This is a genomic window from Streptomyces sp. NPDC055254, assembly GCF_053606025.1.
The window spans coordinates 166,642-224,312 of record NZ_JBSGQV010000005.1 but is presented as its reverse complement, the minus strand read 5'-3'; the positions used below and the strand labels follow the sequence as shown (position 1 = coordinate 224,312).

At 70.4% G+C, this 57,671-nt stretch carries 50 protein-coding genes and 2 pseudogenes (1 of these 52 running past the window's edge); 33 read left to right on the top strand and 19 right to left on the bottom strand.

What is annotated here, in order from left to right; translation table 11 throughout:
- From ACWFQ8_RS07890 to ACWFQ8_RS07845, 10 genes and pseudogenes are all read left to right on the top strand, one after another.
- On the top strand, window positions 1–1,393 hold the 3' portion of the coding sequence (locus ACWFQ8_RS07890; RefSeq protein WP_453785327.1) for an amino acid adenylation domain-containing protein. 1,217 nt of this gene lie to the left of the window's left edge; the window shows 1,393 of its 2,610 coding nt (coding positions 1,218–2,610); the start codon falls outside the window, past its left edge; its stop codon occupies window positions 1,391–1,393.
- A gap of 17 nt (window positions 1,394–1,410) precedes the next feature.
- Entirely contained in the window at window positions 1,411–2,418 is a 1,008-nt protein-coding gene (gntD, locus tag ACWFQ8_RS07885) for a guanitoxin biosynthesis L-enduracididine beta-hydroxylase GntD (RefSeq protein ID WP_453785326.1), read from the top strand.
- A gap of 355 nt (window positions 2,419–2,773) precedes the next feature.
- On the top strand, window positions 2,774–3,994 hold the full coding sequence (locus ACWFQ8_RS07880) for an ATP-grasp domain-containing protein (protein WP_453785325.1): 1,221 nt from the start codon (window positions 2,774–2,776) through the stop codon (window positions 3,992–3,994).
- Window positions 3,991–5,193 carry an MFS transporter gene (locus ACWFQ8_RS07875; protein WP_453785324.1) on the top strand — a complete coding sequence of 401 codons (1,203 nt, stop codon included), beginning with the start codon at window positions 3,991–3,993 and terminating at the stop codon, window positions 5,191–5,193. Before ACWFQ8_RS07880 ends, ACWFQ8_RS07875 begins: the two co-directional genes overlap by 4 nt.
- Window positions 5,194–5,328: 135 nt before the next feature.
- Window positions 5,329–6,309: a GNAT family N-acetyltransferase gene (locus ACWFQ8_RS07870; RefSeq protein ID WP_453785323.1), complete on the top strand. Its 981-nt coding sequence runs from the start codon at window positions 5,329–5,331 to the stop codon at window positions 6,307–6,309.
- Window positions 6,310–6,442: 133 nt separating this feature from the next.
- Window positions 6,443–7,198, top strand: coding sequence for a thioesterase II family protein (locus tag ACWFQ8_RS07865; protein WP_453785322.1), 756 nt, complete (start codon window positions 6,443–6,445; stop codon window positions 7,196–7,198).
- Window positions 7,199–7,289: 91 nt separating this feature from the next.
- Window positions 7,290–7,766 (top strand): annotated as a pseudogene (locus ACWFQ8_RS07860) (transposase); the annotation flags it as partial.
- A gap of 1,365 nt (window positions 7,767–9,131) precedes the next feature.
- On the top strand, window positions 9,132–11,126 hold the full coding sequence (locus tag ACWFQ8_RS07855; RefSeq protein ID WP_453785321.1) for an RICIN domain-containing protein: 1,995 nt from the start codon (window positions 9,132–9,134) through the stop codon (window positions 11,124–11,126).
- Window positions 11,127–11,502: 376 nt separating this feature from the next.
- The gene (locus ACWFQ8_RS07850) at window positions 11,503–12,372 is read left to right on the top strand and encodes a papain-like cysteine protease family protein (protein WP_453785320.1); all 870 of its coding nucleotides are present in this window, start codon (window positions 11,503–11,505) and stop codon (window positions 12,370–12,372) included.
- Between the two features lie 14 nt (window positions 12,373–12,386).
- The gene (locus ACWFQ8_RS07845; RefSeq protein ID WP_453785319.1) at window positions 12,387–13,322 is read left to right on the top strand and encodes a hypothetical protein; all 936 of its coding nucleotides are present in this window, start codon (window positions 12,387–12,389) and stop codon (window positions 13,320–13,322) included.
- Between the two features lie 808 nt (window positions 13,323–14,130).
- On the opposite strand, the gene ACWFQ8_RS07840 is transcribed toward ACWFQ8_RS07845, so the two are convergent.
- The 13 genes and pseudogenes from ACWFQ8_RS07840 to ACWFQ8_RS07780 all read right to left on the bottom strand — a co-directional run bounded on the left by ACWFQ8_RS07840 (window position 14,131) and on the right by ACWFQ8_RS07780 (window position 27,572).
- Window positions 14,131–14,370, bottom strand: coding sequence for a hypothetical protein (locus ACWFQ8_RS07840; protein ID WP_453785318.1), 240 nt, complete (start codon window positions 14,368–14,370; stop codon window positions 14,131–14,133).
- A gap of 13 nt (window positions 14,371–14,383) precedes the next feature.
- Window positions 14,384–15,238 carry a hypothetical protein gene (locus ACWFQ8_RS07835; RefSeq protein WP_453785418.1) on the bottom strand — a complete coding sequence of 285 codons (855 nt, stop codon included), beginning with the start codon at window positions 15,236–15,238 and terminating at the stop codon, window positions 14,384–14,386.
- Window positions 15,239–15,529: 291 nt separating this feature from the next.
- Window positions 15,530–15,805 (bottom strand): annotated as a pseudogene (locus ACWFQ8_RS07830) (hypothetical protein); the annotation flags it as partial.
- Window positions 15,806–15,932: 127 nt separating this feature from the next.
- Complete coding sequence (locus ACWFQ8_RS07825) at window positions 15,933–16,547, bottom strand: hypothetical protein (RefSeq protein WP_453785317.1); 615 nt, start codon at window positions 16,545–16,547, stop codon at window positions 15,933–15,935.
- Window positions 16,544–17,557, bottom strand: a complete 1,014-nt coding sequence (locus tag ACWFQ8_RS07820; protein ID WP_453785316.1) for a hypothetical protein — start codon at window positions 17,555–17,557, stop codon at window positions 16,544–16,546. The genes ACWFQ8_RS07825 and ACWFQ8_RS07820 overlap by 4 nt, the downstream gene beginning before the upstream one ends.
- Window positions 17,554–18,174: a hypothetical protein gene (locus ACWFQ8_RS07815; RefSeq protein ID WP_453785315.1), complete on the bottom strand. Its 621-nt coding sequence runs from the start codon at window positions 18,172–18,174 to the stop codon at window positions 17,554–17,556. The genes ACWFQ8_RS07820 and ACWFQ8_RS07815 overlap by 4 nt, the downstream gene beginning before the upstream one ends.
- A 31-nt stretch (window positions 18,175–18,205) precedes the next feature.
- Complete coding sequence (locus ACWFQ8_RS07810; protein WP_453785314.1) at window positions 18,206–18,829, bottom strand: hypothetical protein; 624 nt, start codon at window positions 18,827–18,829, stop codon at window positions 18,206–18,208.
- A 12-nt stretch (window positions 18,830–18,841) separates the two neighbouring features.
- On the bottom strand, window positions 18,842–21,073 hold the full coding sequence (locus tag ACWFQ8_RS07805) for a hypothetical protein (RefSeq protein WP_453785313.1): 2,232 nt from the start codon (window positions 21,071–21,073) through the stop codon (window positions 18,842–18,844).
- Between the two features lie 165 nt (window positions 21,074–21,238).
- Window positions 21,239–21,835: a hypothetical protein gene (locus tag ACWFQ8_RS07800; RefSeq protein WP_453785312.1), complete on the bottom strand. Its 597-nt coding sequence runs from the start codon at window positions 21,833–21,835 to the stop codon at window positions 21,239–21,241.
- Between the two features lie 50 nt (window positions 21,836–21,885).
- A complete protein-coding gene (locus ACWFQ8_RS07795) occupies window positions 21,886–24,846 on the bottom strand; it encodes an ATP-binding protein (RefSeq protein ID WP_453785311.1) in 2,961 nt (986 codons plus the stop codon).
- A 7-nt stretch (window positions 24,847–24,853) separates the two neighbouring features.
- Window positions 24,854–25,402 (bottom strand): hypothetical protein, encoded by a 549-nt coding sequence (locus tag ACWFQ8_RS07790; RefSeq protein ID WP_453785310.1) that lies wholly within the window; start codon window positions 25,400–25,402, stop codon window positions 24,854–24,856.
- 88 nt (window positions 25,403–25,490) lie between these two features.
- Window positions 25,491–25,760, bottom strand: coding sequence for a hypothetical protein (locus ACWFQ8_RS07785; protein WP_453785309.1), 270 nt, complete (start codon window positions 25,758–25,760; stop codon window positions 25,491–25,493).
- Between the two features lie 60 nt (window positions 25,761–25,820).
- Complete coding sequence (locus ACWFQ8_RS07780; protein WP_453785308.1) at window positions 25,821–27,572, bottom strand: conjugal transfer protein; 1,752 nt, start codon at window positions 27,570–27,572, stop codon at window positions 25,821–25,823.
- Window positions 27,573–27,840: 268 nt separating this feature from the next.
- Between ACWFQ8_RS07780 and ACWFQ8_RS07775 the strand changes: the two genes are divergently transcribed.
- The 7 genes from ACWFQ8_RS07775 (at window position 27,841) to ACWFQ8_RS07745 (ending at window position 35,383) form a co-directional block, all read left to right on the top strand.
- Complete coding sequence (locus ACWFQ8_RS07775; protein ID WP_453785307.1) at window positions 27,841–28,275, top strand: hypothetical protein; 435 nt, start codon at window positions 27,841–27,843, stop codon at window positions 28,273–28,275.
- Window positions 28,276–28,323: 48 nt separating this feature from the next.
- Window positions 28,324–28,950, top strand: a complete 627-nt coding sequence (locus tag ACWFQ8_RS07770) for a hypothetical protein (protein ID WP_453785306.1) — start codon at window positions 28,324–28,326, stop codon at window positions 28,948–28,950.
- Entirely contained in the window at window positions 28,947–29,969 is a 1,023-nt protein-coding gene (locus ACWFQ8_RS07765; protein ID WP_453785305.1) for a hypothetical protein, read from the top strand. Before ACWFQ8_RS07770 ends, ACWFQ8_RS07765 begins: the two co-directional genes overlap by 4 nt.
- A gap of 73 nt (window positions 29,970–30,042) precedes the next feature.
- On the top strand, window positions 30,043–30,447 hold the full coding sequence (locus ACWFQ8_RS07760) for a DUF4913 domain-containing protein (protein WP_453785304.1): 405 nt from the start codon (window positions 30,043–30,045) through the stop codon (window positions 30,445–30,447).
- A gap of 191 nt (window positions 30,448–30,638) precedes the next feature.
- A complete protein-coding gene (locus ACWFQ8_RS07755; RefSeq protein WP_453785303.1) occupies window positions 30,639–31,331 on the top strand; it encodes a hypothetical protein in 693 nt (230 codons plus the stop codon).
- 6 nt (window positions 31,332–31,337) lie between these two features.
- Entirely contained in the window at window positions 31,338–33,434 is a 2,097-nt protein-coding gene (locus tag ACWFQ8_RS07750; RefSeq protein ID WP_453785302.1) for a peptidoglycan DD-metalloendopeptidase family protein, read from the top strand.
- Between the two features lie 212 nt (window positions 33,435–33,646).
- A complete protein-coding gene (locus ACWFQ8_RS07745) occupies window positions 33,647–35,383 on the top strand; it encodes a type IV secretory system conjugative DNA transfer family protein (protein WP_453785301.1) in 1,737 nt (578 codons plus the stop codon).
- Window positions 35,384–35,759: 376 nt separating this feature from the next.
- On the opposite strand, the gene ACWFQ8_RS07740 is transcribed toward ACWFQ8_RS07745, so the two are convergent.
- Window positions 35,760–36,362: a TetR/AcrR family transcriptional regulator gene (locus ACWFQ8_RS07740; RefSeq protein WP_453785300.1), complete on the bottom strand. Its 603-nt coding sequence runs from the start codon at window positions 36,360–36,362 to the stop codon at window positions 35,760–35,762.
- A gap of 116 nt (window positions 36,363–36,478) precedes the next feature.
- On the opposite strand from ACWFQ8_RS07740, the gene ACWFQ8_RS07735 reads away from it, so the two are divergent.
- The 9 genes from ACWFQ8_RS07735 (at window position 36,479) to ACWFQ8_RS07695 (ending at window position 42,592) form a co-directional block, all read left to right on the top strand.
- Window positions 36,479–36,709, top strand: coding sequence for a hypothetical protein (locus tag ACWFQ8_RS07735; RefSeq protein WP_453785299.1), 231 nt, complete (start codon window positions 36,479–36,481; stop codon window positions 36,707–36,709).
- A gap of 84 nt (window positions 36,710–36,793) precedes the next feature.
- Window positions 36,794–37,507: an AAA family ATPase gene (locus tag ACWFQ8_RS07730; RefSeq protein ID WP_453785298.1), complete on the top strand. Its 714-nt coding sequence runs from the start codon at window positions 36,794–36,796 to the stop codon at window positions 37,505–37,507.
- 168 nt (window positions 37,508–37,675) lie between these two features.
- A complete protein-coding gene (locus ACWFQ8_RS07725; RefSeq protein ID WP_453785297.1) occupies window positions 37,676–38,269 on the top strand; it encodes a flavodoxin family protein in 594 nt (197 codons plus the stop codon).
- Between the two features lie 97 nt (window positions 38,270–38,366).
- Window positions 38,367–38,774, top strand: a complete 408-nt coding sequence (locus ACWFQ8_RS07720; RefSeq protein WP_453785296.1) for a nuclear transport factor 2 family protein — start codon at window positions 38,367–38,369, stop codon at window positions 38,772–38,774.
- An 87-nt stretch (window positions 38,775–38,861) separates the two neighbouring features.
- A complete protein-coding gene (locus ACWFQ8_RS07715; RefSeq protein ID WP_453785295.1) occupies window positions 38,862–39,902 on the top strand; it encodes an AvrD family protein in 1,041 nt (346 codons plus the stop codon).
- A 1-nt stretch (window position 39,903) separates the two neighbouring features.
- Complete coding sequence (locus tag ACWFQ8_RS07710) at window positions 39,904–40,950, top strand: beta-ketoacyl-ACP synthase III (RefSeq protein WP_453785294.1); 1,047 nt, start codon at window positions 39,904–39,906, stop codon at window positions 40,948–40,950.
- Window positions 40,951–41,000: 50 nt separating this feature from the next.
- A complete protein-coding gene (locus ACWFQ8_RS07705; protein WP_453785293.1) occupies window positions 41,001–41,246 on the top strand; it encodes an acyl carrier protein in 246 nt (81 codons plus the stop codon).
- Window positions 41,247–41,284: 38 nt separating this feature from the next.
- Entirely contained in the window at window positions 41,285–41,998 is a 714-nt protein-coding gene (locus ACWFQ8_RS07700; RefSeq protein ID WP_453785292.1) for an HAD family hydrolase, read from the top strand.
- Between the two features lie 12 nt (window positions 41,999–42,010).
- The gene (locus ACWFQ8_RS07695) at window positions 42,011–42,592 is read left to right on the top strand and encodes a TetR/AcrR family transcriptional regulator (protein WP_453785291.1); all 582 of its coding nucleotides are present in this window, start codon (window positions 42,011–42,013) and stop codon (window positions 42,590–42,592) included.
- Window positions 42,593–42,619: 27 nt separating this feature from the next.
- On the opposite strand, the gene ACWFQ8_RS07690 is transcribed toward ACWFQ8_RS07695, so the two are convergent.
- Complete coding sequence (locus ACWFQ8_RS07690) at window positions 42,620–43,075, bottom strand: Lrp/AsnC family transcriptional regulator (protein ID WP_453785290.1); 456 nt, start codon at window positions 43,073–43,075, stop codon at window positions 42,620–42,622.
- 120 nt (window positions 43,076–43,195) lie between these two features.
- On the opposite strand from ACWFQ8_RS07690, the gene ACWFQ8_RS07685 reads away from it, so the two are divergent.
- A complete protein-coding gene (locus ACWFQ8_RS07685) occupies window positions 43,196–44,197 on the top strand; it encodes an asparaginase (protein ID WP_453785412.1) in 1,002 nt (333 codons plus the stop codon).
- Window positions 44,198–44,294: 97 nt separating this feature from the next.
- Here ACWFQ8_RS07685 and meaB read toward each other — a convergent pair whose 3' ends face one another.
- The 4 genes from meaB to ACWFQ8_RS07665 form a co-directional block, all read right to left on the bottom strand.
- Window positions 44,295–45,281 carry a methylmalonyl Co-A mutase-associated GTPase MeaB gene (gene meaB, locus ACWFQ8_RS07680; protein ID WP_453785289.1) on the bottom strand — a complete coding sequence of 329 codons (987 nt, stop codon included), beginning with the start codon at window positions 45,279–45,281 and terminating at the stop codon, window positions 44,295–44,297.
- 18 nt (window positions 45,282–45,299) lie between these two features.
- Complete coding sequence (gene scpA / locus ACWFQ8_RS07675; RefSeq protein WP_453785288.1) at window positions 45,300–47,507, bottom strand: methylmalonyl-CoA mutase; 2,208 nt, start codon at window positions 47,505–47,507, stop codon at window positions 45,300–45,302.
- Complete coding sequence (locus tag ACWFQ8_RS07670; RefSeq protein WP_453785287.1) at window positions 47,504–49,363, bottom strand: methylmalonyl-CoA mutase family protein; 1,860 nt, start codon at window positions 49,361–49,363, stop codon at window positions 47,504–47,506. Before ACWFQ8_RS07670 ends, scpA begins: the two co-directional genes overlap by 4 nt.
- 63 nt (window positions 49,364–49,426) lie before the next feature.
- Window positions 49,427–50,815, bottom strand: a complete 1,389-nt coding sequence (locus ACWFQ8_RS07665) for an ROK family protein (RefSeq protein WP_453785286.1) — start codon at window positions 50,813–50,815, stop codon at window positions 49,427–49,429.
- Window positions 50,816–51,686: 871 nt separating this feature from the next.
- On the opposite strand from ACWFQ8_RS07665, the gene ACWFQ8_RS07660 reads away from it, so the two are divergent.
- From ACWFQ8_RS07660 to ACWFQ8_RS07635, 6 genes are all read left to right on the top strand, one after another.
- The gene (locus tag ACWFQ8_RS07660) at window positions 51,687–52,646 is read left to right on the top strand and encodes a TauD/TfdA dioxygenase family protein (RefSeq protein WP_453785285.1); all 960 of its coding nucleotides are present in this window, start codon (window positions 51,687–51,689) and stop codon (window positions 52,644–52,646) included.
- 50 nt (window positions 52,647–52,696) lie between these two features.
- The gene (gene ssuE, locus ACWFQ8_RS07655; RefSeq protein WP_453785284.1) at window positions 52,697–53,266 is read left to right on the top strand and encodes an NADPH-dependent FMN reductase; all 570 of its coding nucleotides are present in this window, start codon (window positions 52,697–52,699) and stop codon (window positions 53,264–53,266) included.
- Between the two features lie 44 nt (window positions 53,267–53,310).
- Window positions 53,311–54,342, top strand: a complete 1,032-nt coding sequence (locus ACWFQ8_RS07650; protein WP_453785283.1) for an ABC transporter substrate-binding protein — start codon at window positions 53,311–53,313, stop codon at window positions 54,340–54,342.
- Between the two features lie 5 nt (window positions 54,343–54,347).
- Window positions 54,348–55,169 (top strand): ABC transporter ATP-binding protein, encoded by an 822-nt coding sequence (locus ACWFQ8_RS07645; protein WP_453785282.1) that lies wholly within the window; start codon window positions 54,348–54,350, stop codon window positions 55,167–55,169.
- Window positions 55,166–56,155: an ABC transporter permease gene (locus ACWFQ8_RS07640; protein WP_453785281.1), complete on the top strand. Its 990-nt coding sequence runs from the start codon at window positions 55,166–55,168 to the stop codon at window positions 56,153–56,155. The genes ACWFQ8_RS07645 and ACWFQ8_RS07640 overlap by 4 nt, the downstream gene beginning before the upstream one ends.
- 62 nt (window positions 56,156–56,217) lie before the next feature.
- Window positions 56,218–57,549, top strand: coding sequence for an LLM class flavin-dependent oxidoreductase (locus ACWFQ8_RS07635; RefSeq protein ID WP_453785280.1), 1,332 nt, complete (start codon window positions 56,218–56,220; stop codon window positions 57,547–57,549).
- The last annotated feature ends 122 nt before the right edge of the window (window positions 57,550–57,671 follow it).

Genomic DNA, 57,671 nt, shown 5'->3' with positions numbered 1-57,671 from the left:
AAGACGGGACGGCCAGGTCAAAATCCGCGGTTTCCGGGTCGAGCTCGGCGAGGTAGAGCACGCTCTGCGTGCTCATCCGGGCGTCCGCGCGGCTCACGCTCAGGTCGAAAAGGACCGCGACGAGGTCGCGATCACGGCTTACGTCGTGGGAGACGTGGATGTGCGGGAGCTCGCCGAGGACCTCCGGAAACGGCTCCCGGACCACATGGTCCCGGCGAAGTGGGCAACGCTCGACGCGCTGCCGTTCACGCCTGGGGGCAAGGTCGACCGGGCGGCGCTGCCCGCTGCCGGGCGAATCTCCGCCGACCCGAAGGGGGCCCGGTCCTCCTCCCGCACCGAAGCCGAGCTCTCGGAGATCTGGGAGTCGCTGCTGGGCACTGCGCCGGCCACTGGGGCAGACGACTTTTTCGATCTCGGTGGCGATTCGCTGAAGATCTCACGACTCAGTGCGCGCATCGGCGAGGTGTTCGGAGTCCGGGTTCCGCTGCGTCAGCTCATGGAGCACAGCGGTCTGTCGGATCTCACGGAGCTCGTGGAGGACCTGGTACGGCGCGACTCGGCCCGTCTCGCCGCCAAGGAGACCTTCAAGACGCGTTCCACAGCGTTCGACGTGACGGTCACGGTCAGCGATCCAGGATTTCTCGGGACGCCGATCGGTCACCGTCGCACCTGGATGCTGGAACGTTCCCTCAGCGAATTCCAGTCGGATCTGGAGCACCTGGACCGGCTCGTCGCGTCGCAGAAACGCGGCGTCGACCGACCTGCCATCAATGGGTCCTGGGATCGGAGCGGAGCTCGGTACACGCCTTCGGAGCTCGTCATCGAGGACCAGGAGGTCATGCAGGACTGGGAGCGCCCGCTCATGCGGGCGATGGCGGCCCACGTCACCGAGAGCCGAGGGCACGTGCTGGAGGTGGGGTTCGGCATGGGAATCTCGGCCACCTTCATCCAGGAGTTCGAAGCGGCCTCCCACACGGTCATCGAGCCGAACGAAGACGTCATCGTCGAGTTCAAACGGTGGCGCGAAGGCTACCCGGACCGCGACATCCGGCTGGTTCGCGGGTTCTGGGACGAGGTGATCGACCAGCTCGGACAGTTCGACGCGATCTTCTTCGACACCTATCCGACCAACGAGCGCGAGTATCGCGACACGGTCGTGCACAGCACCAACTATGCGGAGAACTTCTTCGAGGCGGCCGCCGCCCATCTTCGGACCGGAGGCGTCTTTTCCTACTACACCAACGAGATCGACACCGTCGGACGCTCCCACCAGCGCAGCCTGCTCAGGCATTTCTCCTCGTTCTCGGTCGAGGTGGTGCGCGATCTCGCGCCGCCGAGTGACTGCACCTACTGGTGGGCCAACTCGATGGTCGCCGTCAAAGCCGTTAAATGAGAGAGGCGGATACACCCATGCCCCCCAAGACGCTCGTGACCTATGTGCTGAGCGAAGAAGACAACGAGGCGTTCGACGCTGTCATCGACGACATCGTGCGAGCGGGGCACGACCCGAGGACCGGTGACCTGTACGACCTCGCGTGGCGGTATCTGGCTGGTGTCCCCGTGGGTCTGCGCGAGGCGCTGAGCGGTTTCCGCACCGCGGAGACCGGTAGCGCGTTCGCGATCCGAGGCTTCCGCATGGACCCGGACGGGATCGAGCCGACCCCGGCGAGCTGGGCCGATGCCGACTCGTTGCGGAGGGAGGAAATCTTCCTCGCGCTCACCGGTATGTGCCTCGGCGAGGTCTTCGGTTGGTCGACCATCCAGAACGGCAGTCTGATCCAGAACGTCCTGCCACTGCCGGGCGTCGAGCAGGAGCAGAGCGGCCACAGCAGTGACGTCCTGCTCGGGTGGCACACCGAGGACGCGTTCCACCCCTATCGGTGCGATTACGTCGGCCTGCTCGGCATCCGTAACCTCGACCGGATTCCCACGACGGTCGCCTCGATTCGGGACATCGAGCTCAGCGAAGAAGCCAAGAAGATCCTCTCCGAGCGCCGTTACGTGATCTATCCCGACACCGAGCACCTGGGCCAGACCCCCGACAACGGGACCCATTTCGGACTGTCGGAGATCCAGAAGCTGCGGGACGATCCGGAGCCCGTGGCCGTCCTCTTCGGTCACCCCGATGAGCCTTACCTGCGGCTTGACCCCTTCTACATGGAGACCTTCGGGACCGACCCCGAGGCCGAGGAGGCGCTCAAGGAGATCTGCGAAAAGCTCATGATCTCCGAGTACGACGTCGTTCTCGGGCCGGGCGACATCGTCTACGTCGACAACTTCACCGCGGTGCACGGCCGACGTCCCTTCCGCGCGAAGTACGACGGACGCGACCGCTGGCTCAAGAAGCTCACGGTGACGAGGAACCTGCGCGCTTCGCGCGGTCTGCGTCGCTCATCCTCCAGCCGAGTGATCGGCTGAGGTAGGGGAGAGGACTGCGCCCAGGCCATGGGCGCGGTCCACCCAGACGGTGCCATGGTCGGCACCCAGGGATTCGCGGGGGCCTACAGCTTCACTACGCCAAGTTGCGCACTTCGGGACGGGGCGGGCTGGTGCATGTCCATGAGACCGCGGACTGGAAGACCATGCGCAGTTCCCCAACCACCCTGTTCTCAGAGACCGCAAGTCGCTCTGCTCCGACGGCTTCCCCCGGAACCTGGCCGAGGGCGACTCATGCGCGATCTTCCGTGACGGATTCGCCCGGACCGGGGACCTTCTGGCCCGAACGGATCCGCTTCAGCGCCCTCGTCCGCTCCGTCCTCTCCGGAGAGAAATCATGCGTCCCTGTCTCCTGCTCGTCGATGGCCGGCCCGGCACCTTCACCGATCACGTCCTGAGCCGAGACGATCTCGACCTCGTGCTCTTGAGGTTCGAAGAGCACCTCTCCTCACTGCCCGCTGACTACCTCCTGCGCACGGCGGACATCCCCACGTTCACCATCGCCGCGGACGCCGACCTCCGGCAGGAGGCTGAACGCTACCTCGTCTGGGTGGCAGGGCTCCCGGCACGACCGGCCCACTTCTGCAATCCACAGGAGCCCCTGCAGGAGGTATCCCAGCGGTTCGCCGGCCTCGTCGGCCTGCCGCACCTCGACGCCGAGCAGGTGGCCTGGGTCCGGGACAAGACCGCAATGAAGCGGCGGTTCCGGGAAATCGGCGTCCCCTGTGCGGAGTTCGCCGAGGTCGCGGACGGCGACGACGTCCTCGCCTTCGCTGCCGCGCACGGATGGCCGCTCATCCTCAAGCCGGTTGACGGCTGGTCGTCCATCGACACCTACAAGCTCGACGACGAGCGCGATCTCGCGAAGCTCCTTCCCCTGCCCGCCTCGCGGCGGTGGATGGTGGAGGAGTTCCTCACCGGACGCGAGTACCAGTTGTGCGCTCTCGTCGCTCGCGGACGGGTCCTCGACACCTACATCTCGTGGACGCCGTGCGCGCTGCTGGAAACCGTCTACGGCGGCATCAACGGCTCCATCAGCCTCGGCGTCGACGACGAACTGGGCATCGACGCGAAGGAACTGGTTCAGCGCATCGTCGACGGCATGCGCATCGACCACGGCTACCTGCACATGGAGTTCTTTCGATCAGACGACGGCGGCGTCCACATGAGCGAGGTGGGAGCCAGGCTCGCCGGCTGCGAGCTGCCCTCCAACCACGGGCTCGCCCGGAACTTCGACATGATGGCTGCGACGCTCGACACGTACCTGGGCCGCGTGCCGTCGCTGGAGTACTCGGCGTTGCGCTGTGCCGGAGACCTGTTGCTCCCCTACAAGCCCGGTCGCGTCGTCAAGGTCACGCCCCTGGAGACGTTGCTCTCCATGCCCGGGGTGGTTCACGGCCGGATGAATGTCGCGAGCGGTGACGTCCTGCCGGATCAGCGGGCCTCCCACGCCTCCGCCGGCTACGTGCAGATCGTCGGCCCGGCCCGGCAGATCGTGGAGGACCGGATGACCGAGGTCTTGGGTGCCTTCGAACTGGTGACGGAGGACGCGCCATGAAGGCCTCCGCCTACGGCCGTCTCGTCGCGAGACCGGAGATCAGTGCCGCGATGTTCTGGTCGTTCGTCGGCCGTCTCCCCCTTTTCCTGGTGTCACTCGGGATCGTCCTGTTCATGACGGCCCATGGGGGGTCCTACGCGCTCGCTGGGCTGGCACTGGCCGTTTACACCATCGGCGGGGCAGTGCTCGGACCGCTGGCCGCCCGGCAGGTAGATCGCCGCGGCCGAGCCGGGATGCTGAAGCTCACCGCAGTCGTCTACCCCTCGGCCCTGCTCGTCTTCGTGACGACCATGACGGCAATGCCCGCAGTAGGGGTGCTGGCAGCAGCGGTGGCCGGTGGTTCGCTCCCTCCCGTCAGCGCCTCCTACCGTGCGCTGCTCTCCTCGCTGCCCTTCGAGGATGAGGAACGCACCTCGGCGTACGCTCTTGAGGCCGTGACGATGGAGGTCCTCTACATCGTCGGACCCCTCATCCTCAGCGGGCCACTCCTGTTCTTGGATCCGGCCGTCGGTCTGGTGGTCGGCGGCCTGCTGGGTTCGGCGGGGGCGGTGGGTCTGGCCCGCAGCGTCCCTGAAGCCGGGCCGGCGGCAGGCGAGAAGTCCGAGGAGCACTGGCTCGGCCCGCTTCGCTCCCTCGGACTTCTTGTGATCATCGCAGTGATCGCCTGCGGAGCGTTCGCGGTCGGCCTGTACAACCTGGCGCTGCCGGCATTTGCTGCGGATGGGGACGGATCCGGCAAGGTCGGGCTGCTTTTCGCCTCTTGGGGGGTCGGCAGCACGATCGGCGGTCTCTGGTACGGCACCCGGAGATTCCGCTCACGGATGCACAACCGGTTCGCACTTCTGGTCGCCCTGTTCGCGGCGGGGCTTCTGCTGCCGCTGGTCGCGACGGATTTGTGGACGATGGCGCTGGCTCCGGCCGTCGGCGGGACGGCCTTGGGGCCGCTGACGGCGGTTCAGTACGAGCTGGTCGGCATCCATGCGCCCAGCGGCACCACTGCGCAGGCATTCACCTGGGTCATGACGGGGACCGTCGCGGGCAGTTCGCTCGGCACACAGCTCGGAGGGCTCCTCATCGAGGACTCCGGGGTCGGCGGGGTGCTCACGCTGGCCGCGGTGGGCGGATCCCTGGCCGCACTCGTGGCCTGGGTCGGCGGGCGCCGCCACCTCATGGCCCGGCCTGGCGAACGACCCGCCTGACGCGCTGCTCACGCGTCCCGGAGATCACTCGAACACGTCTCACATTGCCCGACCAGACAAGGTTGATGTTTGATGACAATCCTCACGAATAACAAATTCAGCGATGAAGCCTCACCATGTCCGTCGGGTCCCGTCGTGGCGCTCGCGACCGAAGACGACCGGGAATTCTTGAGAAGCATCTTCGCGTCAAGTCTCGACCCCTTCTACGACGGGGATCACGAGGCGCACGCGGACAGGGTCCTCGACGCCCATCTCGCCGCGGGAACCGACAGCTACGGCCATTTCTCAGTGGCGCAGCGAACCTTCGTTCTCTGGTCGGACGGCTCGCCGCAAGCGCAGCGACTGGGCGTCCTGCACCTCGCGGTCAAACGGCAGGGAACTGTCAAGATCAGCCCGCTGATCCTGATTCCGAGCCATCGCCGGCGCGACGGTTTCGGGAGCATGCTCCTGCGCACCGCCCTGGCTTTCGCCTGGGAGCAGGGCGCTCGGCAGCTCTACTGCACGGTCGCCGCGGAGAACACGCCGGCCATCACGTTCTTCACGCGCCATGGGTTCAGGATCGCCGGGGAGTCGCCGAACCAGTACAAGCCCGGCACGACCGAGCTGATTCTCTACCGCGGGCTCGTCGCGGCAGACGGCGAGTCGCCGTGTGACCTGCGCATGCGCCTGTTCGAGGACGGCGACGCGGCCGTGGTGCGCGATCTCATCCTGGATTCGATGCCCGGCGCCTTCCAGGGCGTGGACGACGACTGGGTCCGGGCGCTGTTCGATGGCCATGACCGCCGGTTCGGCAGGGACCTCAATCAGAAATACAAGATCATTTATGTGGCGGTGGACTCGTCCGGGGCGATCCAGGGAATCGTCGCCGCCGGCCCCAAGAAGGGCGACCCGGTGAAGCTCATGCCGCTGTGCGCGAAGTCTCCCGAAGCGTTCGGCTTCATGCTCGACGAGATTCCCCGACTCTTCAAAACCCTGGGCCGGAAGCTCTATACGCACCTTCCGGCGTCGCCCGCGACCACCGCCCTCATGCAAGGCGGCGGATGGCGGCTCGAAGGGCTTATGCCCGCGGCCTATCATCCGGACTGGTGCACCGTCCAGTGGAGCCTCTGCTTGTGAAAACCTCACTGGGCGGTGAGAGAGCGTGCATCAGTATCGGCCCCGCGGAGGAGAACGATGCGTTCCTCGCCGTCACCGCTGTGCTCGCGAGAGGCCGGGTGGTTCACTCAGAGATGGAAGAGATGGTGGGGAGATGAGAATTCGTCGCGCTCCGCGGACCTCGTCCGAGGTCTGGTTCCGCTGCCCCCGACCCATGCCCGGTGCCCAGGCGCGGCTCGTCTGTTTCGCGCACGCGGGCGGCTCTGCTGCGGCCTTCCGCTCCTGGGACATGGGACCCGACGTCGAGGTGGTTGGTGTCCAGTATCCGGGGCGGGCCGATCGATTCGGAGACCCATTTCCCGAGGATCTGGAACAGCTCGGCCGCGAAGTCGGCGAAGCGATCGCCACGCTGGACGAGCGCCCGACGGCCCTGTTCGGTCACAGCCTGGGCGCTCTGGTCGCCTATGAGGCGGCTCGTCATCTTGAGGAGATCGGTCAGGCACCCGTTTATCTGTTCGCCTCGGCGTGCCGTTCGCCGCAGGTCGCCGACAGTAGACCACCCATCGCAAGGCTGGACGACGCGACCCTCGCCGCAGAACTGATGAAGATGGGAGGCACCGATGCTCTGGTCCTAGCGGATCTGGAGCTGCGCGATCTGGTTCTACCCTATATCCGTGCAGATTTCGCCCTGCTTGAGGCTTACGCCCCCTTGGCGGAACCACTCGCAGTGACACCGGTTCTGGCGCTCAACGCAGTTGCCGACCCTTACGTAACCTGCGCGGAGATGGCCGGATGGTCGGGGGTCACGCAGGCCGGGTTCCGGGCGGAGAGGTTCGCCGGAGACCACTTCTATCTGGTTCCGAGGCAGGAGGAGGTGCTCGCCACCCTCCGCGCCGCCCTGGGTGTGTAGAAGGGCCGGGGTTGAGCGGCAAGGGGAGGCTCCCCCCATGCAACATGACCGATCCGGCCATCCGTGATGCAACACCTATCCCATCATGTCGTACCGGCATGGGCGTCGGACGTTGATCCGGACCGATTCTGCGGGCGGCACCCGCGAGTTCGTCGCCTGGTTCGCCCAGCGCGGCCGGTGGCTGTCCTACTCGGTCGGCATGGCGATCACCCCCGCCATCCACCAGTACGTGCTGAAAGTTCCCGATCACGCCTGGACGCCCGCCGTCGAGCCCGACGGCAACATCCGCGACGGGGCCTGGATCGCCGAACTCGCCGGTGACGTCCTGACCGGCTGGCCGAAGGGGATGCGGCTGATCGTGCGGAAGGAACGACCGCACCCCGGTGCCCAGTTGCGGATCACCGACGCCGACGGCCTGCGCCTCACCCGCTTCGCCACCAACACCACCGAGATGCCCATCGCGGCACTGGAGCTGCGGCACCGCCAGCGGGCACCGGCCGAGGACCGGATCCGTGCGGCCCGCGCCAACGGCCTGCGCAACCTGCCCCTGCACGACACCGCCCAGAATCAGATCGGATCCGCGGCGTTGGCTGGAGCTTCGGCGCTTTCGTGGCTTGCTGGAGTCCGGGGCGATGAGCCTGTCGGAGATCGCGAGGGAGACCTTTCCGGTGAGGGCGTCTTGGTGGGCGCCGGCCGGCCGGCGACAGTCGGGCCCGGCGCGGGCTGCCACGGCCACGGCACCCAACGGCAGTTCTCCCGAGCACGACTCGCGGGTGAACGTATCCGCGGCGGGCGACCAGCACTACAGCGCGATGGCGTCGCGCGGTTACCTCGGCGATCCGCCGACTCGTCCGCCGAACTCCGGCCCCCGTCATAGCGAAGGCGCTCGGCTACCACGACAAGACGTCCTCAACGCGGACGACGTGGAGTTCCGTGCCGCCCCGATGGCGCTTGGAACGTCCGAACAGACCGACAGCGATCACCGACTGATCGTGAGGCTCATCATGGCCGACATGGGTCGGGACGTCGTTGTGACGCTGTTGACGACCCATCCCGCGGCGTCCTTGAGGTCCATCACCCCAAAGTCTGCTGCCGAAGACCCGGCATCCGCCGGGCGAACTTCTACCGGATCTCGGTGGCCTGTTCAGCAAGCTCTCCCTCCGGAGCGGTCAGCACGACACAGGTGCCATGCTCGAATAGCACCCACGATTTGCCGCGGCGGGCGAGAAGCCGCTGTCAGACGTCTCTCAGCATCTCGGTGTTCACGGCGGCGATCACGCCGCAGAGCACCGACACAGGATGACGATCGACCGGCGCCCTGTGGCGACTACCCGACTCCTGAACATGCGGGCCCACCGGGTGCCAAGGCTGAGCCAGGACTCCAGGGCCGAGACGCACGGCCCGGCTCACGCCGATCCCCCGTGCCGGGGGCATGAGAGCGACGGGATACGAGACGACGATCCGGGCACAGGAGGGCAGTTCGGGCCCGGGCTGCGCGGCCCGCCGACAGTTGGACCCGTCGCGCATCAAGGCCTTCGCATCGCCGAGTCGTCACCCTCTGGCGGAGCGAGGGATTCCTTACCGCTCGTAACAGGGGAAATTCGTCCGGTAGTAATTAGATGAATCACTGACTGAATTTCCGTCAGCAAGCCTCACCTTATTATCTCGATTTCATAACGACATCACGGAAATGGCCTGGACCTTTTCGTGTCTACACGCGTAACCGGCCTGATTTCAAAGCTAATTGATAGATCATCAGATGCAGCCATCAAGGTAACAGTCAGATATCTCGAAGTGCATTCCCGTTTGTCCGAATTCTCCACCGCACCCGTCTGGCAGGCTTCCGTGCACCCACTCCTCCGGCCACGATTTTGAGGTGCGCATGACGGGTTACCGTCGAAAGGAACGTGAACACCGGCGCAGACCGCGCCGGTTGATACTCCTCACCGCCGCCATGGCGTCGGCCGCGGTATTAGCGGTGGGCAGCGCCTACTTCGGGCTCGGCGACAGCGCCCAGGCGGGGACCGCCGCTCAGGCCGACGCAGCCGCGGACGTCCTCACACCGGCCGCCGCGCCAGCCCGAGACGCGGAGCCTGCGCCCATCGCGGACGCGCCCGCCAACGACACGACGCGCGGCATGGTCTACGACGGCCTCAGGGCCGCGCCGAAGGGCGACAAGTGCGTCGGCGTCTACCGCACGGAAGCCGGGCTGTGCAGCCACGGTCCCGACGCCCCGCCGAAGGGCGTCGACATCAAGGCCGACGTCGCCCCTGTCGTCAAGACGAAGGCCGTGGCTTCCGATCCGGCCCGCCCGGAGTCCGGCGAAGTGGCCGCCGCCGAAGTCAGCGGGCGTCCTCAGGACGCGCCCGCCGCCGACGCAGCATCCGCCAAGGCCCCAGCGTCGAAGGCCCCGGCCCCCGCCGGCGGCAAGGCTGCGGCCGCCGGTCCCGCCGGGCAGACCGTCCAGTGCGACGGTGACGGAAGCACCGGCAACCGCGTCCAGGTCGTCTACGTGCACGGCCCTGACCGCGACCGGTACTCCGAGTATCTCGCCTCGTTCCGCAAGTGGGCGGCCGACGCCGACTTCATCTACTCGGCGAGCGCCCAGGAGACCGGCGGCGTCCGACACATCCGCTACGTGACAGCCGCTGACTGCACGCCGACCGTGCTCAATATCGAGCTCCCGGCCTCCGCCCTCGCCGAGTTCAGCGCCACCAACAACGCGCTGGCCGCCAAGGGCCTCGACCGCCGCGACCGCAAGTACATGATCTTCTCGGACACCCAGGTCTACTGCGGCATAGGCACGTTCGCCGGCGACGAGCGCCCCGGGCAGAACAATCAGAGCAACTTCGGTCCCTCCTACGGCCGTACGGACTCCGGCTGCTGGGGCGGCCACACCGCCGCGCACGAACTGGGCCACAACCTCGGCGCGGTCAACAACAGCGCTCCCAACACCAGCCGCGGCGCCCACTGCACGGACGAGTGGGACGTCATGTGCTACTCGGACACCCCGTACTACCCCCAGATGCGTGACATCTGCACCAACAAGGCGTCCGAGAACATCCTGGACTGCAACCACGACGACTACTTCCACACGAGCCCCAAGCCGGGCAGCTACCTGGCCACCCACTGGAACATCGCCGACAACCAGTTCCTGATGAAGGGCAAGGGCGGCAACCCGAACCCCGATCCCAACCCGCAGCCCACCACCAAGCCCACGCCCACCCCGACCAAGAAGCCGGGTGGCGGGCCAGCCGTAACCGTCGGCCAGATCGGGTCCAACTCCGCGGTGACAAGCTGGCCCAAGATCGACGGCGCCGCCTGGTACCAGGTGCTCCTCAACGGCAAACACCTCACCTGGGTCCAGTCCCAGACGCTGAACATCCACAACCTCCAGCCCGGCACGGAGTACAAGGTCGCCGTCTCGGTGCGCGACGCCGCCGGCCGTGACAGCGGCCCCGGCAACGTCACCGCCTTCCGCACCACCGGCGGGGGCAACGCCACCCCCGGCACCCGCTACACCCTCGGCAACGGCAGGACAGGCATGGCCGCCGAACTGTGGGGCGGCCGCGGCGCCGACGGCACCCTCCTCGTGGGAGCCCGCGCCAACGGCTATGCCCAGCAGCAGTGGCTGTTCGAGGACGCCGGCAGCGGGCTGTTCCGCATCAAGTCCGCGGTGTCCGGCAAGTGCCTGCAAACGGGCGGCGCCCCGGCCCAGGGCATGTGGATCGCGCAGCAGCCCTGCGGCAGCGCTGCCACCCAGCAGTGGAAGCTGAACTCAAGTTCAGGCACCTCCACCATCACCGACGCGAGCGGCGGATACGCCCTCACCGTGAGCAACCGCCCGTACTACGGCGAATGGCTGCTCGACCTCCAGCGCGCGGACGGGCGCGCCACGCAGGTCTGGACGGTCCAGAAGGTCGGCTGACCTACGACCGTCTGATCAACCGCCGGCGGACGGCCGTCTTCCCCATGCGGCCGTCCGCCGGCTCCCTCACGGCACCACACCTCCACCGCAGCGCAGCGGTGGCAGCCCCTCGCATCCCCACCGCACCAGGGAGCACCACAACGATGCGTACACGCCGCAGCCCCCGGCACGTACCGGACTCGGGTCCTGTTCTGGTGAGCCCAAGCGTCGTGGCGGCCGTGACGTTCCCACGCCGTTCCGTTCGGCGCCAACTGGCTGACTGTCCGTCATCCATCGGTATGTCGCCGCCGAGCCAGGCGCCCTTCGACATCTGTCGCGCAGACCGGACGACCGGGCTGCCGGACAGGCAATTCCCGTATTTCTCAGATCAAGGAGCATGATGCACAAACGTCGCGCATCCCGCCGCAAGAAAGCGCTGATTGCCGCGATCACCGCCGCACTCTCCGGCGGTCTGCTGTTCGGCTTCAACGCCCTCGCCCAGGCCGATGTGGTCAGCGGCACGGTCATCGGCGGGCAGGGCAACTACAAGACCGTCAACCACCGGGCCAAGCCGTCCCTCTCGGCCCAGGTGAAGGGCTCCTCGAAGGTAGGCGACAGGATCCAGATGTCCTGCCGGACCACCGGCGACACCGTGGAGAACAACCCGAGGTGGATCTACACCGGCTCGTACTACATCGCCGACGCCTTCATCAACGAGAACACCACGGCCCTGCCGGTCTGTGGTTCGACCCCGAACCCGAAACCCACCCCCACCCCTCCCCCCACGACCGCGAAGACGCTCAAGATCGACATGCAGAAGCAGGTCAGGACCCAGTGGTGCTGGGACGCCTCCGGCGTGACCATCGCCAAACACTGGGGCCGATCCGTCAGCCAGGAGCAGTTCTGCCAGCTCGCCGCCCAGGGAACCTGGGTGGACTGCAACAACCAGCCCGCGACGCTGGAGGACATGGCCAATGGCCTGGCCAGGCTGGGACTGAGGAACAGCGGCCGCAGCCTGTACCGCAACGCCTCGATCGGCGAGTCCGCCGCCGAGATCGACGCAGGACGGCCGTTCGCCGTCCGCTTCGGCTGGCGCACCGGGGGCGGTCACATGAACGTCATCTACGGCTACGACAGCGCCACCAACATGATCGCGGTCGGCGACCCGTGGCAGACCACCCAGACCTACACCTGGTGGAACCACTCCACTTACGCGAACAACAACTCGTTCCAGTGGACCCACTCCCGCATCGGCATCCAGGGCTGAGGAGCAGACCGACCATGCAGAGCACGCGACACCCCAAGCACGTGGCAGTCCGGGCCACCGTCCTCGCCACGACCGCACTCGCCGCCGCCTTGTGCGGAATCGTTCCCGTACAAGCCGCGGAGGGCGACGGCATCGCGGGCTACCAGTCCGCCCAGCAGGCCATCCGCAGCGACCAACTCCGCGAGACCGTCTCCCGCTTCCTGGTCTCGGCCCGACAGCCCCGCACTGCCACCGCCGCGGACGGCGGCACCGTCGGCACCCCCGGGAACGCACCCGCCGCGGTCGCCGCGCCGCCCGGGTTCGATCTCAACAAGGACCCGGTGCCGATGTTCGAGATCAGCCCCGAGTTCGTGACCGGCAAGGCGCAGGCAACCCCGCAGACCGCGCTCCGCCTCTCCTACCTGGCCTCCCGGGTGACCGCCTCCGACGGCAAACACGCGGCCGTACTGCTCGCGCCCAAGGGGAACGCCGCTACGCCGGGAGACAGCCCGCAGAACGTCGGTGCCGAAGGCTGGCAGCTGGCCGGCATCCGCGACGGGGACGCCGAGGTCGGCTTCGCCGAGCGCGGCACTGCACAGGCCCGCACCTTCACCGAGCCGCAGATCCACGCCTGGTACCGGCTCACCGCCGACGGCATGGTCGAGCCGCTCAACGAGGAGGCGACCACCGGCCTCGGCGGAAAGCGCGGCGTCACCCTCGCCGCCTACCAGAAGCTGGTCACCGCCCGCTACGGCGACAAGATGCCCGGCTCGGAGTACGACCGCAAGGGCCTGGCCGGCGGGTACGCCGACCTCGTGGAGGAACAGCCGGAACAGGTCGCCGCCGCGTCCGGGGCACCGGCGGCCGCGGCGTCCTGGCAGTCGATCTCCGTCACCGCGGCCGCAACCCTGGCGGCGATCGGCGGTGCGGTGGTGTACGTGCGCCGCCGGCAGACGGCCGGCGTCCGCTGACCCGACCCCATGAGGGCTGGGCCCCCTCCGTGCGCAGCCTGACGACTTCCATCGTCGGATGCGCATGAGCTCGGGAAGGGGGCCCGGCCGTGCGGCCCACCTCGGTATCGACGGAGCGGCTGCCGAGCCGTTTGCCGACCCCGCTCCCGATGGATCGGAGAGCGGTTCTGGAGCACGGCCAGACCTGTGACCGGTCCGCGGGCCGTCCCTGGTGGCCAAGCAGGCGCACTGGAATCTGTACGGCCCGCGTTTTCGATCAGCTCGACCTGTCGCGATCCGGCATTGTCATCGTCCACCGCGCCAGTGCCAAAGGGCTCCAGTTCGACACGGTCGTGGTGCCTGACACGGAGAGCGACGCGGGCAGATCCCACCTCCGCAGAACTGCGTATGGCGTACTGAACGGGAGTGGGCCTGCTACCCGCAGGTACCCGGCGTCGCCATCGCCCAGCTTTCGGATCGACGAGGTGGCGGCGGTACTCGGCACCTGCTGGGAATGGGACGGCGCCCGGCGGCTGCGCCGGGAGGACCCGGTGTGGTCGCCCGATGTGTTTCCCGGTACGCAGGCGGATCCCGTGGCAGCCGTGGCGCTACACGGCAGCCGACTACCGCGCCGCAGTACTCACGCACCCGGGCGGCCCCCCTCACGGGGCAACCGTCGGCGGCATCCTGGGACCCGCGGCTGCCGGATGCACGTGAGGAGCTGGCGCCTCACCCCTACGGATGCCACCGCCACGTCGGCGACGTCATCCCTACCGCTCCCCCTGTCGACCGCCCCCCAGCAGACCCGACCGCGGGCGGCGAGCGGCGCTCAGTCCGCTGATTCGGTGGTTCCGTCCGGGTGGATCAGGAGCCGGATCGAACCGCCGTAGCGGTCGTCACTGATCGCCGCCTGGGCCGGGCAGCCCAGTTGCTGGGCGCGCTGATGGAGGATCCCGATGACGACCTCCTGAATGTCGACGAAGGGCGGAGCGGTCACGGGGACGCCGTCGATCAGGGCCGCACTGTGGGAGAAGACGCGGACTTCGGCGGTCGGGTGCGCGGGATGCATGACGCGGTTCCCTTCAGGAGGTCACGGCGAGTGTGCCGGAGGACGGAGAGGCCACGGCGTACATGCCGCGGGATATGCGGAGGAGGCGGCCGGACTTGGCCATGGCGGACAGGGCGTTGCTGACCGACTTCGCCGGGTCCTGGTACGACCCCGGAGGCAGCGCGAGCAGGACGTCCCGGCCGGTGAAGGGCCCCGGGAGGGAACTCACCGCCTGCTCCACGGCCTGCCGCAGACTCGGCGTGCTCCACGAGACGGGCGGTAGCACGCTCCCGGAAGCAGTGTCGGGCACGGACCGCAGCGGCGTGTCGCGCCGAACGCCGTCACGGGGCCAGGCCGGGACCTGGGCCAGCGGGGCGTCTGCAGCGTACTGCTCGATGTGGGCGCCGAGTTCGCACAGCGCGGTGTGCACGGCGGCCAGCTCCGGCCCGTGCGGGGCGTTGCCGCCCGCAGTTTCGCCGTCCGGGGCGGCACTCAGCGCCGCCGTGAGCACCTCGATGCGGCGAATCGATTCAGCAAGCCGGTTCAGCAGGGGTTCGAGTATGTCCTGCCGCAGCGCGGTGAGCGGGTCGCGGGTCGCGAGCTCGACACTCACCGATCCGGTGAGTCCGCTGCCCGCCGGGCGGTACGCGCCTTCGTCCCCCGATGCCGTATGCCATGCACCGAGGCACCGGCGCGTATCCCGTAGGGCATCGAGAAGTTGGGGCCGGAGCCCTGCGGAGGGCACGCGGACCAGCATCGCCGCGATCTGCTCGGTGATTTCGAGGGTGGGCAGCATGGAGACCACGAGCGGGCCGAGTACGGCCTTCTGTATAGCGCGCGCCGGATCGTCGAGCGAGAAGGTGATACGTTCGCCTGCCGGGGCCGCCATTGATACCTCGTGTGTGTTGACTCGCATGTGACCGACGTGCGGCTGTCCACTTGCCGTGACGCGGTGTGCCTCGTTCTTCCGGGGGTCGACCCCTGGGCCCGCACGCGTACCCGTAACCGTGGCCCCCGCCGCCGAAAGAGCGGGCCGGCTCGCCCAGTACTCCTGAAGTGCATCGAACGCGTCGAGAACGACATCGACTTCCACTGGGCGGCCCCCACCGTCCGACCGGGCGACCAGCCGCCCCTGCACGTCGCCGATTCCGATCTTGCGGCGGATCCAACGCCGGTCCTGCGCAGTGGTGGCCGCCGCGTAGCCGCCGGGGTCGGACCGGGCGACGGAGTTCCGCAGGCACTCCGCCCAGAGGGGGCAGGAGGAGCAGAGCTGCCGGGCCGCGTGGATGAGAGCCTGGCGCCTCCGCGTCTGGAGCGGCGGGCCCGTCACGCTGGCGGGTGGGTTCGTGAGCAGCGGCTGACCGAAGATGTCCGGCCTTCGCTGGCATGGCAGAAGGATGGCGGCGCCGACCGCCTGAACGGATCTCGGCGGCGTTCCGTGCACTGTCGTGACCATAAAAAGATTTCCCCCGAAGCGATCATGACTCACGGGGACTCTAGATCAGGCGAGTTGGCAACGGCAAAGTTGTCTCAGATGAAGTCCTGTGCGTGGGCGGCACCAGAAGTGATGGTTCATCAGTCAATTAGTTGTCTGTGGTGACCGTCGGTACGGCGGGTCGCACGAAACGGCACTTCACCCACCTCATGCGCCGCCGGACTGAGGCGATACCGCCTCCGCGAGCCGCCAGTACCAGGATCAGGCCGAGGAATCCGAGAGGGACGGTGACGGCCGGAAGAACCGTTCCCACACCGGAAGTCACGAGGAGGAGCAGGTCGGCGAACACCACAGTGATGCCGCGGCGACCGGGGTGGTCCTTGACCATCCAGGCCCCGAGCAGGGCCATCACGGCGAGCGCCCAGTACCCGAACACCGCCTGTCCGCTGAACAGTCCGCCCGCCTGGCCACGGGCGATCTCGGCCGCGGCCGCGAAGTAGCCGGCGATCGCGCCGGTGACGAGCGTCGAGGTGAGAGCGAGCAGCAGCTGCCCGCGGCGGCGCATCAGCCACAGCAGCGCGGAGAGGACCAGCAGCCCGCACACCGTGACGAAGGAGGACATGCTGGTCGAGGCGAGCGCGAAGAGGGTGTAGGCACCGGCCAGCCCGTAGGCGATCCGGCGGAGCAGCCGCACGGCCCACGCGTCGTCGCGCTCCTGGCGCAGGAAGCGGTGGACGGAGTCGAGGGAGGGGCGAGGGGTCATGCCGGACCGTCCATTCCTGTGGCGGGGGGGCGGGGTACAAGGGCGCGGTCGGCCACGGGGCCGGCACCGGAGCCTGGTGCCGGGGGCACGGCCCGGGTGGTCTTGAGCGGCTGCTTGAACCCCACCTGCCAGAGCGGGGTGCGCACGCTCTTCGGCGGGGCCTGCAGCTCGGGCGCCGCGACGGCCACTGCGTCCAGCGCAGGCGTGGCGGCGGCAATGACGGTGTCGACCGTCGCCTTGCGGACCTCGGGGGCCTCGGCCGCGAAGCCCTGCGGGTCGATGTAACGCGGGAGGGTCGGGTCGTTGAATTGCGCGGCGGCACGCACCGCGTCGGTACCGGCCTCGGCCCGGGTCTCCTCCGGCCACCAGGTGGGCGCGTCGTAGGCGAAGTGGATGTTGTCCAGGCCGACCTTTTCGTTGGCGCGGAGGGCGACCAGTTCTTCTTGATGGAGGATCGACCGGGTGTCCGCGGTCTGGCCGAAGACGATGACCCGACCTTCGGCGACCCCCGCGTACGTCTTCGAAATCTTGGCCCAGGTTTCCCTGGCGTAGCCCGCATCGAAGCCAGCCTCCTCGCCACCGAGCGCTTCGATGACTTCGTCTTCCCAGAGGAACATGTCGTCGAGTTCACTGGCCCCCGCTGTGCCCTCGAGTGTCTGGGCCGCCCCTGGTTGGGATTTGTTCCGCTGGGCCGCCCATTCCTCGGCGATGAAGCGCTGAGACAGGAACGGGACGCCCCAGTCGTTCAGCGGCGCGTCCGGGTGCTCGATGCCGTACGACCAGAAGGCGCTGATCGGCTTCGTCCCGTCAGGCGGGGTGAGCTTGGCCTTGTCCTCGGCCAGGCTGTCGATGTAGGCCTTCGGCTCCATCTCCGCGGCCTTGGCCGCGGCCTCGATGCGCTCCACCACGGAGTCCGGATCGCTCTTGGCCTCCAGGGTCGCCCGGTACCTGGCGTTCGCCCGGCGTAGGGCTCCCTGTTCGATGTATTTCGGTATCGGTTCCGGGCTCACGGGCGTCCAGTCTCCGGGGGCCGGGGATAGACCCTTAGCTTCATGTTGACCACTCCGGTGCGGGATCCGTCGGCGGTCCCCGTGGCGGGTGTGACGGTCAGGCCGGCGAGGGCGCCGCCATGAGTTGCGAGTTCCCAGTAGGCAATGCGGTAAGGGCGCTTCTGGCTGAGCCGGGTCTCCAGCTTGGGAACGACGAACTCACCGAGCTCCTTCGGGAAGGAGGTGGAGTCCCAGGCGCCTTCCCAGGCGGGTTCGCCGAGTACCGAGCAGACGGCATTGACATAGAGCGGCCATACCCGATCGGCCTCGGCCAGTACCTGCGGGTTGCCTTCCAGGCTGTCCGCCGACGCGCCCCAGACCCAGTGGGAGAGACTCTGCACGGGTGCCCAGCTGCCGCCCTGGGCGTGGAGGGTCATCTTGCCGCCGGTGTCGGTGAGCACGTTGAGGACGTACTCGAACTGGGTGGGTGTCCAGCCGAACTGGGCGCACCACATGTCCAGGCCCTGGCCGGACAGGGGCGGGCCGTTCCAGACGGTCTCCCAGTGCACGTCGGCCAGCCCGCGCAGCTCGGTGACCAGTTCCTGCGGGGTCCGGTTCACCGGCGGTTCGAAGGACATGTGGCTGTCTCTCTTTCTCGTGTTTCGTACGTCACAGCCGCCAGCCGGGGCCATCGTTCGGGTCGGGGTCGGCCGGACCGTGGAAGGTGAGAGTGATCGTGCCACCCCCCGGACCCCGGCCCGTCCGGCAGTGCAGGTCGAGCACGATCACCGGGGCGAGCGGGTGGGAGTAGCTCCACTGGGCGAGCCGGTACGGGGCCCGGCGCTCCAGCCGGTCCGCGGCGTCTCCCCACCGGCCGGGAGCGGGCGGCGCCGGGAAGTCGGGGCTGTCCCAGGCGCCCTCCCAGCCAGGGGGGCCCAAGGCGCGGTTCATCTGGGCGAGGTGGGTCGCGTAACGGTCGAGGGCGACCGCCATGACACCCGCGCCCTGGGACGTCGAGTCCGCCCTGACCCGCCAGGCGGTGTACGACGCGCGGGTCACGGGCCCGCCGGGAACGCCGGAGGAGGCCAAGTGCAGGCGACCGGCCCGGCGCGTACGCACCCACAGGCCCGACTGGAGCCACAGCGGATGCCAGCCGAAGCGCGCGCACCACTCGCCGCGCTCGGAATCGCCCTCGGGCATCCCGGACCATACGGTGCGCCAGTCCACTCGGAGGAGCGCGCCCAGCTCCGCGGCGAGCTCCTGCGATGGGTGGTCGGTGATGACGCTTGCCATGGTCAGGGTCTCCTAGCGGGGCATCCGGTCGCCGTTGCGCGGCGGCGGAGGCTGGTACGGCGGGGCAAGCTGCTGCGGCAGAGACGGCGGGGCCGGCGGCTGGGGCGTACGCGGTTCGGCTGCCCGCGGCGGGGGCCCGCCGTCACCGGTGACCCGTCCGCTCGGGCGCGGCGCGGGCTGCGGCGCGGGTCCGGGCTGTGCGGCGGGTCCGGGCTGCGGCGCGGGTCCGGGCACGGACGGCGCGGGAGCGGGAGGCGGTCCCTGCTGCTGCACGGGGGCACTTGAGGCGCTGACCCGCCCGCTGCGGCGCCGGGTCGGCTGGGCGGCGGGTTCCTTTTCGGACTGCCGCTCTTGCTTCTGCTGCAACTGCGCGTACTGGTCCTTCTGGAGCTCAGCTCCCATCTGCGCGGTCTTGCGCTGCCCCCGCTTGGTGACGCTCGGAGCGATCCAGCCGCCTTTCTGCAGCCTCCCGCCGAGCGCGACCTTGTCCATGCCGCGGCCGGCATTCCCGGCGCCCCTCCCCGCGACCCGGCCCGCCGCCCTGGCCGTGCCGGAGGCGGCGTTGCCCGCGAGGCGCTGGCCCTGCGCGCCGATCTTGCTGCTCAGCGAATTCGCCATGTCGCCCACGCCCAGGGCATCTTCCGCACCTGAGATCTTCGGGCTGTAGCTCCCCGAGAGCAGCTTCTTGAGCATCATCACGACGGCGATCGTGACCAGTAGGAGCATCAGCAGCTGCATACCGAGCGAGATCCTCGCGGGGAGGATCATCTGGTACAGCACCAGCAGCACGGTGAGGACGACACCGAACCCCGCGCGCAGCACGAAACTGTGGATGAACGTCTCCAGCCAGCCCTTCAGCAGCTTCTGCTGGGACGGGTGGATGCCCAAAGTGGCGATCAGGGGCAACATGATGATCATGATGAGGGTCACGGCGTGCCACAGCAGCGTGAGCGCGCTGAGCACGATCACCATCAGGCCGACGATCAGCGCGGCGACCAGCGAGTAGAAGGCGAGCCCGACCCTTGCCCCGGCGTTCCGGCCGGACCAGTCGTCGAAGGGTACGGGGTAGACGTGCTGGTCCTTCTCGTCACCGTCGCTGCCCTTGCCGCCGGCGATGTCCTGCCGGATCGGGTACCACTGCTCCTTGTACTTCTTCAGATCGTCGGTGCGGCTCTCCTTGTTGGTCCGTGACTGGGCTGCCAGCTGCCGCACCCGGAGGTCCTCACAGCGTGCGCCCTTGCCCCAGTAGCACTCGGTCGCGGTGCTCTTCGGGATGCAGGCGCCGCCATCGATACGGCCTTCCTTCTTCCGGAAGATGCAGTTGTTGCCCGCCTCTCCGAACTGTCCGAGTGCCCATGGGCGGAAGGCCAGCGTGTCGTACATGGCACAGCTGGATACCCGCAGGCCCCGGTTGTCCGCTCCTTCGGGCAGGTCGCAGGGAGGCGTCATCGTGCCCGAAATGCCGCCGAGCACCGCCTCGCTGAGGAGCGCGTTGGCCTGCGCGATGCCGGCGTCCGCCTCGTGGACGACCTTGCTGAAGTTGCCGCCGGTGAGCATGACGACGACCGCGACCGTGGTAAGCGATGCCCAGGCGACGCCCGACCAGGCCTCTCGCATCTCGTTCTTGCGCCACTTGCCGAACACCCACAGACCAGTCAGCGTGATCATGACGGGGACGGCCGGCACGAAGAGGTTGTTCTTGAGCTTGTCGACGGCGTTGTCGCGCCCCTCGTACAGCCCGCCGAGCGGGCTGGGGTTGGAGGCGTACTCCTTGATGGAGATGGCCGCGCGCGTCAGCAGCTTGGTTCCGTTGAACACCATGTCCGCCACGCCATTGTTGACGTAGTCCATGATCGAACACGTGTCGGCGCCGCTGAAGTCGAGCTTCGAGTCCGTCTGGGAGGCGTCTTCCCGGTCGCGCATGGTCATCGACCAGTTCATGCCGCGCATGCCGTTGAGCTCGTACATCGTGTAGTTCTGCGCGGCCGAGGGCATGGCGACGGCCCCGTCCACCAGGCCCGTCGTGTCATTGAGGTTCTTGGCCCGCGCGGTCTCCCACTGCTTGACGGCCGGCATGATCGATTCGCCGTTGCTGCCGGGATTATCCATCTGGTAGACGTCGTTGCCCGTGAACGAGCAGGAGAAATCCACGGCGTTCGCCGTGCCGGGCATCGCAAACGACAGCGCGAACAGCGCGAGGAGGACGAAGGCACCTGCCCGGACGGCCCGGCCCGCACGCCGCATCCGATCGAGCGGAGACGCGGTCTGGCGGGTGGACCCACGTGGCTTGGCGCTACGGCGCACGGACATCGGCTTCCTTCGGGAGTTCCTCGGTAAGGGCTGTGGGGAGTCGGGGGCTACGAACGGGCGCGTCACGTGCGGAAGGGCAGTCGGTACGGCGTGCCACCCTTACGAGGGGAGGTAGTCCGTCAGGACGCAGCCGTCGACGGTGCCCTCGCGCTTGAGGTAGCCGCTCGGGATCTTGCGGTTGAAGTCGGCGTTGCACGACGCAACGAGCAATCCCGAGGGCTTCAGCGCGCGCAGCGTGTCGCCGTCGCCGGGCACGACGGCGAAGTCCGCCCCGACCATGGCGGCCGTGTCCTTCCCCGCGTCCTCGTTCGCCTTGGCCGCCCGCAGGAACTTCTGCATGTCGGAGATGGTCAGCAGGGCCATCGGTTCACCCCGTTCGGCCTCGCAGTACGCCCGCTCCTTCACGCCCGCCTCCGCCCCCTTGGGGAGGTCCTCGAAGGCGGAGGCGGTCTCCGAGTACTTGCCCAGCGTCGCGTCCGTCTTCAGGTCCTTGCACACGGTGTACTGGCTGACGAAGCGTTCCATCGCGGCGACGTCCTTCGCCTTCGGCAGGCTCTTGCCGCCGGAGGGGCCCTTGACGTTCGGCTGGTCGCCGATGCCCGAGTCCACCTGCGCGTCCCCGCCCCCGCCGCAGCCGGTCAGGGACGCGAGCGCGATGAGAGCGGCTCCGGCAGTGAGGGTCCTGGACAAGCGCATGGTGTCTCCTTCGGTACGGCTTGCGGAACGGGTCTTGGTCTCCGGCGGCGTCACGTCGCGGAGGTCGCGGCCTGGCCCGCCTCCTGCATGAAGGTCCAGTCCCACACGCTGAGCGGCGGGTCGATCCCCTGCCGGGCGGGGCGGGTCGTGCCGTTGGTGTCGGTGGCGGCGAGGATCTCCTTGAAGACAAGGTCCACGGCGACCGTGCCGACCCGTTTGTCGACGTCGCGCTGCAGGCAGACACCGGTTCGGAGTTCCTGCAGGGCCGAGACGACCTTGGTGTCGTTCTCGGGGCGGCCCAGCAGCGGCGCCACCAGCGAGGCCTCCTGCGCGGACTTCTGCTTGAACGCGAAGACGGTGTGGATCTGGTTGGCGCCACCGCTGCGGGCCTCGGAGTCCTCGATCTGGACGAGGTCGATGGCCTGCTGGGTGATCAGGACGGTGACCGCCAGGTACGAGCGGCCCTGCTTGAGGGCACGCCGCATCAGGTCGCGGCCGGCCTCGGTCGCGGTGACGACGTACGCCTCGTCGACGAACAGCGCCTTGGGGCGCAGGCCGATCTCGCCCGTCACCGGGTTCTTCTCGTAGCCGACGTCGAGCATCTGACTGCCGAGCTCCACGACCGCCATCAGCGCGGTCGCGGCCAAGCGCTCGGCCGGGTTCCAGTTGCGCGGGTCGGAGGAGGACGGGGATTGGAAGCCGCGCAGGGTGATGACGGTGCGGCGCTTGCGCATCGCGGACAGGGTCTGCGGGCGCTCGGCGAAGGCCAGTCGGGCGTACGGCAGGGTCCGCAGCTCGGTGAGGAGCATCTGGGCGAGCTTGAGCTCCTTGACCGCCTCGCGGTCACCGGTGGACACCGCGTGGTCGTAGGCGTTCACAACCTCGTCGACGACCTGCCACAGCGTCGGCCGCGGCACCTGCTGCTCGGCCTCCCGCGCGGTCAGCCCCTGCTCGGTGGCCTGCCGCATCGCGGAGTTGTACCAGCCGACGACGGTGGCCATGCCCTCGATGACGGGCAGGCGTACGCGCTGGTAGTCCTCGTCACCGAGGAACCCGCGGAGCATCGACTCGGCGAGCAGCCGGCCCGAGGGGACGTCACGGGCGACGACCCACGGGTCGAGCACGCCGGCCTGGCCCTTGAGGAGATCGACGACCTCGGTCTCCGCCCAGAACTCCGGGTTGACCGGCTGGAAGCGGCTGTGCTCCGTGCCGAGGCGGCCCGCGTCGGCGTCCTGCGCGAACTCCGGGTCGTTCACCTGGGAGCCGAAGGCCAGGTAGTAGCAGAGCTGGGCGAAGTCGGTCTTGGGGTCGATGACCAGGCAGCGCACGCCCGCCTCCGACTCCTCGTAGAACTTCTGCAGCGCGAGCGAGGACTTGCCACCGCCGGACGCGCCGACGATGGCGAGGCCACCGCCGTCGTTGCGGGCCGGGCCCACGTGCAGCGAGTAGTGGACGGGCATCTTGCCGGCCCAGCCCACGAGGTTGCCCACCCAGCCGAGCTGCTTGCCCGACCGGTGCTCGGGGTTGTCGCCGAGCTCGGTGCCCGCGGTGGGCAGTCCGGCGCCGAGCTGCTCGACCTCCTGCAGGCGCAGGTACGGCGCGAGGGGCAGCTTCGGCGCGTCACCCGGCAGCTGGGACTGCAGGAGCCGCCACTGCTGGCGGGTCGGCCGCAGCAGGGTCACCTTCAGGTCCTGCTTGAACTGCATCTCCAGGATGCGGCGACGCCGCTCCAGCTCGGTGAGGTCGGGCGCGGAGATGGTGAAGCGGATCTGCGCCTCCATGCCCGGCATCTTGTGCTCCTCGACGTCGTCGAGGAGGTGCTGGGCACGCGTGACCTGGTTGGCGAGCTGGGTGCCGGGAGAACGGCCGGAGTTGGCCATGTCGTTCATCTCGTCGACCAGGTTTCCGCTGATCTTCTTGGCCCGGTCCTTGAACTTCAAGTACGGGATGAGGGTGAACCGCATGTCGATCTCGACCGGGAAGTCGACGTGCTGCGACGCGTAGCGCGCCCAGGCGGTGGACTGCCGGAAGCGGGTCTCCGTGGGCCAGCCGGCGGCCACCAGCGTCGTCGTGTAGCTGGTGTGCTGCTCGCCGGTGACCTCGTCGTACTGGTGCAACACGATGTGCGTCTTGTGGTTCTCGCCGGAGAAGTCGACGACCAGGTCGAACTGGTCCGGTCCCCAGGAGCGCGAGCCGAGCACCGGCTCCGGCGGCACGGCCAGGTCGCCGTGGAGCGGCTTGCGGATGAGCCAGACCAGCTCCTCGCGGGTCAGCGGCACACCGTTCAGGCCTTCGAGGCTCTCGTGGACCTCGCGCGCGACCTGCGTCCACTGGGCCAGCAGGCCCGGCGACAGGTACTCGTCGTAGACGCCGGTGGCGGCCGCGGCCGCCCTGTCGGCGGTACCGCGCACGGCAGCCGTGAGCCCCGGGTCGGCGACGGGATCGTCGCCGCCGGGCAGCACCCCCGTGCCGTTCGAGCCGCGCTTGAGCGAACCCAGCTTGACCAGCAGGATGTTGCGCTCGCGGGTCGCCCCGATGCGCTCCTGGTACTCCGCCTTGCGGAGGTTGTACGCCTTGTAGTTCTCGGTCGGGTCCCAGGCCACCGTGTTGAGCTGGTCCGCCCACTCCACGGCCGTGATCGGCCGGTACACCTTGCGGTAGTGGCACTCGACGTTGCGGTCGCCGCGGGCGAGGTTGAGCAGGCCGCGGGCAGGGCCCTCGGCCATCGCCTGGAGCTCGCCGGCGTTGAGGTACTCGTCGATGGCGGTGGGCAGCACGAGCCCGGTCCACACTGATTCGCCGTGGACGAAGACCATGTCGTCGGCGTAGCGGTAGGGCAGCCGCATGTCTTCGCGGCGCTTGGACTGGCCGGGCTGGTTCCGGGAGCCGCGCGCGTTATGCGAACCGCCGGAACCCTGGCTGTCCTTGGCCTTCTTGGAGCCGGCGGAGGCGATGAGCATGGCGATCAGGAAGAAGGCGACCGCCCCGCCCAGAAGGATCATCATGATCATGAGGGATTCATCCTGCGGTCTCTGAGTGTGCGGATACGGGGTTGCCCGGGAACGGCTGCGCGGACGGCGCCCGGGCCGCGAACGAGGAACCGTGTTGCGCCGCCGTGGCCAGCGCCTCCTCGTACTGCCGCTGCCAGCGCGGCGAACCCGGCTGCCAGAGGATCACCTGCCAGTGGAGTTCCTCGGGCTCCCGGTCGGCGGCCAGCCCCTGCAGCCGCTTGGGCTGGAACCAGAAGTCGACCCAGACCACGACCTGCTGGCTGAGGGTGAGCGCGGAGGGCAGCGGTCGCCCCCACACGAAGTAGATGCCGACCGGCGGTCCGATGTAGAGCACCGACGTCACCACCGAGATGCCCAGGAAGGGCAGGAAGGCGGAGAGCGAGAGCAGCGTCACCAGCCAGACGATGGCGAAGCCGAAGGCCGCACCCAGAGCGGGCAGCAACAGACCGGGGAGCGGGATGTTGCCCCAGTTCCAGATGCGCTTGGGCCGGTTGAGCAGATCCGTGTGGTCGTAGGCGACCATCGGCTCTGGTGCGTCGGACGTATCCTGCGCCATCAGCCGGTCCCCCTCTCTGACGTGGTTGCGGGCCGTGGGCCGCGGGTCACAGGTGCGGGCCGGACGGATGTACCGGCCGCTCCCGGGCTCAGCTCTTGGCGCCGCCGCCACCGATCTGGCTGCCGAGGTCGATGAGCAGACCGGCGAGACCGGTCGCACCACCGATGATCAGGGCGGCCAGCGCGATCATGCCGAAGCCCTGGAAGGCCTCGCGCATGCCGTCGCCGCGCTTCATCGACAGCAGCATCCGGATGCCGAGGATCAGCAGGGCACAGATCGCCACGGTGGTGCCGATGCCCATGAGGATCTTCTGGATCTCGCCGAACATGTCGTTGAGGGTGGTGGCCGCCAGGTACATGGCGTTGTCCTTTCACTGAGGTGCGTGGGAAGGGTGTGGGGGCGCGTCGGTGAGGCGCGGTCAGGGTTTCTTGGGCGCACCGGCGGCAACGGGGGCGGGCGCGGCGGGTGCGCCGTCCCCGCCGGCCGAGGGATTCTCCTCGGGGGCCGGAGCGGCGGGCGGCGCCGTCGCACCGGCGTCCGCGCTGCCGCCCGTGGGGTCGAGGACCCCACCGCGGATGTCCTTGATGAACCAGCCCTGGGCGGTGTTCACCAGGGTCAGGCGGTAGGAGCGCTTCACGGTCGTGGTGGGGGCGGGGGTCCCCTTCAAGGCGGCCGCCACGCCGCCCCAGGAGACCGTCGCCCGCGCCTGGACCGTCTGGCCCTGCCCGTAGGTGATGGCGGTGTTCGGTTCGGTGCCGGCCGGGGCGAGCGCCACGACCTCCTGGACCTCGGGCGAGGCCAGCGCACCGGCCAGGCCGGTGGTCGCCGACTGCGACGCGTCGGTCGTCGTGAAGCGGGTCAGCCCGGTCGCGTCGGAGGCGGCCCAGGCCTTGAAGAAGCCGGGCAGGACCTTCCCTTTGAGCTGGTCGGAGAGGGTCTGGTCGACGGCTTCGTCGCCCTGCTTCACCACCGGCACGCTGCCGCGCGAAGCGAGCGGCATCTCACCGACGTTGCCCGCGATGCGCAGCCCCGAGCCGGTGGCCGGGTCCTTCACATACACCGGTACGGACAGGGTGGTGATGCGGCCGGTCGACAGCTTGACCTGGATGCCCAGGTAGCGGCCGTTCGCCCCGTACTCGGGAAGTTCCTCGATGGTTCCGTCCCACTTGGCCTGCTGGACGCTCTGGGTGCCCTGGCCGGTGATGCCGCAGTCGCGGTCCACGCCCGAGGAGGCGTAGCGGGTCAGGGCGTCGCGGCGCTTGTCGGCGTTCTGCGGCGAGTAGGTCATGCAGAGCGTGACGTACTCCTCCGCGAAGGTCGCGGCGGCCTGGGTCGGGAACTCCGTCAGCCGGTACCGGGCCACCTCCTCGTCGTTCAGGTCGGCGCCCTGCACCGCGACGGACGACTTGCCGATGACCAGGCCGGCGACGCCGCAGGAACCCAGGGCGAAGGCGCACGTGGTGATCAGCAGGGCGGCGCGGACAGCCACATGTGTACGACGGCCCTGCGCGGGCAGCCGTCCACCGGGACGCGGAACGTCGAATCCCGCGTCGACGGCGGTGCGGGCGGGGGTCTTGGACTGCGACGCGGTGGAAGCGGCGGCAGCCGGGACGCCGGAAGGGGAGGCGGAAGGGGAGGCGGAGGTAACTGCGGACGCTGAAGCGGACCGGGGCGGCGCGGACGCGGTGGCCGCGCTGCCGCCGCGCCCCTGCTTGCGCCCCTCGCGCTCGGCCTTCCTCTGCTCGTAGGCGGCCTTGCGCACGGCCCTCTTGGCATCCTGCTCTGCCTTGCGCCGGTCCTTCTTCGACTCGCCCGGGGGCTGGTTCGCGCGCGGCGGCAGTACCGGTACGGCCGCTTCACCGGGCGGGACGTTGCCGGGCCGGGCGGTGCGCACCCAGGCCGCGGCCACCTGCGCGCGGGCGGCGTCCGAGGACTGCTGCGGCGGCGCAGGGGGGTTGTTCGGGTAGCCGTAGGGAGCGGACGCCTGCCGCTGGGACAGCGGAGCCTGCTGGCCCTGCTGGAACTGGGCCTGCTGCCCATGGTGCTGCGGCGGGTGCTGCGCTCCGGCGGGACCTCCGGGGCCGAAGTGCCCTCGCTGCCCGGGAGGCTGGGCCCCGTCGACCCCGCCAGCAGAGCTGTTGTGGTCCGTCATCGAGTCCGTCTCTCCCACGCGTGTGATCCCCTGCCGCCGGCCTACCGGTTGGCGGGCCCCTGGTGAGGCCAGGTGCGGAACGGCAGTGTGGCAAATGAAGACGACAACGCCTCTCCCCTTTTCCCCGTCGGGAAAGAGCGAGGAAAGCCGGGGAAAGAGTGGGGAATCCTCGGACGGGAGTCCCGGGGCCCCGGAACGGGCAGGGCCGCCCAGCGCTCCGCCAGAATGAGCGCTCGTGCCCCGGTGACGGGCACCGAACCGTCCCCGACCCTGCTAAGGACGAGAGTTGAGCGACCAGTACGCCCTCCCTCAGGCGCCCGCCGAGGCGGCGCCCACCCCCGTGACCGAGGCCCAGCACGCCTGGATCGACGGCTACGAACCCGGCAACCCCTGGCAGTCGAGGCTCTGCCTGAGCACCCCGCACGGCACCGTCTCGTACCCCCTCACCCCGCACACGATGCCCGAGCTGCTGGAGGGCCTGGTCCTGGTGGCCCAGGCCCAGCAGGGGACGGCCGGGATACCGGACCATGACGAGGACGCCGCGGCCGCCGGCCAGGACGACGGCCCCTCCCAGGTCTCGGGGCTCCACGACGGCCGCGCCGCCCGCATGACGGGCTGGGCAGTGGTCCACGACCTGTGGGAACAGGGCGACGCGAGGGTCCGCTTCATCATGGGCGCGGTGGTGGTGGGGCTGCTGCTCCTCGGGATCGTCCTGTCCTGACCGCATGCCACGATGCCCCCACGTATACCGAACGAGGAGCTTGAGACGATGCTGACGGAGACATCGGGCCGCACGGCCCAGGACCTGGCCGCTGAGCTGGACGCCCTGCGCGGCGTGGACTGGGCCTCGGTGTGGGCTGGGCCGCCGCAGGGCGGTTCTCCGGAGTTCCGCGCGTGGTGCGAGCGCTACGGCTGGGAGCCGCAGACCTTCGACCGGCAACTGGTGGTGCGCACTCCCACGGGCGGCCGGCTGACCTTCCAGTCGGGTGGCTACTGGAACCCGGTCGAGAGCGTGTCCCACTACGGGTGGCAGGTGAAGGCCGGCGCAGCGGACGAGAACGCCGCCGTGCTCGCTCTGGCCGCCGAGACCTGGCCTGAGTACGCGGCAGCGGCTGCCGGGGTGCTGAACGCACCCGCGTGGGCCGGCTCCTGGGACGCCGAGGACTTCCCGGAGCCCCCCGCGCCCAGCTACTGGCCCGACCGGGAGTTCCGGCTGAAGAGCCGCCGCCCGTACCGGTTCGCCTACTGGCGGGGTGCCGGTGGCGGTGCGGCCGCGCCGTACATCCTGCTCAGCCAGTCCATCGCGTTCCCCACCTGGGCCGCGGACATGCCGGGCGCGTCAGCCATCTCCCTGGAGGTTCACCCGCCCGTCGGGGTGCTGCGAGCCCTACGGTGACGGACTCGACGCCCCCGACCCCTGAGGAGATCACCCGCGCGATCTTCCTCCAGGAGGCTGACCGTGCGGGCAAGCCGCGCACACCGGCCGAGGCGGCGGCGGTGACCTCCCGCATCTACGCGGACTGGCGGACCGCCCACGCGCAGGGGCGTGCCACCCCGGACATCGCGTCGTTCGTCCGGGACGTCGCCGCGAACCAGTCCGTCACCAACGAGGATCGCGGCATCACGCGCGCCTTCTGGTCGTGGAAGTCCCAGCCCGAGGGTGCGCCCCAGGTCGTGGACCACCGCTTCCTGGCGCAGGCGTGCGGCGAGAGCCGGTCCTACCAGGTACTGGAGGACAGCCCCGCCGGGCGGCAGCTGGACGCGTACCAGCTGTGGGAGCCCCTGGTGAAGGAGGCACTGGTCAACGACTTCGCCCTGGACGTGGCGGACGTCGATGCCCTCGCCCCGGAGGTATGGACCACCATTTCGGGGCGCTACGCCGAGGCGGCCGAGGGGCCGGCCGTCGCCTTCTGCGCCGACATCGGGGCCGGCTCGATCCTCGGAAAGGACGAGCTGCCGCGGCTGCTCGCGCACGAGAAGGTCGGCAAGGAGAATGTCGGGTTCCCGCTGCCCGCGCCCCGCCACGAGCACCTGCCGTCCGAAATCGACGAGTTGATCGCCAACGACTCGCTGCGCTGCCAAGTGCGGATGGAGGACTTCGACGCCCGGAACACGTCACCGAGGGACTTCGCCGCGAAGCTAGGCGCCCTCGACGTACCCGAGGGCCTGCAAGTGGCGCACACGGCCGCCCTCTTCCGGCTCTCCTCGGCCACCAGCTACGACGAGCTGACCGCACCGGCCGCCCCCGAGCTGCCGAAACAGCGGGCCCTGCCCGCGCGGGCCGGTGCCTTCCTGCCCGGCGTGGCCATCCGGCCCACAGCTGCGTTGCCGAGCCCGCGCGGCCCCTCCACCCACGGTGTGGTCAATCCCGTGGCGGCCGAGGTGGCCTCGAAGCCGGTCGGCATCGAGCACTGACCTGCCGCACTGCCGCCCGCCCGGCGGGCCCCGCATCCGTCGACCGATGACATCCCGCATGGAAGGCTCACGCATGAGCACGACCGCCGAGACGCAGCAGACGTCCGACGACGAGGTGGAGTTCTACTTCGCCGACGTCTTCGTCTTCGTCTCCGAATACCTGTCGCAGATGGTGCGGCGCCGCGTGAACGGCTCGGCCGCTACCTGGTGTCCGCGCTGGTGGGAGCACCCCGAGGCGGGCGCCCGGCTCTCCGCGCTCTGGCTGGCCTGGGAGCATCTGCGGCACGACCCTGCCCTGGGCATGTCCACCTGGTGGCTCCACCACGCCGATCCGCACCTGCGGGTGCTGATGGACGCGGACATGGGTCCGTTCGCGGCCTGTTCGCCCAAGGACGGCCACACGGCCTACCCCTTCGAGCCGCTGCCCGTCGATCCCTGCGGCCGCGAGGAGGGCAACCCCGACGCGTCCGCGTCATGAGCAGGACCGGTGGGAGTTCGGGAGACGCCTCCACCGATTCTTCGCACAGGCTTCGTGCTCGCGCCCCGGCCCGAACCCCCCGGCCTTTCCTCGTCCTTTCCTCGCTTTTCCTCGCGAGGAAAGGGCCTGCGCCATCCGCCGTCCCTCCCCCTACCGTGTCCGGGCGACCTGACTGAGGGAGGCCCGGGACGGTGGAGTCACCTGCCGAGAACAAGCGAAGCGCGGCACTTGCCCTGGCGATCCTGGGCGTACTGCTGATCGTCTCCCTGGTGGTCCTCACCGTCTTCGATGGCGAGGACGACACGGAGAACCCGCCCCCGAGCAAAGGCTCCCCGACGGCCGGACAGGGCAAGGACGCCGGTACGGCCGGTGGCGGCGGCCCTGACGGTGAGGACCAGCAGGCCGGTGCGGGCGGCGCCGATACCGTCCCGCCCATCGTCACGCCGGAGGAACTGGCCGAGGCCCACCGCGCGATGGCCGCCTACATGGCCGGTCTGAGCACGTACAAGTACACCGATCAGAGCGCCACCTGGGCGAAGCCGCTGCTGGAGCTGACGGTCGGGGACGACCAGATGAAGGGGCAGACCGTCCTTCCCACGGGCAAGGACTGGGCCACCTGCCAGGCGGTCCGCTGCTCGTCCTCGGGGAAGGCCTCCGTGATCCGCGACGGGATGATCGCCCAGGACCTGGTCAACGGCGGCGGCAGCCTGGTGTCCAGCGTGGTCTCGCTGACGTCGACCCGTACCGAGGACGGCAAGCAGACCCGTACGGAGACCAACTCCTGGCTGGTGAGCTCCCGCAAGGAGGCCGGCGCCTGGAAGGTGTCGGCGTTCAACCTTCAAGGCCTGGGCAACGTGGGCGCGTCCGACAAAGCGGGGGAGTGACGGTCGATGGTGGCTCCTGCCGTACTGGCGGCCGCGTCGAAGGCAGCCAAGGTGGCGCGGACGGCCAGGATGGCCGCCCAGGTAGCCGGAGGGCAGGGCGGCGGTGGCGGCGGCAAGAAAAAGGGCAACGGCAAGACGCTGCTGCTCGTCGGCGCCGGCGGCCTGCTCCCGATCGGCGGTTTCGGCTTCCTCGGCATCGTTCTGATCAGTGCCCTGATCGGCGGTGTCGGCGGCGGAGCCGCCCAGGCGGCCTGCGGCAACTACGCCGAGAACGCCGCCAGGGGCAACACCGGCGACCAGGCGGCCACCAACCCGATCATGCCGGCCGGCAAGATCTACCTGCCCAGCGAGACGGCCCTCAACGAGATACCCCCGCGGATGATCCTGGCCTCGATGCGGGCAGCGGCCCGCTACGAGGGACTCGACTGGACGATGATCGCCGGTCAGATGTACCAGGAGACCAAGTACGGCCAAGACCCGTCCGCCGCCCCCGGGGGCAAGAACAGCGCCGGCTACATGGGCCTGCTCCAGTTCGGTAACGACGCGTGGCACGACTACGGAGCCGACGGCAACAACGACGGCAAGAAGGACCTCTACAACATCGACGACGCGGCGTTCGCCGCCGCCAACTTCCTGCACGCGATGAAGGTCGAGACGAACCCCTGGAAGGCGCTGCTGAAGTACTCCGGCTCGAACTCCGACAACACCGTCTACCCGCGGGTGGTCCTCACCCAGTCGGCCCGCTACCGCGGCAACCTCACCGGCGAGAAGAACCTCATCGAGGGCTGGTACGCGCACCTGAAGGCGACCGTGGACAAGAACCCCGACTTTCCCACCCTCGGTCAGCAATCCGACATCCCCGCGCCGGTCGGCAACGGCGCCCAGCCCACCGAGGCCCTGAGCATCAAGGCGTCCTCACCGCGATCCTGGTCCACTCCGCCCTACGGCCGTGACACCGGGCAGGCGCAGGCCGCCTCGTACGGGGACAATCCGACCGGCCAGGACTCCCGGAGCAGCCGGATCCAGACCGTGGCGTTCTCCCGCCCCCTGCTCAAGCCTGCCGACCCGCCGGCCCAGGACGGCAGGAGCTGGCAGTGGCCGCTGAAGGAGGGCTCGTACACGATCGGCACCAAGTACCACCAGACCGGTTCCAGTTGGAGCCTCGGCTACCACACCGGTCTCGACCTGCGGGCCAACAGCGGTACGCCGATCTACGCACCCGCCGACGGCAAGGTCATCAAGGTGAGCAGCGGCGGCTCGTACGGCAACGAGACACACATCGAGCACGCCAACGGCGTCGTCACCCTGTACGCGCATCAGACAAAGGCCATGGTCTCCCAGGGCGCCTCCGTCAAGCGCGGCGACCAGATCGGCACCGTCGGCAGCACCGGCAACTCCAGCGGCCCGCACCTGCACTGGGAGGTCCGCCTCCCGGGCGTCGACAACCCCTTCGTCCCCGGCCAGGACAACGGTCCCGGCATGGTCGACCCGGAGGGCTGGCTGCAGGGCAAGGTCTCGGCCAACCCCGACTACGGCACCGTGCCCGGCGGCGACGGCAGCACGGGCAAGGACGCCGAGTACGCCAACTGCGCCAAGAACGGCAAGGGCACCCCGGTTCCCCCGGACGGCACCGTGACCGGCGTACTGCCGGGAGCCGACGACCCGGTGGTGCGGGGGGCACTGCGCTGGGCGCAGCGCGGCATCGGGCAGCCCTACGTCTGGGGTGCCCCGCGGCTGCAGGGTGACAGTCCCGTGTCCTTCGACTGTTCCAGCTACACGCAGTGGATCTACTACCAGGCCAGCGGCGGCAAGATCGATATCGGCGCGGTCACCTACGACCAGGAGGACAAGCTCCGTCCGTACAAGGTCGATCTCAGCGAGGCGCAGCCAGGCGACGTCATCTTCTTCCGCCCCAGCAGCAGGGGTTCGGAACACGTGGGCATCGTGTGGGACCCGGCCGGCAGGAAGATCCTCCACGCCCCCCGCGCCGGTAAGAACGTCGAGTTCAGCACCTGGGACGTGCAGGGTGCCATCACCGGCGTGTACCGGGTGCCGATCCCGCCGGGCACCAATCCCACCGAGGGCGGCGGGGAGCATGCGTAGCGGAAGTTGATGCACAGGCACAGTGCGCTCGCGCTCGTGGGCGGTGCCGTGTCGGCCCCGGGACCGGTCACGGGCTGCGGTGGCCTGTGTTCTCTCTACCCGTACGACGACATCCCGGAGTTCACCGGCAACGGACACGGAATCCTCCGGGACGAGCAGGGTCTCTTCGTCTTGCGTGCCACACCCGCTCCAGCGGAAGGAAAGTCCTGATCATGACCGTCCAACAGCAGAAGAAGCCCCGCTCCGACGACGACTGGACGACCGAGATCGTCACGCTTGCCGGCTCGGTCCTGGCGCTGCTCTGCGGTGCCTGGTTCGCCGCCCGCCTCGGCGCGTCCTTCGGCAGCGAACCGGCGCCGCCGGGCAACCCCTTCTCCTTCGCGGTGTCCCTGGTCACGGGTGACTACTCCTGGCCGCACGGCGCGGCGAACGCGGTGGCCGCGGGCGAAGCGGTGCTGCTCGCCGGGGCCGCGACCGCGGTGTACCGGATCCGTCAGCACATGCGCAACAAGCCGGACGTCGACAGCGCCGCCCGCCACCTCGCCCACGGCGAGGAACTCGGCAAGCTCACCATGAAGGGCGCCGCCGCCACCGCCGAACGCCTGGGCGTGGACAGCAGGTCGCCAGGCGTCTTCATCGGCCGCTCGCTGCGGGGACGGCAACCGCTGTTCGGCTCCTTCGAGGACATGCACGTCGACATCTGGGGCCCCCGTACCGGCAAGACGACCCGGCGCGCGATCCCCGCGATCCTCGACGCCCCGGGCGCCGTCCTGGTCACCTCCAACAAGCGCGACGTCGTCGACGCCACCCGCGGCCCGCGCCAGGCACGCGGTCAGGTCTGGGTCTTCGACCCGCAGCAGGTCGCGCAGGAGCCGCCCACGTGGTGGTGGAACCCGCTGTCGTACGTGACCGACATCGCCAAGGCCCGCAGGCTGGCCGACCACTTCGCGTCGGGCTCGCGGGACGCCGATGCCTCCACCGACGCGTTCTTCGACCCGGCCGGACAGGACCTGCTCGCCAACCTCCTGCTGGCGGCGGCCACCGCCAAATCCCCGATCACGCAGATCTACACCTGGCTGGCCAACCCGAAGGACGACACCCCGGAGCGCATCCTGCGCGGCGCGGGACACCTCATGCCGGCCGACTCCCTGGCCGGCGTGATCACCGCTCCGGACAAGCAGCGCAGCGGCATCTACGGCGTGGCCCAGCAGATGGCATCCTGCCTGGTCAACACCGAGGTCAACCGGTGGGTGACGCCGAATGCCCACGACGACGACCGTCCGGAGTTCAACCCCCGCGCATTCGTCCGTAGCGACTCCACCCTCTACTCGCTCTCCCGCGAGGGCAGCGACTCGGCGGGCCCGCTGGTGACCGCCCTGACGGTGGCCGTCGTAGAGGCCGCCGAGGAGTACGCCACCACCCAACGCGGGGGCCGGCTGTCGCGCCCACTGGTCGGTGTCCTGGACGAGGCGGCGAACGTCTGCCGCTGGCGCGCCCTGCCCGACCTGTACTCGCACTACGGCTCGCGCGGCATCATCCTGATGACGATCCTCCAGTCCTGGGCCCAAGGCATCGAGGTATGGGGCGAACGCGGCATGGAGAAGCTCTGGTCGGCCGCGAACGTGCGGGTCTACGGCGGCGGCGTCTCCGACAACCGCTTCCTCGGCGACCTGTCCGAGCTGGCGGGCGAGTACGAGCTGCGCGAGTTCACGACGACCCGCGAGACGGAGACGGGGGGCTGGTCCGGCAACCGCACCATGAACGAGTCCGTACGCCGCGACCGCGTCCTGAAGGTCTCCGATCTGGGCGCGATGCCCCCCGGCCGGGCACTCGTCCTGGCCTCCGGCACCAAGCCGGTCCTGGTCGAGACGATCCCATGGTGGGAAGGCCCGTACGCCCGAGCGGTCAAGGCGTCCCTGAACAGTCACGACCCGGGCGCCCGCGCCTGACGGCGGCGCCGCGTTCCCGCAGCGCCCGGCCGGACGACCGGACCCGGCCGCACCGGGCCGTCCGGCGGGAGCGGGACGGCCGATGTCCAGCGGGTTGACGGCGGAACTGCCCTGCTGCCACCTTCGGATGCCGAGCGGGCAGGCATGGGGCGACCGGACCGGAGCCGTTGTGGAACTGAGGCCCGCCAGGGTGACCGCCGGAATGCCCGCCGACGATGTCCGCCTGCGCCGGCTGCTGGGGCGGCGAGGTCGCCGTGGCGGGTCCGCGGACCGCGGGGGAGTGTCGCGAGCACCTGATGCGGGGCTGCCGGTCGCGGCAGTTGTGGCCCCGCGGTCGGGAGGCGGCTCCGGGTGACCGCGAGGCTGGTGGGGTGGGTCAGGGGGTGGGGGGCGGGGTGTCCTGCGGGTCCGGGTGGGCGCCGCGTTCGGCGAAGTCCACGAGGAACGCGCGCAGGGCTTGCTGGGCTTCCTCCTCGTGGGCCTGGGGGCCCATGGCCAGGCGGGCCAGCTGGGGCATCGCGGTGGGCCACGCGCCCAGGCCGATGATGGTGATCAGGAGGTGGCCGGCCTCCTCCAGGGTGCAGCCCCTCGCCTCGGCCAGGCTCTGGGAGGCGTTGGTGTACCACTCCAGGCGGCCCGGGTTCTCCTCCACCAGGGAGTCCCCGTAGTACAGGGCCTCGAACATCAGCAGCCGCAGGAACGCGGGGTCCTTGCGGTGGAAGTCGTAGATCCTGCCCACGTACTCGCCGATCGGGCCTTCGCCCGGCCGTACGGTCTCCGCCAGCTCCACCAGCGCGCTGGCCAGCACCACGTTGAACAGCTTCTCCTTGTTGCCGAAGTAGCCGTAGATGCGTTCTTTGTTGACTCCCGCCTTCGCCGCGATCCGGTCGACCCGTCCGCCCGCGATGCCGTACTCGGCGAATTCCGCCCTCGCGGCCTCCAGGAGGAGCCGCTTCGTCCTTGCTGTGTCCCATGCCATGGCATCCAGGGTATGCCAAAAATTCAACTAGATGGTTGGACAGGTCGCAGAGCGGTGTGCAAGACTCCAACCATCCAGTTGGGGGAGGCTTCGAAACGAAGCGGAAGGGGTTTCTCTTGTCCTTGTCCCGTTCCACCCCGTCGGTGCACATGCGGGCGTTCATGACCTGGGCGGCCGTATATCCGACGATCACCGTCGTCATGATCCTCATGCGACCGCTGCTCGGCGGACTGCCACTGCCCGTGCAAACCCTCGTACTCACGGCGATCGTGGTGCCGGTGGCCGCGTACTGGCTGCTTCCGCTGCTGATGCGGCTGAACGCCAGGCTGGCCGGCGGATCCCGGTGACAGACCAGTAGGACCAGCACGACGAAGACCGGTCCCGTGCCATCCGGCGGGGCGGCACGTATCGAAAGCGAAGGATCAAGCAAGGTGAGAATCTCGATATCCGGCACCTACTCCGCCGGCAAGACCTCGACCGTGATGGCGCTGTCCCACTACACGGGTGTCCCGCGCACCCTGGCGCGGACCATCCGGGAGATCCTGCCGGACACGTTCCCCGGCAAGGCGCTGGCGGACGTGACCCCGGCCGAGTTCCTCCAGCTGATGCTCCGCAGGCACTCCGGCCGCGTCGCCGAGGAGGCCAAGCTCGGCCAGAACTTCATCTCCGACGGGTCGTCGCTCCAGGAGTGGCTCTACGGTGCGGCGCGGGTCATCCACGGGATGAACCCCAACGCCACCGCCGGCAACGAGGGCGGTCGGGTGACCGAACCGAGCACCGCCGAGATGGAGTTCTTCGCCAAGGTCGTCGAGCAGTTCGGTTTCGCGCTGAAGCAGCACGTCAAGGACACGTTCGACGCGTATGTCCACCTGCGCCACGAGCTCCCCATCGCCGCGGACGGCCACCGTCCGATGAACGAGGGCTTCCGCGCCACCATCGACGACATGCTGCTCGCCACGCTCGACGAGCTGGAGATCCCGTACCACGTCGTCAGCGGCACCATGCCCGAGCGTCTTGAGACCATCGCCGGAATCTTCGGTCTCGACGCCGTCATGAGCACCGACGAGGCCATCGAGCTGGCCTGGGCGGACTACGGCCGCCAGGACTTCCGCATCGAGACCGACCGGGTGCCCAGCGCGGTCTGACCGGCCCGTCCGCGGATTCCGCCGCGCCCCCGCGCCCGCGCCCCGCGGACCCGATCCGCGGCCCCCGCACTTCACGCACGCCACGCAGCGCACGTACTTCACGCACGCCACGCACCGCACGTACTTCTCTTCTTCCTTTATCCGTACCGAAATCCTGTGAGGACTCCTGTGACCCAGAAGCCGAACATCGCCATCGCCTACCACTCGGGATTCGGGCACACCGACGTGCTCGCCGCCGCCGTCGCGACCGGTGCCACCGAGGCCGGTGCCGACGTCACCCTGGTGCGCGTCGACAAGATCGACGACGCCCAGTGGGCGGTCCTCGACGCCGCCGACGCGATCATCTTCGGCTCGCCGACCTACATGGGTTCCGCGTCCGGCGCGTTCCACGCCTTCGCCGAGTCGACCAGCAAGCGCTGGCTCGTCCGCACGTGGCAGGACAAGGTCGGCGCCGGTTTCACCAACGCCGCGTGCAAGGCCGGTGACAAGCACTCCACCCTGGCCTACTTCGGCACCCTGGCCGCCCAGCACGGCATGAACTGGGTGAACCTCGGTCTGCTCCCGGGCTGGCACAAGAGCGACGAGAGCGAGAACGACCTCAACCGCCTCGGCTACTTCAACGGCGCCGCCGCGGCCACCCTGGCCGACCTTCCGCCCGAGGGCGTGCACAAGGCCGACCTCGCCACCGCCGAGTACCTCGGTACCCGTGTCGCGCAGCACACGGCCGTCATCCTCGCCGGCCGCGCGGCCGTCGGCGCCTGACCGCTCCGCCAGCGCGAGCACGTGCACGAGCACGTGCACGAGCACCCCGCACTTTCCTGACGCACCAACGCTGTTCACCAGAGAAGAGAGAACAACCATGAGCACCACGCGTTCCACCATCGAGACCGTCGACGCGTTCTTCGGCGCCTTCGGCTCCGGTGACCTTCCCGGCATCCTGGACCTGTTCGCCGAGAAGACGGACTTCAAGGTCGCCGGCGCCCCGAACGTGCCGTGGGCCGGCGTCCGTTCCACCAAGGACGAGCTCGCCGAGTTCTTCGGCATCTTCGGCAAGGTCCTGACGGCCCCCGAGTCCTTCGAGGTCACGACCAAGATCTCCGAGGGCAACGACGCCGTCGTCATCGCCAACTGCGTCTTCGGCGTCCTGGAGACCGGCAAGAAGTTCACCAACGGCTACGCGCTGCACTTCACGGTCGTCGACGGCGAGATCGTCCGCTACCACATGTACGAGGACAGCTACGCGATCGCCGAGGCCTTCACCGCCTGACCGACCGCAATCCAGCAGGCCGCCCCTCCGGAGCCTCCGGGCCCGGAGGGGCGGCAGGCCGCACGACTGCACTTCAGGGGGATTTCAATGACCAGTGGGGTAACAGCACTCAAGCAGAATCCGATCCCTTCGATCGACGACTACCTGGGTCCGGGGGACCAGAGGTTCTTCGGCGAAGGATTCAAGCGCGGCGTCCACGAGGTGGGCGAGATCGTCGTGGGGCACGACGAGTCCGGCACGGGCTACGTCCGCGGCCGCGCGTCGGTGGCCTATCCGTCCGACTGGTCCCGCAAGGGGGACACGGACCAGCGGCCGCACCTGAGCACCATCGACGTCCTGGTCCTGGGCGTCCAGCTCAGCGAGGTGTACCTGGCGCACAGCCGGGGCCTCGACGAGCAGCAGCGCGCCGGCGCCTGGATCCGCAAGGCCCGGATCAAGGCCGGATCGAGCCCTGTGGAGGAAGACCTCCAGGGCTTCGACATCCAGGCGGTGCCGACCGAGGTACGCCCCTCCCCGGACGGGGCCGACCGGCTCGTGACCGTCCTCGACGCCAAGATCGGCACGCTGACCGTCCGCACCGAGATCGACCACCCGGTGGGGACCCCCGTCAGCACGACCGGTACGTACCCCTCGCTGGACGCGGTCCTCGGGGAGAGCCCGCAGCGCCCCTTCGGCACCGGCTACAAGTCTCGGCGCCAGACCATCGAGAACATCGAGTTCACCGGCGCGGGCGACACGGCCCGTACGGCGTCCGGGGTCGGCTTCGTCCTGCGCGACGACGCGCCCACGCAGGGGCGGGGCGTCGAAGGGCGGTACCACTCCTCGGTCTCCATGATCGACAGCTTCGTGGTGGGGCTCCAGCTGGGCCAGGTCCTGCTCTACGAACTGGACGGCGTCAGCCGCGCGAACAGCAACACGCTGTGGATGCGGCAGACCGTGCTGGAGGCCGACAGCCCGCTGCGGCCGCTCGCCGAGATCACGACCACCTCGGCGCACCTGGCCGACAGCATGGTGCTGAACACCTCGAAGGGTGAGACCTGGCGGCGCGCGGACATCGTCGGCGAGCTGGGCGGGATTCGACTGCGGGCGTCCGTCGCCCATCAGCTGCCGCGCGACGAGAGGCCCTGACGTGAAGGTCGAAACAGCCGCATCCGCGGGGAGCGCGTTCAGACAGCAGCGGCGTGCGGCCGTCCTGCGCGGTCTGGGCACCTACCTGCCCACCCGCCTCGTCACGAACGAGGAGCTCTCCCGCACGCTGGACACCAGCGACGAATGGATCCGCACCCGGACGGGCATCCGCCAGCGGTACTGGGCGGAACAGGGCACGGCGACGGGCGACCTCGCCGTGGAGGCGGGCGCCCGCGCACTGAAGTCCGCCGGCGTCGGCGGCGTCGACGCGGTGATCCTGGCCACCAGTACGCCCGACCACCACTGCCCGGGGACGGCCCCCGACGTCGCGGCCCGCCTCGAACTGGGCACCGTACCGGCCTTCGACATCGCCGCGGTCTGCGCGGGCTTCGTCTACGCGCTGGCCTCGGGGGCGGGCATGATCGTCTCCGGTCTGGCCGACCGCGTCCTGGTGATCGGCGCGGAGACCTACTCCACCATCCTCGACCCGGCCGACCGGAACACCTCGGTGATCTTCGGGGACGGAGCCGGCGCGGTGGTGCTGGAGGCCGGTTCCATGGACGACCCCGGTGCGCTGCTCGACTTCGACCTCGGCAGCGACGGCGGCCACAAGGACCTGATCACGGTCCCGGCGGGCGGGTCGCGGCAGCGCTCCGAGGGGCCCGAGACCGACCCGTCCCGGTTCTTCTTCACGATGCAGGGCAAGCAGGTCTTCACCCACGCGGTGACCCGGATGGGAGCCTCCTCCGCGGCGCTCCTCGACCGCCTCGGCTGGGACCCGGCCTCCGTCGACCGGTTCGTCGGCCACCAGGCCAACGTCCGTATCCTGCACGCCCTTTCGGACCACCTGGGCATCGACCGGGACCGGGCCGTGGTCAATCTGGACCAGGTGGGCAACACCTCGGCGGCCTCCATCCCGCTGGCACTCGCCCACGGGGTCGGCACGGACGGGATCAAGCCGGGCGAACGGGTCCTCATGACCGCCTTCGGCGGCGGCCTCACCTGGGGTTCGACCGCGATGGTATGGCCCGACATCAACGTCGTGTGAGTCAGCGCAGCCTCACATCCGTCATTTCATTCGATCAGAAAGAGTGTCTGATGAATTCCCTCGCGCAGTACATTTCCGACACGCTGACCGCCAAGTTCGACATCCCGGCCGAGTTCGTCAACGCCTCCACCAGCTACGAGGCCCTGGAGCTGGACTCCCTCGTCCTGGTCGAGCTGGCCGTCATCCTCACCCGCGAGTACGGGGTCGAGATAACCGATGACGAGATCAAGGACGCGCGGACCATCGAGAACACCGCCGAGCTGCTGCTGCAGAAGGGCGTGGGCGCCGCGGCCTGATCGTGGGGCATCCGACTGAGGACCGCAGGAGAGAATAGATGAACCCCCCTGACGTCGCGGCGTTCTTCGACGTGGACGGCACGCTGGTCACCGGCACCACCATCTTCAGGTTCCTGGAGTACCGCCTGGCGGCGGACGGACACCCTCCGTCCGTGTTCCGCGAGGCCCGGCAGCGGCTCAAAGCGATGACCGCGGCCGGGGTGCCGAGGTCGGTGACCAATCGTGCGTACTTCGAGAACTACGCGGACCTGACCGAGACCGCGGTGGCGGAAGCCGCCGAGGAGTGGTTCCGGGCGGAACTGCGTCAGGGGGGCTTCTTCAACCCGTCGGCTCTCGACGCGTTCCGGCGGCACACCGCCGCCGGCGACCTCACCGTCCTCGTGTCGGGCTCCTTCCCCGCCTGTCTGGCGCCCCTCGCCCGTCACCTGCAAGCCGATGTGACGCTGTGTTCGGAGCCGGAGATCCTCGACGGGCGCTACACGGGCCGCATCGGCGTGCCGATGATCGGCGAGGGCAAGGCCGCGGCGGTGCGCCGCGTGGTGGAGGCGTACGCCGTCTCGACGGAGCACTCGTGGGCCTACGGCGACCACGTCTCGGACCTGCCCCTGCTGGAACTGGTCGGCTTCCCGGTCGTGGTGGGGGACGCCGACCTGGCCCTGACCGGCCGGGCGGCGCGCCAGGGCTGGGGGCGGCTGCCGGCCGGCGTCGAACCGCCGCCGGTCCTCCCCTCGCCCGTACCGGCCGGAAGCTGAGGTGCGCAGGTCATGATGGCCCACGATGCGGAGCTGACCCGGGCCAAACTGCTGGCGGCGGCGCACGAGGAGTTCATCACCCACGGCATCGCGGGCAGCAGGGTGGCCCGGATCGCCGACACCGCCGGGGTGAACAAGGAACGGATCTACGCCTACTTCGGCAACAAGGAGAAGCTCTTCCAGGCGGTGCTCACCGACGCGATGGACGAGATGGTCGCGCTGGCGAAACCCGGTGTGGACGACGGCGACATGCCGGGCTTCGTCGGGCGGGTCATGGACCTGCACCGCGCCAACCCCTGCTTCCTGCGCCTGCTGATGTGGGAGGCGCTGCACTACGGCGCCGAACCGCAGGGCATGCTCAGGCGCCGCCAGGAGTGGTACGCGCGCCAGGTCGAACAGCTCGCGCGGGCGACCGGCCGGCCCGTGGAGGAGGCCGCCCGGCAGCTGTTCGTCCTCATCGGGATCGGCGCCTGGCCGACCGCGCTGCTCTCGCCCCCGCTCTTCGGCGCGGAGCACGACGACATGCTGCTCTGGCAGCAGAGGCTGCGCGCCTCGGTCGTCGACTTCGTCGCGCGGGCCCTGAAAGAGGGCTGAGCGGCCGGACGTGCGGATGCCTGCCGGTCAGCGCTCGACCGGCAGGCCCGTGGGCTCCTTGATGCGCTTCATGATGATCTGCGAGTTCACCTCGGTGACCCCGGAGAGCGCCGTCAGCTTCTCGATCCACAGGCGCTCGTACGCCCGCAGGTCCGCGACGGCGATCCGCAGCATGCAGCCGGGGCTGCCGAAGAGCCGGTAGGCCTCGATGACGTCGGGGATGTCCTGCAGGGCCGCCTCGAAGGCCTCGACCGCTTCGCGGTCGCGCCGCACTTCCACGGAGACGAGCACCTCGAAGCCCCGACCCACCGCCTCGGGGGAGATCACCGCGCGGTAGCCCTGGATCACCCCGTCCTCCTCCAACTGGCGCACCCGGCGCATGCAGGGCGAGGGGGTCAGGCCCACGCGCTGCGCGAGCTCCTGGTTGCTGAGCCGGCCATCGGCCTGGAGCTCACGCAAGATATCGCGGTCAATGGCATCCACAGCGCAATTATCCCTTACTGGATGTTGCGGGTGTGGCTAAATGCGCAATCGCATTGCGCGTAGATCTCCCTATCATTGCTTCTTCCGGAACGTATGTACGAAGGAAGGGTGGCCGCTGCCATGGGACGGATCGTCGTCATCAGCACCGGTGGGACGATAGCCAGCCGCTGGCAGGGGTCCGGCTTCGCCGCGGAGGCCGACGGCCACGAGGTCATGGCCACCGCGCCGCTGCCCGAGGGCGTCACCGTCGAGCTGGTCGACCTGTTCAGCGTGAACAGCCCGCGCCTGACCACCGCCCACCAGCTCACCCTGCTGCGCACGGTGCACGAGGTGCTCGCCGATCCCGGTGTGGACGGCATCGTCGTCACGCACGGCACCGACACCCTGGAGGAGTCGGCCTTCTTCGTCGACCTGCACCACCACGACCCGCGGTCGGTGGTCTTCACCGGCTCGCAGCGGCCCATGGGCACCGCCGACGGCGACGGCCCGGAGAACCTGTACGACGCGCTGCTCACCGCCGCGAACACGCGCGGGCTCGGTGTCCTGATCACCTTCGCGGGACGCGTGCACGCCGCTCGGGGGACCGTGAAGACCCAGGCCGTGGCGCTGGACGCGTTCGCCGACCCGTCCAAGGAGCTGCTCGGCAAGGTCGGCTTCGGCAAGGTCACCATGCTGCGCGTCCCGCAGCGGCCCGGTCCGCTCCCGCTGCCCGCGATGCCCGAGGTCCCGCCGCGCGTGGACATCGTGCTGCACCACACCGACGGCGATCCGCTGCTGCTCAACGCCGCCGTCGAGGCCGGCGCGCGCGGCATCGTCCTCGTCGGGACGGGTGCGGGCAACGCGACCCCGGAGATCGTGGACGCCGTCAAGGCGGCCGTCGGGCGCGGCGTACTGGTCGCGCTGACCACGCGCGTGGTGGCCGGTCCGGTCACCGAGATCTACACGCACGGCGGCGCGGTGGACCTGGTCGCGGCCGGAGCCGTCCCGACCGGCACCCTGCGGGCCGGACAGGCCCGGATCGCGGTGCTCTCCGCGCTGCTGGCCACCACCGACCCCGTGGAGCAGACCCGGATCCTGCGCCAGGCGCTGGCCCCGACCGGATCGGTCCTGACGACGGTCTGACCGCGGGATTGGACGTCGGGTCGGGGGGCCCGGTCGGGCGGTGGGACCGGACGGCCGGACCGGGCCGGTGGGACCGGACGGCCGGGTCGCCCCCGGTTCAGGCCCTGCCGAAGGCCGCGAGGATGCGGTCCGCCGCCGAGGTCGCGGTGGTGGTGCCCGTACGGACCGAGGCCTCCAGGGCGGGTGCCAGTTCCCGGACCGCCGGATCGGCGCGCAGCCGCTCCAGGAGTTCCTCGCGGACCATCGACCAGGTCCACTCCACCTGCTGGTCCGCCCGCTTCGCCGTCAGCCGGCCCCCCGCGTCCAGCAGGGTGCGGTGCTGCTCCAGCCGGTTCCACACCTCGTCCAGGCCGGCCGACTCCCGTGCGCTGCACGTCAGGACCGGCGGCGTCCACGCGGCGTCGGCCGGGTGCATCAGCCGCAGCGCGCTCGCCAGCTCGCGGGCGGCGGCCTTCGCGTCCCGCTCGTGCGGGCCGTCCGCCTTGTTCACGGCCAGGACGTCGGCCAGTTCCAGTACGCCCTTCTTGATGCCCTGCAACTGGTCGCCCGTACGGGCCAGCGAGAGCAGCAGGAAGGAATCGACCATCCCCGCGACCGCGGTCTCCGACTGGCCCACGCCGACCGTCTCGACGAGGACCACGTCGTAGCCCGCCGCCTCCATGACGATCATCGACTCCCGGGTCGCCCGGGCGACACCCCCGAGGGTGCCCGCCGAGGGCGAGGGCCGCACGAAGGCCGCCGGATCCACGGCGAGGCGTTCCATCCGCGTCTTGTCACCGAGGATGGACCCGCCCGTGCGCTTCGACGAGGGGTCCACCGCCAGCACCGCCACCCGGTGGCCCAGACCCGTGAGCATGGTGCCGAAGGCGTCGATGAAGGTGGACTTGCCGACGCCCGGCACGCCGCTGATGCCGATCCGCCGGGCGTTGCCCGCGTGCGGCAGCAGCTGGGTCAGCAGTCGTTGCGCCAGGGCGCGGTGGTCCGCCCGGGTGGACTCGACGAGGGTGATCGCCCGCGCGATGTGCGCGCGCTTCCCGTCGAGCACACCCTTGGCGTACACGTCGATGTCGATCGTCGGGGGCATGCCGGGTCCGTCTCCCGCCTACAGCTCGTGGCCCAGGTCCGCGGCCAGCCGCGTCACCAGGTCGTGGGCGGCGTCGGGGATGACCGTGCCCGGGGGGAACACCGCCGTCGCGCCCATCTCCAGCAGCGTCGGGACGTCGGCCGGCGGGATCACGCCGCCCACCACGATCATGATGTCCTCGCGGCCCTCCTCCGCCAACTGCTCGCGCAGCGCCGGTACGAGGGTCAGGTGGCCGGCCGCCAGCGACGACACGCCCACCACGTGGACGTCCGCCTCGACGGCCTGCCGGGCCACCTCGGCCGGGGTCTGGAACAGCGGGCCGACGTCCACGTCGAAGCCCAGGTCGGCGAAGGCGGTCGCGATCACCTTCTGGCCCCGGTCGTGCCCGTCCTGGCCCATCTTGGCGACCAGGATGCGCGGACGACGGCCCTCCGCCTCCTCGAACCGGTCGACCAGGGCCCGGGTGCGCTCCACGGACGGGGACTCGCCTGCTTCGGTTCGGTACACACCGGAAATCGTACGGATCTGGCTCGCGTGCCGTCCGTACACCTGCTCCAACGCGTCCGAGATCTCACCGACCGTGGCCTTCGCGCGGGCCGCGTCCACCGCCAGGGCGAGCAGGTTGCCCTCCATGCCCTGCCCGGCGCCGCGTCCGGCCGCGTTCGTCAGCGCCCGCAGCGCGTCCTGGGTGACGGCCTCGTCGCGCTCCTCGCGCAGCCGGCGCAGCTTCGCGATCTGCTGGGAGCGCACCGAGGAGTTGTCCACCTTGAGCACGTCGATCCGCTCGTCGTTCTCCACGCGGTACTTGTTCACGCCGATCACCGGCTGCCGGCCGGAGTCGATCCGGGCCTGGGTACGGGCCGCGGCCTCCTCCACGCGCAGCTTCGGGATGCCCGCGTCGATGGCCTGCGCCATGCCGCCCGCCGCCTCGACCTCCTCGATGTGCTGCCAGGCGCGCCGGGCGAGGTCGTAGGTGAGCTTCTCCACGTACGCGCTGCCGCCCCACGGGTCGATCGACCGGCAGGTCCCCGACTCCTGCTGGAGCAGCAGCTGGGTGTTGCGGGCGATCCGGGCCGAGAAGTCGGTCGGCAGGGCGAGGGCCTCGTCGAGGGCGTTGGTGTGCAGCGACTGGGTGTGCCCCTGCGTCGCGGCCATGGCCTCCACGCAGGTGCGCGTCACGTTGTTGAAGACGTCCTGCGCCGTCAGCGACCAGCCCGAGGTCTGCGAATGGGTGCGCAGGGAGAGCGACTTGGCGTTCTTCGGGTCGAACTGCTTGACCAGGCGCGCCCACAGCAGGCGGGCGGCGCGCAGCTTCGCGACCTCCATGAAGAAATTCATGCCGATCGCCCAGAAGAAGGACAGGCGCGGCGCGAAGGCGTCCACGTCCAGCCCCACGGCCTGCCCGGCGCGCAGGTACTCCACGCCGTCGGCAAGGGTGTACGCCAGCTCCAGGTCGGCCGTGGCCCCGGCCTCCTGGATGTGGTATCCGGAGATGGAGATCGAGTTGTACCGGGGCATCTTCTGCGAGGTGAAGGAGAAGATGTCGGAGATGATCCGCATCGAGGGCTTGGGCGGGTAGATGTAGGTGTTGCGGACCATGAACTCTTTGAGGATGTCGTTCTGGATGGTCCCGGCGAGCTTGTCGGGGGAGACGCCCTGCTCTTCCGCCGCCACGATGTACAGCGCGAGGACCGGCAGCACCGCGCCGTTCATCGTCATCGACACCGACATCTTGTCCAGCGGGATCCCGTCGAACAGCTGCCGCATGTCGTAGATCGAGTCGATCGCCACGCCCGCCATGCCGACGTCGCCGGTCACGCGCGGGTGGTCGCTGTCGTAGCCCCGGTGGGTCGGCAGGTCGAAGGCCACCGACAGGCCCTTCTGGCCGGACGCGAGGTTGCGCCGGTAGAAGGCGTTGGACTCCTCGGCCGTGGAGAAGCCGGCGTACTGCCGGATCGTCCAGGGCTGGTTGACGTACATGGTCGGGTACGGGCCGCGCAGGTACGGGGCCACGCCCGGGTAGGTCGCCAGGAAGTCCAGGCCCTCCAGGTCCCGCCCGGTGTACAGCGGCTGCACGCCGATGCCCTCGGGCGTCTCCCACAGCAGGTCGCCGGGGGCGGTCCCGGTGGCCTCCTTGACCGCCGCCCGCCACTGGTCCTCGGACCCGGCGGCGCCGCGGCCGCCGAGGGCGAGCTCGGAGAAATCGGGGATCGCGGTGCCGCTCAAGACGCCACTCCCATCCGGTCGAGTACGGAGGACAGCACGGACACGGCGTCGCAGCCGGCGAAGACGTACGCGTCCGCGGCCGCCCCGGCGGTGCCGGGCCGGCCCGCGAGGTACACGGTCGTGGCGCCCGCCGAGCGCAGGGCCGCGGCCACCGCCCCGGCCTGCTCCTCGTACAACCCGTCGCTGGAGCACAGCACGGCCATGCCGTCCGCGCCGCTCGCGGCGTACGCCTCGGCGGCCGTCTCCGCGGTCACGGACACCGGGTCGTGCACGGGCTCGATGCCGCCCGCCTGGAACAGGTTCGAGGCGAAGGTGGCCCGCGCGGTGTGCGCGGCCGCCGGGCCCAGCGCGGCCAGGAAGATCCTCGGCCGGGCCCCGGTCGCCGCCAGGTGCGCGTCGCTGCGGGCGCGCAGGGCCTCGTAGGCCTCGTCCCGGCGCACGCGCGGCAGGCCGCCGGTGGGCCCCTGGGGCGCGGGCTCGCGTACGACCGGCTTCTCGGACAGCAGCGGGAACTCGCTGACGCCGGTGATCGGTTCGCGGCGCGCGGCCAGCTGCCGGGAACGCTCCGCCCAGGTGGCGGCGAGGCGCTCGGCGACCATGCCGGAGCGCAGCGCGGCGGCCTGGCCGCCGGCCTTCTCCACGCTCTGGAAGAACTCCCAGGCGGCCTCGGCGAGTTCGGTGGTGAGCTGCTCGACGTAGTACGAGCCGCCGGCCGGGTCGATCACGCGGGCCAGGTGGGACTCCTCCAGCAGGATGGTGGAGGTGTTGCGGGCGATACGGCGCGCGAAGGCGTCCGGCAGGCCCAGCTCGTGGTCGAAGGGGAGCACGGTGACCGAGTCGGCGCCGCCCACGCCCGCCGCCATGCAGGCCACGGTGGTGCGCAGCATGTTCACCCACGGGTCGCGGCGGGTCATCATCACGGGCGAGGTCACCACGTGCTGCCGCTGGGCGCCCGCCTCCGGCGCCCCGCAGGCCTCGGCGACCCGGGCCCACAGCCGGCGCGCGGCGCGCAGCTTGGCGATGGTGAGGAACTGGTCCGCGGTGGCGGAGTAGCGGAACTCCAACTGGCCGAGGGCTGCTTCGACGCCCAGTCCGGCTCCGGTGAGGGCGCGCAGGTAGGCCACGCCGGTGGCCAGGGACAGTCCCAGCTCCTCGGCGGCCGAGCCGCCGGCCTCGTGGTACGGCAGCGCGTCCACGGCCAGGGCGCGCACCCCGGGCCAGCCGGCGGCGCTCTCGCGGGCCAGTTCGGCGGCCCCGTCGAGGTCCAGCGCCTCACCCGTGCGCGCCTCGTGGCCCAGCGGGTCGGCGCCCAGGCAGGCCCGGGCGGCTTCGGGGGCCACCCCGCGTTCCCCGTACAGCCGGAGCAAGGCGCGCCCGGCCTCGGCGTATTCGGCTCCCGCCTCGATGGAGACCGGCGCGAGGTCGAGGAAGACCCCGTCCAGGGCGCGGGGGAGCGCCTCGACCGGGAGGCCCTCGCGCCCCAGGGTGAGCCAGAGGGAGGTGACCCCGTTCTCCAGGTCGGTGAGGACGGCCTCGTTCACCCGCACGGGATCGCTGCCGAGGTGCCGCTGGCGCACGTCCCAGCCGTCGGCGGCGTTCCCCTCGGCCCTGCCTCCGCGGACGAAGGGGGCGAAGCCGGGGAAGCCGGTGTCGGCGGCCTCCTCGGGCGCGGTGTACAGCGGGCGGGTGGTGAGCCCGTCCTGGAGCTTCGTGGACAGAGCGTCTTCCGCTGCCTCGCCGGATACTTCCTTGCCCGACTTGCGCAGCACGCCTTCAACCAGGCGCTGCCACTGCTCATGCGTCGCGTCAGGGAACTCGGCGGCCAAGGAGAGCCTGTCGTCAGGCTGGACCGTCATGGCTCGAATGCTAGGGGGATGCCCCTGAGCACGCCTATAACCACTGGATGTGATCTCGCCCTCTCACGTGAGATGGGAGGGGTCTCGGAAGAGCGGCCCGAGCAGTACCGTCGCGGCCGCGCCGGGCAGTACGGCGGGGCCCGCGGACGGGCTCACGATCCGCTGCGGTCCGCCGCCGGAGTGGACGAGGGCGCCGGCCGCCTCGCGGATCTCCTCCAGGTAGCCGTCGTGGAGCACGCTGGCCAGCTCGGTGACCACCATGACGGCCGGGTTGAAGACGTCGAGCAGGAGCGCGGCCGCCCGCCCGACGGCGCGGGCGCGTTCCCGCAGCAGCCGGTCCGCGCGCGGATCACCCGTAGCGGCCGCGTCCACGAGCAGGTGGACGGAAGGGTCCGGCACGATCCCCCGGCGGACGGCCTCCGCGCCGAGCACCGTGTCGGAGGCCGTCGCCTGGAGGCAGCCGGTACGGCCGCAGGCGCAGGCGGCGGTCGATCCGGGCACCGGGAGGTGCGCGACGTCACCGGCGGCCGCACCCGGGCCCCGGTGCACGGTGCCCTCGATTCCGAAGGCGGCGTCGACGACGTTGCCGATGAAGAGGTGCACGAGGCTGCGACGGGCCTCCGGGCGGCCGAACAGGATCTCGGCGTGGGCGACGGCGCGGGCGTGGTTGTCGACGGAGACGGGGAGTGCGCCGGCGGGTCGCCCGGACGGTCCGCCCGCAAAACCTGACGGCACACCGGACGGCAGGGCGGGGCCGGGGCGCGCGTCGCGGGAGCCGGAGCCGGAGCCCGAGCCGAGGCCGGTGTCCAGGCCCGTGCCGAGGTCGGAGCCGGAGCCCGAGCCGAGGCCGGTGCCGCCCAGGCCGGTGCCGAGAGCGGAGCCGAAGCCCGAGCCGTGGTGCGCGCCGAGGCTCGCGGCCACCTCGGCGGCGAGGGGCCGGTCGCGCCAGCCCAGGGCCTCGTGCCGCACGACGGTCCCGTCGCCGGGGCGGACCCAGCCGCCCAGCGCCACCCCGACGCCGAGGAGCGGCCGGCCGGTGTCGCACGCGCGCAGGAACGCCCCGAGCTCCCGGGCGATGTCGGCGGCGAGCCCGGGCGCCCGCGGGTCCCGGTGGGGGAACGCCCGCCGCGCCAGGAGCCGGCCGCGCAGGTCGACCAGGCTGAAGGTGGAGAGGGGCACTCCGATGTGCAGCCCCGCCGCGACGGGCCCCCCGACGGCGCCGGTGTGCAGGTCCAGCGGGATGCTCGGCCGCCCCACCCCGCCGCCGGGGCCGGGCAGCTCCCGCAGGAGCCCGCGCCGGAGCAGCCCGGTGGTCTGCCGGGACACGGCCGCGGGGCTGAGCCCGCACAGCCGCGAGATCGCGCCGCGCGCGACCGGCCCGTGCTCCAGCACCGTCCGCAGCACGGTGGCGGCATTGGCCGCCGCCCGACTGTCGCCGGCCATACGCGTCACACGGTCTCCTCGGGGCGCGGTGGCCCGATCACGGGGTGGGGCGGGGTGTGCGGGAGCCCGGTCCGGCCGTCCGCGGCATCCGGGAGGAGGGCGCGCGGGTCGCGGCGAGGAGGGCGGCGGCCGAGGCCATGAGCCTGCCGCGCACCGGATTCCGCGGTCCGCACATGCGTGAACGAGCTCGAAAGCCCGCTCAGCGTACCGACCCGGAACGACGCCGGACCACGTCCGCCCGCGCCCCCGGCTCACCCCGGGCGGACGATCGGGGCGTCCGCGTGACGGCGCGTGGCGGGCGCGTTGCGGGGGCATGAAATCCGGCCACGCTTTCCGGCCGTCGGGCGGGGGGTGGCGCGCTGCCCCGGACCCCGTGAAAGCCCAGGTCGCGCCCGATGGGACGGCCCCGCACCGAGCCCGGTGCGGGGTCGTTCCGGGGCCGCGCGACGGGGGTTGACCGGTGGCGGGGCCGCTGACAGGCTCCGGGACATGTCCGCGACCGAAGTCCTCGTCCCGCGGCTCCTCACCCCCGGCCCCTGTACCGCGCCGGGCGAGTGTCCGGGCCGCTGTCCGGCCCCGCGCCGCCGAGCCTGAGCTCCGCCGCACCGCGCCCGGGCCCGGTACCCCCGCGTCCTCGCGCCACCCGCCGGCGGGTCGTCCCGCCCGCCGCCCGGCGGAGCCCGCGCCCGCAGGCCGCCCCGTCCGTACGGCTTCCCGTGCGGGCTCCGCGACCGGCCGCACCCGCTGCCCGCCCCGGGCGTCCCGTACCGCTGCCGGCGCCTCGTCCTCGTACCGCGTCACGCCTCGCCCGGATCTGCGTACCTCCATTTCTTCCGCTGCGGAAAAAACTCGTCCGCGCCCTTCGAAACAGGGAGTCCTCATGGCCACCGCAACCACGACCGCCACCGTCACCGTCACCAGGATCGGCGGCCGGATCGGCGCCGAGATCGGCGGCGTCCGCCTCGGCGCAGACCTGACCGACGCCACCGTCGGTGAGATCCGGGCCGCCCTGCTCGCCCACAAGGTCGTCTTCTTCCGGGGCCAGGACCACCTCGACGAGACCTCCCACGAGGCCTTCGCCCGGCTGCTCGGCACGCCCGTCGCACACCCCACCGTGCCGTCCGCCGACGGCCGCTACGCCCTCGGCATCGACTCCCACCACGGCGCCCGCGCCAACCAGTGGCACACCGACGTCACCTTCGTCCCCGCCCACCCCGCCTTCTCCATCCTGCGCGCCGTCACCATCCCGCCGTACGGCGGCGACACCCTGTGGGCCAACACCGCCACCGCCTACACCCACCTGCCCGAGCCGCTGCGCGCCCTCGCCGACGGGCTGCGTGCCGTCCACTCCAACGAGTACGACTACGCGGCCCTGCGCCCCGACGCCCTTCCCGAGGCCCTCGCCCAGTACCGCGAGGTGTTCACCTCCACCACCTTCCTCACCGACCACCCGGTGGTCCGCGTCCACCCGGAGACCGGCGAACGCGCCCTGCTGCTCGGCAACTTCGTCCAGCGGATCAGCGGCCTCACCGGCCGCGACTCGCGCGCCCTCCTGGACCTCTTCCAGGCCCACATCGAGAGCCCCGAGAACACCGTGCGCTGGCAGTGGCGGACCGGCGACGTCGCGATCTGGGACAACCGCGCCACCCAGCACTACGGCGTGGACGACTCCGACGAGCACGAGCGCACCCTGCGCCGCGTCACCGTCGACGGCGACGTCCCGGTGGGCCCCGACGGCCGGCCCTCCCTGCTGATCAGCCCCGAGGCCGTGCCCGACCCGTCCTTCGGGATCCCCTCCGGCGCCTCCACCGCCGATCCCGCCCCGGCCTTCGCCGCCTGACGTCCCGCCGCGCGCGCCCCTGCCACCCGTACGACCTCCAAGGAGCCCCCGTGCCCCAGCTGCTCGCCCTCACCGGCAGCCCCTCCGTCAACTCCCGGACCGCCGTCGTCGCCGACCACGTGCTGCGCAGGCTGTCCCACGCCGGCTTCGAGACCGCGCACCTGGCCGTGCGCGAGCTGCCCGCCGCCGACCTGCTCGCCGCCCGCCGGGGCGAGCCGGAGATCCGCAGGGCGCTCGAAGCGGTCGCCGAGGCCGACGGCCTGATCATCGCGACCCCCGTCTACAAGGCCTCGTACACGGGCCTGCTCAAGGCCTTCCTCGACCTGCTGCCGCAGGACGGCCTGGTCGGCAAAACGGTTCTCCCGCTCGCCACCGGCGGCAGCCTCGCCCACGTCCTGACCATCGACTACGCCCTGCGCCCGGTCCTCACCGCGCTCGGCGCCCGGCACGTCACCGCCGGCCGCTTCGTCCTCGACTCCTCCGTCGAGCGCGGCGCGGGCCCGGACCGCCTGCGGCCCGAGGCGGAGCTGGACCTGTTCCAGGCCGTCGACGAGTTCGCCGAGGCCCTGCGCCCCGACAGAGCCCGCACCGCCGCCACCACGCTCACCGCCACCCCGTAGCGCCTACCCCTCCACCACGCGACCCGCACCGACAAGGACCCGTCATGCCCGCAGCCCTCACCTCGACCACCACCTCCCGACGCCAGTTCCTCGCCCTGCTCGGCATCTCGGCGGCCGCGGTGAGCTGCGGCACGGCCACCGCCAACGGCGGCTCCGGCCCGCAGGTCAAGACGCTCAAGTACCAGGGGGCGGTCGGCGCGGTCACCCTGCCCGAACTGGCCGCCGACCTCGGCTACTTCGGCGACGTCAGCCTGGAGTGGGTCGGCAACACGATCAGCGGACCGCAGGACATCCAATCCGCCGCCACCGGCCAGACCCACTTCGGCAGCGCCTTCAACGGCGCGGTCATCAAGCTCGCCTCCAGCAAGGCCCCGATCAAGGCGGTCATCTCCTCCTACGGCTCCGACCAGCACTCCTACGGCGGCTACTACGTCCTGGAGGACAGCCCGATCCGGACCGCCCGGGACCTGATCGGCAAGAAGGTCGGCATGAACACCCTGGGCGCCCACTACCAGGCCCTCCTCGACCTCTATCTCAGCCGCAACGGCCTCTCCAAGGCGGAGGCCGGCAAGGTCGAGCCCCTCGTGGTACCTCCGGTCAACATCGAGCAGGCGCTGCGCCAGAAGCAGATCGAGGTGGGCGTGCTCACCGGCGTCCTGCGCGACAAGGCCCTCGCGACCGGGGGCATCCGCCCGCTGTACACCGACGTGGAACTCCTCGGGCCGTTCAGCGCCGGCACGTACGTGATGACCGACCGCTTCATCAAGCAGAACCCGGACACCGTGCGCACCTTCGTGACCGGAGTGGCCAAGGCCGTCGACTGGTCCCGCGCCACCCCGCGCGAACAGGTCGTCGCCCGGATGACGGAGATCGTCAAGAAGCGCGGACGCAACGAGGACACCGCCACCCTCCAGTACTGGCACTCCTACGGGGTGTCCGAGCCGGGCGGCCGGATATCGGACAAGGAGTTCCAGCTCTGGCTCGACTGGCTCGGCGAGCGCGGCGAGATCAAGCAGGGGCAGCTCAAGGCCGCCGACCTCTACACCAACGAGTTCAACCGGCACGGGAAGGGCTGACCGGCATGGCGAAGATCGTGTTCGACGCGGTGACCAAGACCTTTCCGACGAAGGACCGCAAGAACAAGGAGCAGTTCACCGCTCTCGACCGCATCGACCTGGAGATCGGATCGGGCGAGTTCGTGGTCGTGGTGGGTCCCAGCGGCTGCGGCAAGTCCACCCTCCTCGACCTCCTCGGCGGCCTGACCCGGCCGACCTCGGGGCGCATCCTGCTCGACGGCAAACCGGTCACCGGGCCCGGGCTGGACCGGGGCATCGTCTTCCAGCAGTACGCGCTGCTGCCGTGGCGGACCGCCCTCGGCAACGTGGAGTTCGGCCTGGAGGCGACGGGCGTGCCCAGGCGGCAGCGCGCCGGGCGGGCGCGGGAGTTCCTGGACCTCGTCGGCCTGACCGGCTTCGAGGACCGGCACCCGCACGAGCTCTCCGGGGGCATGCGCCAGCGGGTCGCCATCGCGCGGTCTCTGGCGTACGACCCGGACGTACTGCTCATGGACGAGCCGTTCGCGGCGCTCGACGCGCAGACCCGCGAGTCCCTCCAGGACGAGCTGCGCCGCATCTGGCAGAGCACCGGCAAGACCGTCGTCTTCATCACGCACGGCATCGAGGAAGCCGTCTACCTCGGGCAGAAGGTCGCCGTCATGACCTCCCGCCCGGGGCGGGTCAAGGAGGTGGTCCCGGTCTCCTTCGGCGATCGGGGCACCGGCTTCCAGGGCGAGGACCTGCGCTCCAGCCCGGAGTTCGCCCGCTACCGCCACGAGATCTGGACCCTGCTCCACGACGAGGTGGCCCGCGCCCAGCAACTGGAGAAGGAGGAGGCCACCGTATGACCACCGACACCACACCCGCGCCCGCCCCCGCGACCCCGGGCACGAAGGACCGCGACGCGTCCCGCCCCCCGGCCGCCCCGGCGGACTCCGCGGCCTCGGCGGGCTCTGCGACCGCTGAGGCTCCGGTGAACTCCGCAGCCCCGGCCGCCCCGGCGGGCGGGCGGACGGGCCGTCCGGCCCCGCGCCCCGCCGGCACCGCCGGGCCCGCCGGGCCCGCCGCCAAGGTGCTCGGCGCCCTGCGCGCCACCGCCCTGCACTCGGCGGCCGTCCTCGCCCTCCTCGCCCTCTGGGAGACCGCACCGCGGCTGGGCCTGGTCGACGCCACCTTCCTGCCGCCGTTCAGCGACGTCGCCGTCGCCTGGTGGGAGCTGCTGGGCAACGGCCAGTTGGGCCAGCACGCCCGCGCCAGCCTCGTCCGCTCCTTCGGCGGCTTCGGGATCGCCGTCGCCGTCGCCGTCCCGCTCGGCCTGCTCATCGGCTGGTACCGCCCGGTGGCGGCGCTGCTCGGCCCGCTGCTGGAGGTGTTCCGCAACACCGCGGCCCTCGCGCTGCTGCCGGTCTTCGTGCTGCTGCTCGGCATCGGCGAGACCTCGAAGGTGTCGATCGTCGTCTACGCCTGCGTGTGGCCGGTCCTGCTGAACACCATCAGCGCCGTCAGCAACGCCGACCCCACCCTCGTCAAACTGGCCCGCTCCATGGACCTCTCCACCCCGAGGCTCTTCCAGAAGGTGATCCTGCCTTCTTCCGTGCCGACCATCTTCACGGGCATCCGCCTCGCCGGGGCCGTCTCCATCCTCGTCCTGGTGGCCGCCGAGATGATCGGCGCCAAGGCGGGCCTCGGCTACCTGATCAACGCCTCGCAGTTCAACTTCGCGATCCCCGAGATGTACGCGGGCATCGTCACGATCTCCGCCATCGGCGTGGCCTTCAACCAGCTGCTGGTCGGCGTGGAGCGCCGCCTCAGCGTCTGGCGCGTACCGGCCTGAGGCCCCCGTCCGCCGCCGCGCCCCGCCGCGCCCCGCACCGTACGACACCCCGAGGAACAGACATGACCGCCCCCCGCACCCTCCACCTCAACGCCTTCCTGATGAACGCCGGGCACCACGACGCCGCCTGGCGCCACCCGGACAGCACCCCCGAACGCGTCACCGACCTGCGGTACTTCCAGGAGCTGGCCCGCACCGCCGAACGCGGGCGACTCGACTCCATCTTCTTCGCCGACGGGCTCGCCCTCTGGGGCAAGGCCCGCCACAACGCCCTCGGCGGCTTCGAGCCGCTCACCCTGCTCTCGGCCATCGCCGCCGTCACGGAGCACATCGGGCTCATCGCCACCGTCTCGACCACCTTCAACGAGCCCTTCCACACGGCCCGGAAGTTCGCCTCCCTCGACCACATCAGCGGCGGCCGGGCCGGCTGGAACATCGTCACCTCCGGCACCCTCGACGAGGCCCGCAACTTCAACCAGGAGGAGCACCTGGAACACCGCCTGCGCTACGACCGCGCCCGCGAGTTCCTGGACGTCGCCACCAAGCTGTGGGACAGCTGGGAGGACGACGCGATCGTCCTGGACAAGGAGCGCGGGGTCTACGCGGACACCGACAAGCTCCACCCGGCCGCCCACCGCGGCGAGTACTTCGGCGTCGCCGGCCCGCTCAACGTGCCGCGCTCCCCGCAGGGGCACCCGCTGCTCGTGCAGGCCGGTTCCTCCGAGGACGGCAAGGAGTTCGCCGCCCAGTACGCCGAGGCCGTGTTCACCGCCCAGCAGACCCTCGCCGACGGCCAGGCCTTCTACAAGGACCTCAAGTCCCGGCTCGGCGCGTACGGCAGGGCTGAGGGCGACCTGCTCGTACTGCCGGGCATCGCCCCCGTCATCGGGTCCACCGAGGCCGAGGCGAAGGCCTTGGAGCAGCAGCTCACGGACCTCCAGGTGCCGGAGTACGGCCTCGCGCAGCTCTCCGGCATGCTCGGCGTCGACCTGAGCGGGCTGCCCCTCGACGGTCCGCTGCCCGAGCTCCCGCAGGAGCGGGACATCAACGGCAACAAGAGCCGTTTCACGCTCGTGGCCGAGCTGGCCCGCCGCGACGGGCTCACCCTGCGCGAGCTGATCGCCCGCCTCGGGGCCGGCCGGGGCCACCGGGTCTTTGCCGGTACCCCCGAGCAGATCGCCGACCAGCTGGAGGAGTGGTTCACCCGGGGAGCCGCCGACGGCTTCAACATCATGGCGCCGGTCCTGCCGACCGGCCTGACCGACTTCGTCGACCAGGTGGTGCCGATCCTCCAGCGGCGCGGGCTGTTCCGCACCGAGTACGAGGGCCGCACCCTGCGCGAGAACTACGGACTGCCCCGCCCGGCCAACCGGCACGTCCCGGCGAGCGTGTGACCGGGCGCGCCGCCGGCCGGGCGGTCCCCAGGGCCGCCCGGGGCGGGACCTCCACCTCCTGAGTGCGGGGGGCGGCGCCCCATCGGGGCGCCGCCCCCGCGCCCGCGGTGCCGATGACGCGC

Coding starts and splice junctions, on each gene's coding strand:
- ACWFQ8_RS07760 (WP_453785304.1), top strand. CDS start 30,043: ATGAGCACGACCGCCGAGACGCAGCAGACGTCCGACGACGAGGTGGAG.
- ACWFQ8_RS07750 (WP_453785302.1), top strand. CDS start 31,338: ATGGTGGCTCCTGCCGTACTGGCGGCCGCGTCGAAGGCAGCCAAGGTG.
- ACWFQ8_RS07635 (WP_453785280.1), top strand. CDS start 56,218: ATGACCGCCCCCCGCACCCTCCACCTCAACGCCTTCCTGATGAACGCC.
- ACWFQ8_RS07795 (WP_453785311.1), bottom strand. CDS start 24,846: ATGATCATGATGATCCTTCTGGGCGGGGCGGTCGCCTTCTTCCTGATC.
- ACWFQ8_RS07740 (WP_453785300.1), bottom strand. CDS start 36,362: ATGGCATGGGACACAGCAAGGACGAAGCGGCTCCTCCTGGAGGCCGCG.
- ACWFQ8_RS07720 (WP_453785296.1), top strand. CDS start 38,367: ATGAGCACCACGCGTTCCACCATCGAGACCGTCGACGCGTTCTTCGGC.
- ACWFQ8_RS07650 (WP_453785283.1), top strand. CDS start 53,311: ATGCCCGCAGCCCTCACCTCGACCACCACCTCCCGACGCCAGTTCCTC.
- ACWFQ8_RS07660 (WP_453785285.1), top strand. CDS start 51,687: ATGGCCACCGCAACCACGACCGCCACCGTCACCGTCACCAGGATCGGC.
- ACWFQ8_RS07880 (WP_453785325.1), top strand. CDS start 2,774: ATGCGTCCCTGTCTCCTGCTCGTCGATGGCCGGCCCGGCACCTTCACC.
- ACWFQ8_RS07840 (WP_453785318.1), bottom strand. CDS start 14,370: ATGCATCCCGCGCACCCGACCGCCGAAGTCCGCGTCTTCTCCCACAGT.
- ACWFQ8_RS07815 (WP_453785315.1), bottom strand. CDS start 18,174: ATGTCCTTCGAACCGCCGGTGAACCGGACCCCGCAGGAACTGGTCACC.
- ACWFQ8_RS07745 (WP_453785301.1), top strand. CDS start 33,647: ATGACCGTCCAACAGCAGAAGAAGCCCCGCTCCGACGACGACTGGACG.
- ACWFQ8_RS07645 (WP_453785282.1), top strand. CDS start 54,348: ATGGCGAAGATCGTGTTCGACGCGGTGACCAAGACCTTTCCGACGAAG.
- ACWFQ8_RS07715 (WP_453785295.1), top strand. CDS start 38,862: ATGACCAGTGGGGTAACAGCACTCAAGCAGAATCCGATCCCTTCGATC.
- ACWFQ8_RS07810 (WP_453785314.1), bottom strand. CDS start 18,829: ATGGCAAGCGTCATCACCGACCACCCATCGCAGGAGCTCGCCGCGGAG.
- meaB (WP_453785289.1), bottom strand. CDS start 45,281: ATGCCCCCGACGATCGACATCGACGTGTACGCCAAGGGTGTGCTCGAC.
- gntD (WP_453785326.1), top strand. CDS start 1,411: ATGCCCCCCAAGACGCTCGTGACCTATGTGCTGAGCGAAGAAGACAAC.
- ACWFQ8_RS07770 (WP_453785306.1), top strand. CDS start 28,324: ATGCTGACGGAGACATCGGGCCGCACGGCCCAGGACCTGGCCGCTGAG.
- ACWFQ8_RS07705 (WP_453785293.1), top strand. CDS start 41,001: ATGAATTCCCTCGCGCAGTACATTTCCGACACGCTGACCGCCAAGTTC.
- ACWFQ8_RS07805 (WP_453785313.1), bottom strand. CDS start 21,073: ATGCGGCGTGCGGGCCGGGCCGTCCGGGCAGGTGCCTTCGTCCTCCTC.
- ACWFQ8_RS07800 (WP_453785312.1), bottom strand. CDS start 21,835: ATGCGCTTGTCCAGGACCCTCACTGCCGGAGCCGCTCTCATCGCGCTC.
- ACWFQ8_RS07850 (WP_453785320.1), top strand. CDS start 11,503: ATGATGCACAAACGTCGCGCATCCCGCCGCAAGAAAGCGCTGATTGCC.
- ACWFQ8_RS07640 (WP_453785281.1), top strand. CDS start 55,166: ATGACCACCGACACCACACCCGCGCCCGCCCCCGCGACCCCGGGCACG.
- ACWFQ8_RS07785 (WP_453785309.1), bottom strand. CDS start 25,760: ATGTACCTGGCGGCCACCACCCTCAACGACATGTTCGGCGAGATCCAG.
- ACWFQ8_RS07845 (WP_453785319.1), top strand. CDS start 12,387: ATGCAGAGCACGCGACACCCCAAGCACGTGGCAGTCCGGGCCACCGTC.
- ACWFQ8_RS07825 (WP_453785317.1), bottom strand. CDS start 16,547: ATGACCCCTCGCCCCTCCCTCGACTCCGTCCACCGCTTCCTGCGCCAG.
- ACWFQ8_RS07695 (WP_453785291.1), top strand. CDS start 42,011: ATGATGGCCCACGATGCGGAGCTGACCCGGGCCAAACTGCTGGCGGCG.
- ACWFQ8_RS07670 (WP_453785287.1), bottom strand. CDS start 49,363: ATGACGGTCCAGCCTGACGACAGGCTCTCCTTGGCCGCCGAGTTCCCT.
- ACWFQ8_RS07790 (WP_453785310.1), bottom strand. CDS start 25,402: ATGGCGCAGGATACGTCCGACGCACCAGAGCCGATGGTCGCCTACGAC.
- ACWFQ8_RS07875 (WP_453785324.1), top strand. CDS start 3,991: ATGAAGGCCTCCGCCTACGGCCGTCTCGTCGCGAGACCGGAGATCAGT.
- ACWFQ8_RS07685 (WP_453785412.1), top strand. CDS start 43,196: ATGGGACGGATCGTCGTCATCAGCACCGGTGGGACGATAGCCAGCCGC.
- ACWFQ8_RS07700 (WP_453785292.1), top strand. CDS start 41,285: ATGAACCCCCCTGACGTCGCGGCGTTCTTCGACGTGGACGGCACGCTG.
- ACWFQ8_RS07865 (WP_453785322.1), top strand. CDS start 6,443: ATGAGAATTCGTCGCGCTCCGCGGACCTCGTCCGAGGTCTGGTTCCGC.
- ACWFQ8_RS07835 (WP_453785418.1), bottom strand. CDS start 15,238: ATGGCGGCCCCGGCAGGCGAACGTATCACCTTCTCGCTCGACGATCCG.